This window comes from Gluconobacter sphaericus NBRC 12467, assembly GCF_006539125.1.
Classification (GTDB): Bacteria; Pseudomonadota; Alphaproteobacteria; order Acetobacterales; family Acetobacteraceae; genus Gluconobacter; species Gluconobacter sphaericus.
In genome coordinates, this window is the sequence record NZ_BJMK01000013.1 from 1 (window position 1) to 51,031 (window position 51,031).

The window sequence follows — 51,031 nt, forward strand, 5'->3', positions numbered from 1 at the left end:
TAGTCTTTTTTTCAGGGCTTTGCAGAAAACTATGCCATTCTGAAGAAACAGATAGATGCATTCAAATCCATCCCGTAATGCGGTAAGGAAGATGAGGCTGAAAAATTATGAGCAAGCTGGAGGGTTCGAAGAACCGTTAATTGATGCGTCTTGATTCTGATTTTGGGTATTTGGCGATTTTATTAACGGTTTTTTGTGGCGCTTTTGATCTGCGTTTTGAGCAGATCGAGGGCTGCCCCCGCTGGATGGCTACGTGCTCGCGCTGATCCGTGTCAGGAAGACGAAGCGACGCATGTCGTACACGATATTGGCCAGCCCGATCCTCATGGTGGCCTGCGTTATGCCTACCGTTCGGAGGAACAGCCCTGTCTGCGATTTCTGATCGGCAAAGACATGCTCGACACGCGACCGGATCACTGACTTCCCTGCATTATATTGCTGGATATGCCGGGGCATAGGTTTGAGATGTGGCTTCTTCCTGTGAACCTTGGAGACAAAGCCCTGTTTTTCCATGAAGTCTTCTCTCTCAATCGCGCACCATCACTGGCAGCGGCATGCGTCGCCTTCCATTTTCGGATGAACCGGTATTTCCGGTCGATGGAAATGTGGGATTTGTAGCCAAAGAACGGAATGGCCAGATCCGTTGTGGGGATCATCCCGTCATCCTGCTGCTTCGCCTTCGTGAACTTTTCAGTGTCCATCGTGCATGACGATCCTTGTGCGGCAGCTTTGCCGGCTTGTCCTGCCAGTCTTCGGGGATACGTCCTGCCTGGAGATCCGATTTCTCAGCGTTCGTGTTGCGCTGCTTTGGAGCAGCAACCAGCGTTGCATCCAGGATCTGGCTCGACATCGGCAGATACTCGGTGTTCCGCAGGGTCGCGTCAAACCGCTCAAACAGTCTTTCAATGGCTCCCGCCTGCGTCAGGCGCTCGCGAAACAGCTAGATTGTTTCGCCATCCGGAACCCGGTCCGACAGCCCCAATCCCACAAAGCGGATACAAGGAGAGGCGGTCATTGAATAGTTTGGGAAAACGCTTCGAGTTGATCTTCAAGCCCGCTCAGCCGAGTAAGCCGTTCCTTAAAATCAAAAAACCGGGCCGCTTCATGAGCTATTCCCCAACCAGAAGCGGACGAATAGAAGCACACAGAACAAATCAGCGCTAAGGGGTGCGAACCCTCCAGCTTCTTCATGACAGCAGGACAGGTCAGTGATTATACCGGAGCCTCGGCTCTGCCCATGGTACAATGGATGCTGGCGGACCGGGGTAATGATTGACTGGTTCGTGGATGCCTCAGAGGTATAAGGAATCAGGCCCTGCATTCCGGGACGAAAACCTCGCGGGAAACCGGTCAAATACAATAGGCGGAAATACAAACGCCGTAACCGCATCGAGATTATGTTCAGAAGGCTCAAGGACTGGCGGTATGTCGCAACGCGGCCCGAATGCCTTCTCCTCGGTAATCTGCCTCGCTGCAACCGTTATCTTCTGGCTATGGGGCCTGAGCTTCGCCCCCCGGATAATGGCTCACGTCCATCGCAATATTAAGCACAGCTTCTTCTGAAACCATTGCGCCGCATACACGTTCCTTGCGAGTAATGGAAGAAATAGAATGTATCTTATAAAAACCAATAATATAAACAAGATGGCCATATTGATCTGTCTGTTCGTCGCAGGGTGTAATACCTCGCCGACACAAGAACTGTTTGGATCTTTTTTTCCGTCTTGGCTCGTATGTGCGTTTGTTGGTGCCAGCGTGGCGGCACTCACCCGCATTATATTCAGCGCATTCGATTTCGACGACGCTATCCCTCTTCCAATGCTTTCGTGGCTTGCATTTGGTACAGCCGTTACATTGGCCCTGTGGATCATCTGGATAGGTATTTGAAGGATGGTATCCTCGAAAAAAATGACGGGATATGCATTTCTCGTCACCAGTCTATTGCTGTGCGTGCTGTTTGCCGTTGTGGCTACCTGTCTTGTCGAACGCAGTCCCCGCACGGATGATGCGTTTATACAAGCTAATATTGTCAATATGGCCCCGGAAGTCAGTGGTAGAATTATCACAATCAACGTACGGGATAATCAATTTGTCCATCGCGGTGACACGCTATTTGTCATCGATCCAGAGCCTTTCCGTTACGCGCTAGACCAAGCTCAGGCCAATTTGGATAATCTGAAGGCTGATTTGCCGCTGCAGCATCTGCAAATTGGTTCGCAAGTGGCGACTGCCGAGGCTCAGGGAAGCAGCGTCGAACAGATGCAAGCCCAGCTTGCGCTGGCCCAGTCTACCGAAGCTCGCTTGGCTCCTCTGGCCAGACAGGGCTTCGTGACGGCTCAGCAACTCGATCAGGCCAGAAGTAATGTTAAAACCTCGTCGGCAGCGCTTGAACAGGCGATTCACTCGCAGAATGCTGCAATGAAGAGCGTTCGCGACGACAAGCCCCTTCGAGCACAGATCGTTGGAGCAGCCGCACAGTTGGCGGCTGCGCAGAGGGACTTGCGTTTAACCGAAGTTAAAGCTCCGTGTGACGGTCAGATAACAGGGCTCAATATCGCCGCTGGTGAGTATGCGGCAGAAGGCAAGGCTCTGTTTACGATTATTGACACTGAGCACTGGTGGGTGATCGCCAATTTCCGTGAAACCCAAGTGCCTGACTTTCATCCTGGCCAAAATGCGATCATCCACGTGCTGGCGCGCCCCAACGTTGTGCTGCGCGGTCATGTGGAAAGCCTCGGCGGTGGTGTTCAGCCAGATGTAGGCAGTCTGACGAACGGGCTACCGCAAGTTGCACGCAACCTGAACTGGGTCAGAATTGCCCAACGTTACCCCATACGGATCAGTCTGGATCAACCTCCGCCTGAGCTTATGCGTATCGGAGCAACAGTTGTTGCGACAATCCAGAGATGAATCTTCACCTCTTCTCGCTCAGACGTCGGACTGCGAAAGAAAATAAGTCTGGCACTGTCCATATTCTCTCTATTGATGAGGGGAATCCGGTTTTCACAATTCGGGGAATGGCGGCAGAAATGGCGCCGTCTCCCGGACGACTGGGAAATACGATCCGGCTGACATGCCTCGCCATCTTGTTTCTTCTGATTGGAGAGACGTTTCGGCTGCCCGAAGTCGCGCTCTTTGTGTGGATCGGATTCCTGCTTTCAGGAAATGACGCGGCGACCAGTTCGCGTATGGCGTTGACTGGCGGCGGCATGATCGTGATCGGTACCGGTGCGAGCATCCTGTGTATGATGTTCACGATGGCTGAACCGGCGATCCGCCTGCCTCTGATGGTTCTCCTGACGCTTTGTGCAGGATACCTGAGCTCCGTGATGACGGCAGGTATGCTCGCCAACGTATTTTTCTTCTGGACCGTCTATCTGCTGACAATGGTGGATCAGGTCGAGAGTGCGGGCAATGCGATAGACGCTTGGGTTGGAAACACCACTGATAGTGTCATACGCGATAGTGCGTATTTGTCTCCGGAAGAGTCATTTCTTCACGAGTGCCTCTGGTTTGCGCTCCTTTACGCCGTAGCGCTGACACTGATCATTATTACAAACCACCTGTGGGGGCGTAATCCCGGCAAGGTACTGAAAAAAGCGGAATCTGACAGATTGTTACTTGTTGCCGATGCAATGGACGAAGGATGCGAACAACATAGCCATTCGATGGAAAGACTTTTCGCCGCTTCAGTCATGGGCGTTTCCGGCATGAGAAAGTTGCATGATCTGGCGGCATCGTTCAAATCGGAGGCAGAAAATCCTGCGGCCAGTCGTGCGTTAATTCGCTACATCTCTCGTATCTCGCTAATGGCGACATTATGGGCTACCGCCGTCAACGAAAGACGAATCCCGCAATCCGAGGCGTCACCCACAACACCAGATATTCTGCAGACGTCATCTGGGATTCTTCGACACTCAGCAAGACTGATCGTAAAAGCTGACGATGAGGTTGTGTCATCTGGTTTCGGTCACGACGTCGCCGCCAATCTGAAACGCCTTGCGAAAGCCTTCGCTCCTAGCCCTGTACTGCACCCACTGGCTCGGGAGATCGCACGGAGCGTTGGAATTATTCTCGCTCTGAGTTCCAGACCTGGCGAAGTCGATGAATCTTTGCTGCCGAAGATCGACGACAATCCCGCACCGCTTTTCAAGCCTGGGGGCGCCGTGAAGCAAGCAGGTCGTCACGCTGCGGGAAGATTATGTGTGTCGGTTATCATCTGTTACCTTATCGAACGTTTTACAGACTGGCCTGCGATCGGAACTTGCGTTCTGACTTGTTTTGTCGTTCCGATGGGAACAATCGGCGATACAACACACAAGATGTTTCTGCGTTTGCTTGGCGCACTTGCTGGGGGCCTTGCGGGCATTTTTTGTATTCTCGTATTCATGCCAATCGTTACAGGCATCATGGGACTTATTCTCATGATGACGCCCGTATTATTTGTCTCTGCCTGGATAAAATCAGGCAGTGATCGAATTGCTTACGCTGGAGTGCAAACAGCTTTCGCCTTCTGCCTCAGTATTCTTCAGGGCTATGGCCCCACACTGGATATGCAAACGGCCAGAGACCGGGTTATCGGCGTCCTGTTGGGCAATGTGGTGGTTGCCTTGGTCTCGACAACGCTCTGGCCCGTCAGCGTCGCCACCATCGCGCGCAAGAACCTGGCCGACGCTGTAAAAACTCTCGCGGACATGACGGTTTTCAAAAAAGAAAACCCCGAAGCGCCGTTCGATCCTGCGCAGGAAAAGGATCGCGAAGCATTTGGTCAGTCCATTGCGGCCGTCAGATCATCCTTCAGTGCAGACGCACTGGAGGGAGCAGCGGTCAGCAAGCGACTTTTCGCCAGAGGTTTCAATCATCGCCTTCTTACCGATATCCAGATTCTGGCAGTGAAAATATCAGTGATCGTCGATATGTCCCATCTGTCGAGTGCAATAGTCGACACGACACTTGTTGCGTTGAGAGGGTGGCTCGATAGGTTCGCCCAATGGATTGTGACAGGGGAGGGATATGACGAACTCAAATCATCCGTCCCCGTTCCTCCGATCATTCCCGACGACCCTGAGAGAACGATCTGGTTTTCGTCAGTAGACGATGGAATCAAAAATATTCTGGGCACTTTGGATGCCGCACAATGTAATAATGCGGGTGTTTCACATGGTTGATTCTACGAATTGGAAATCTGCCGTAGCTAGAAAAAGACGAACAAGTCTCCCCTTTATCTCTTCACTATGCTTCGTTCTTGCGACAGTAAGCGGATGCCACGATACGTCGGATCTCGCTCCCTCGGCTGCAGACCGCCCATGGCGTCCGGCAAAACAGACAGGTTTGAAAATGCCGCCGGGGAGTAATGACTTCGCCGCGCCGACCTCGGAGCAAACGCACAGTAAAATCTCCCAAAGTTTGAGCAGGCTGGATCAGGCCTCAACCGAAGCTGGTATGCCGGCAGCCCGGCAGGACGCCGCTTCTGCAGACAGTGTTGTAATATCTGGAAAAAAACTTACGCTTTCCGAACTGATTGACATCGCAGAGAGGCACAATCCGCAAACGCATCTGTCATGGGAGCAGGCACGGCAAAATGCGCTTGCCGTGGGCATATCCGAGTCAGCCCTGGCACCGCAAATCACTGCGACCTTGCTAGCGGGAGGACGCCGTACTGTGACCTCCATGCCGAACTTCCTGACCCCTAGAGGATATATGGCGGCCAATGCGATGGCGGCCTTCCCTGAAATACAACTGTCTTATCTACTGTTTGATTTCGGCCATACCCGCGCAACCATAGACAGCGCAAAAGCTCTTTCAATCGCATCGAACTTTGATTTCACACAGACTCACCAAAAATTATTCATGGATGTCATCAACGCCTACTATAACCACGAAGCCTCGATCGCCGATTATGAAGCTGCGGAAGAGTCAGTTCGAAATACCCGCTTGCTGCAGGTTTCAGCGGAATCTCGATATGCTCATGGGGAAGCCACCGTCGTCGACGTTACTCTAGCCCGTAGTAACGCCGCCACCGCAGTTTTTCAGCAGGATCAGAAACGCAGTGCCGAGCATAGCGCGCGATATGCTCTTCTGCAGGCAATGGGGTTACCGCCAGACGTCAACCTATCAGTCGCGTCCTCTAGAGACACACACCTTCCACAGCAAATCCCGGGAGACGTAACACGCCTGATGCGCGCCTCTCTCGAGCGCCGACCAGATATCCTATCCGATCTCTATAAGATGGATGCCGCCACAGCCGCCACACGCGCCGCACAAAGGGCAATGCTGCCAAAACTGGAATTCAACGCAAACGTGCAGGCCTATATCGGTGAGCAAAAGGTGTACGGATATACCCAAACCGCACCAGCTTCGCGGGTGGCCCAGCCTAACGGCACCGTCGCAGTCCAGTTGTCGTGGCCGCTCTTTCAGGGTGGTTTGTTGCAAAACCAGCTGAGGCAGGCGCAATCACGCGAGCAGGCGCAAAGAGCCACCCTCGACAAGGATGTTCTGGCCGCAGAACAACAGGTTGCAAACGCACGTGACGCGCTGGCTACTTCCCTTTCTTCAGTGCATTCAGCCGCCGTGGCCCGAGACGCCGCACTAAGCGCATTCAAAGCAGCCTCCGCGTCTTACGCGGCCGGAGTGGGCAATCTTACGAATGCAAACCAGGCTCAGGCACAACTTTCGCAGGCGACCAGTGCGTACGCTGTCAGTCATGCTCAGGCTTTGATGAACGCTGCGGCTCTGGCTTTTGCTACGGGCGTATTGACGTCAGCCGCCAGAATGGAATCTTTTGGCGACGGTAACAATTAGCTATAGGCGGAGGGTTCGCCCCCCCCCCCTTTGACTTGTTCTGTGTGATTCCATTTCTGCTGCATTGATCGTGGGTATGGATTATGAAGCAGTCTGTTTTTTTTGGTTTTGGGGAACGGCTTGCGTGATTGAGCGGGCTTGTCCTTGAACTGTGGATTTTGAAGTGTTCCGCCCGGAGTTGGACAAGGCACTGGCCTATTCAGATGGGAGCAAAGGCGGGCGTCTTCCGTTTGATCCCGTGTTGATGTTCAAGATTCTGGTGATCCACACACTTAACAGCCTGTCCGATGAACGGACGGAGTATCTGATCAACGACCGCCTGTCGTTCATACGCTTCCTTGGTCTGCAGCTTTCAGATGGAGGGATTGAAGAACCTTTGGTTGATACGCTTGGCCTGTAATTTCTGGCATTTGACGTTCTGGTTGACAGTTCTTTGGGTCGCTTTTGATCTGCGTTTTGAGCAGATTGGGGGGCCGTCACCCGCTTGATAGCTACGCTGTGGTGCTCTGATCCGTTCCAGGCAGAGGAAGCGGCGCATGTTGTAGATGATATTGGCCAGTCTGATCGTCATGGCGGCCCGGGTGACACCGACAGTCCGGACGAACAGCCCTGTCTGCCCAGACTGTTAAGGCCGTATTGGTTTGATCCAGCAATCCCTCTCTCAGTCGCGCACCAACACTGGCGGCGGTATCCGTCGTCTTGCATTTCCGGATGAACCGAAACTTCCGGTCGATGGAGACGTAGGATTTGTAGCCAAAGAACGGGATAGCGAGATCCGTTGTGGGGATCGTCCCGTCATCCTGCCGTTTTGTTTTCGTGAACTTCAGTGTCCAGCGCGTATGACGGTCCATGTGCGACAGCCTTGCCGGCTTGTCCTGCCAGTCTTCGGAGATACGTCCTGTCCGGAGATCCGATTTCTCAGCGTTCGCATTGTGCTGCTTTGGAACAGCGACTAGCGTTGCATAGGGTGGTATCAAAACAATCAAACTGTCTTTCAATGGCCCCTGCCTGTGTCAGACATTCGCGGAACAGCCAGATTGTTTTGGAATCCGGAACCCGCTCCGACAGCCCCAGACCAAGGAAGGTATAAAGGAGAGGCGATCGTTAATCAGATACTTTGTCCGTTCGTCGGACAAATTGTTTAGCGTCTGGATCACCAGAATTTTGAATATCAGCACCGGATCAAATGGCGGTCGTCCGCCTTTACTCTCATCTGAATAGACCAAAACCTGCTCCAGATCAGGGCGGAAGACTTCAAAATCCATAATTTGGGAAAAAGCTTCGAGCTGATCACTAAGCCCACTCATACCAACTCTGTGATGCCCTGACTCATATTTGATTTCTTGACGGTATCGTTTTGGATCGGCCTGTGATTCACCTGATGGCGAACCGGGGAGGCATCCAAATGGGCAGAGCGTTGGCATTGCGTGAAGATTACGATGCGGTGGGTTTGCGTGGGCTGGCGCGGACAACGAGGCATGCGGGTCAGGCACGTCGGCTTCTGGCACTGGCAGCAATCTACGATGCTGCTTCACGCGGAGACGCGGCACGTCTGGCCGGGACGGATCGGCCAGAAAATGAAGCTGACCCGATGGTGGGCAAAACAGGGCATCCGGCCCCGCGCCGTTGCTGACCTGCGCACCAGATCCGCGTGGATCTTCGGCGCGCGCCATCTGTCCTGAAAAGGGAACGGCCGCAGGCCTCGTGCTCCCTGTCTGCAACCTGCACGGCATGCAGCTGCATCTCACGGAGATTTCCCGAACGGTTGAATCAGGCTCGCACGCCCTCCTCATTGTAGATCAGGCGGCATGGCATATCAGTCAAAAGCTGGATGTTCCTTGCAATATCACTATTCTCCCGCTGTATCCCCGGGCTCCTGAACTGAACCCCATGGAAAATCTCTGGCAGTTCCTCAGAAATACATGGCTCTCAAACAGAATCTTAAAAACCTATGACGATATCGTTGATATCGCCTGCCGTGCCTGGAACCAGTTCGTCGAACAACCTTGGCACATCATGTCAATCGGACTGCGCGATTGGGCTCATAGGTTTTAGCAATCAACGGTTGGTATGAGCCCACTTAACTGGGCAAGCCGCTCGTCAACATCAAAGAAACCCGGCTGCTTCATGATCCATGCCCAAATCAACTCAGGGGAAATGAAATCACAGAGGAACCCTCAAAACCAAAGAGTTTTTCAAACCCTCTAGATCTCAGGAACGTGCCTGAACTCTGTGTGCTGATCGCCCCAGGCCTTGAGAGCCATGATGACGGGCTCGAGGCTCCGCCCGCGCGGGGTGAGACTGTATTCCACCTTTGGCGGAACTTCAGGGTAAACCGTCCGTAACACGAACCCGTCACGCTCCAGTTCGCGAAGCTGGGTTGTCAGCATTCTCTGGGTGATATTGGACAGGCGTTTGCGGATGGCGTTGAAGCGTAAAGTTCCCTGAAGCAGGTGGTAGAGGATCACGCCTTTCCATTTCCCGTCGATGAGCTGAAGCGTTGCTTCAACAGCGCAGCCGGGGCTGCAATCGAGCGACTGATGGCGGATACGGGTCATAACGGTATCATTTCCGACACTATGGGCGTTAAAAGTGCGTTCTTGTCTGAAAACAGCATAGTGCTCACTCTTCTCCTCATTCAACAGAGGATCAGACATCATGCGGGCCATCGGTTATCAGACGCCGCTTCCCATCGAAAATCCGGCGTCTCTTCAGGATATTGATCTACCGAAACCTGTTCCTTCGAGCCGGGATCTTCTGGTGGAAATCAGGGCTGTGTCGGTCAATCCGGTTGATACAAAGGTCCGTCGCAGTGCGACACCAGAGGCAGGTCAGTGGCGTGTTCTGGGCTGGGATGCGGCGGGGGTTGTTGTTGGAACCGGACCGGAGGTGACGGATTTCTCTGTCGGCGATGAGGTCTTTTATGCCGGCGCAATCAAGCGCCCGGGGACCAACGCCGAGTTTCATCTGGTCGATGAGCGGATTGTCGGTCGTAAACCCTGTTCCCTGAACTGGGCCGAAGCCGCAGCCTTACCGCTGACCGCAATCACCGCCTGGGAGATGCTTTTTGATCGTCTGGACATTCGTCGGTCTGTCCCGGGAACGACGTCCTCCATTCTGATCATTGGAGGCGCAGGCGGGGTCAGTTCCATGGCGATCCAACTGGCCAAGGTTCTGACTGATATCACGGTCATTGCTACGGCGTCGCGCCCCGAAACGCAGGACTGGGTCACATCTCTCGGGGCAGATTACGTGATAGATCACAGTAAGCCTCTGGCCGCACAAGTTGCAGCCCTTCCTACGGGCGCTCCCAGCTTTGTTTTTTCTACAACGCAGACGGATCGGCATCTGGCAGAGATCGTCGAACTTCTGGCTCCTCAGGGACATTTCGGCCTGATTGATGATCCAGTTGAGCTCAATGCCGTACCGCTCAAGCGCAAAAGCCTGTCCCTACACTGGGAACTGATGTTCACCCGCTCACTGTTCGGGACGGCAGACATCAGCGCACAAGGGAAACTCCTGAACGACGTATCGCATCTCGTAGAGGAAGGACGTCTTCGGACGACGCTCGGCAAAAATCTCGGACATATCACCGCCGCCAATCTGAAGGAGGCTCACGCTCTGATCGAGAGCGGTCAGGCCAAAGGCAAAATCGTTCTCAAAGGTTTCCCTGCCTGAACGGAGGCAATCATGACGAAAACAGTCAAAGCGCTTGAGAAGGGCAAATTTCATGAATGACGAAGAACATCTGATGACCCTGAACCGAACGGGAGGTCGCTTCGATCTCAATAAAATTGCGGCAGCATTCCCCGAAACGGCAGACACGATGCTGCTGGACACCTATCTGACTGACAAACCGGAAGCCAGTATCCGGGTCTTTCGGATTTATCGGGAAGTACCGCCGCATTATCATACCCAGTGCGATGAAGTGCTTCATGTCCTCTCCGGGACAGGCACATTCTGGATCGGTGATCCCAAAGAGGAGGCCCCGTTTGCACCCGGCCATCTTCTGGTGTTCCCCCGTCGGGCGGTGCATGCCGTGCCCCGCATTCTGAGTCATCCAGTCGTTTTTCTTGCCATCGACACGCCGCGACGGGCGCCAGATGACGTGGTGTTTGTCGATCCTGCCGACGGTACGCCGTCCGGTTTTATCGCAGGGATCTGACATCATGGGGTTCATGAGACCGCGCTTACGGCAGGCTTTCTCAAAAAGAGGCCTGCGCAGGATCGTTATTGCCGTTTTTACGGGTTTCGTTGGGGTATGCGGACATCCTGATCTTTCCCGTGCTCAGACCATCAGGATTGAGGCGACTACTAACACAATAGACTGGAACGCCGTAGCGCTTGCTGGTGGTCATGTGTTTGTCTCAGGCCCTCGCTGGACCGGGTTTTCCGGACCGGCCGTGGGTCTTCTGACGGAGAATGGAAAGATAGAGCCGTTTCCAGATGCTGACTGGAATGGCTGGCAACCCGGACAGAATGCAACGCATCGCTTTGTCAGCGTCAACGCGCTCCATGTCGCTCCTGATGGCACGCTCTGGGTTGTTGATACCGGAACTCCGTCTTTTGGAGGTCCACCCGTACCCCGGGGAGCCAAACTGGTCCGTGTTGATCCGGCAACGGGCCATGTGCTGCGGATTTATCCTCTGGACCCGGAGATCGCGAAGACAGGCAGTTATATCGACGATATCCGTTTCAACGGGAGGCATGCTTATCTGACGGATGCGGGCAAGGCAGCGCTGATCGTTCTTGATATCAAAACAGGTCAGGCACGTCGTGTTCTGGACAATGACGCGTCCACACGTGCACGGACAGATCGACCGATTGTCATGGGTGGACACGTCCTGGAGAACGGTCCGCATCAGCCGTTTCTGGTGAATGTCGATCCGCTTGAAGTGAGTCCGGACGGGAAATGGCTGTATTTCGGGCCGCTTGAAGGACCGTGGTCCCGCATCCCGACAGCACTGCTCGATGATCCCAATGTGGCATCAACCGATCTGTCTGCGGCTGTTCAGCCGTGGGCAGATTTACCTCCAATCGGGGGCAGCGCCATGGATACTGCAGGAAATCTCTACTTTACCAACCTGAAGGATGACGGCGTCTATCGAAGGGACGTTTCCGGGAAGATCACGAAACTGATCTCGGATTCACGTCTGCACTGGGCTGATGCACCTTGCCTTGCACCGGATGGCCGACTCTGGCTGCCCATCGCGCAACTGGACCGTCTTCCGATGTTCTATCAGGGGCAATCCCGCATCATACAGCCGTTTCTGCTGGTATCCATCGATCCTCATGCTGGTCAGGTCAAACCTGGACGATAGGGCTATGATGACCGTCAAATGCCGCGATAATCGCCTACGGGTGCTTTCTCTCGTGCAAAGGTACTCGCGAAGTCGCTGTGTTTTGGCGGACATCGTCACCTGTAATACCATCGAAGTTTGCCGGGATCTTTTGTCGGAAAGTCAGGGGGAGCAATCCATCGGCGTGTCTGGGCGGTACGATGCCGCCGCCATCCGAGATCGATCAAAGCGCGGGCAAAAATATGCTGCCTCGACGGACGAGCCTTTCGACATCGCGCAGTCGAAATAGAGTTCGCCTTGGACCGATTTTCAAGCGTTCGAGTTCGTCCGCTGCGACATATCTGTCGATTGTCGAGAGGGGGGCACGCGTAGTCGCTCGAATGCTCGGTTTTCTGGACGTTCAAGAGCTCAACAGAGTTTCTGTTTAACTCAGTGGAAGATGGTTCGCTGGTCTTACAAAGTCTTTGGTACTGTGAGTATCAACTTATTTTAGAATGTTAGCCGAACATCAATGATAACTTCATGAGATTTATCAACATTTTTTGAGGATTTCTGCTTCAGGCTCGCCCTCAGATCATCGGGATGTCTTTGGAAAGGAGGGGACATCAGTAAGCAGATTGCATTGGAAAATTTACAGGACGACGCATATCGCGTCCGAGCGCTGCACGATGACGCATTTTTAAGATAAAACCCAAGGTGGGATGGATTTTGATAAATCAGTAATTACCTGAAAAATCTGGGAATTTTTGATTTATCTGGCGGAGAGGGTGGGATTCGAACCCACGATACGCTCTCACGTATGGCGGTTTTCAAGACCGCTGCCTTCAACCACTCGGCCACCTCTCCATCCGGCAGGCTTCATCTCTGAAGAATTCTGCCAGGGTCGGATGCTTCATGCGACGGGAAACTTCTGCCGTCAAGGGCTAGTGTTGCATAGGGGGGAGAGCTTACTCTTTGAAACGCAGAAGGGGGCGGTCAGCAACATTGAAACGTGCCATCTAGAAACGTGTGGAGGCGTTTTGTGCGCCTCCGGCTGCCATAACCTCGAAGGATATGACGTCCATGACGATCTTTCGTCCCGCTGCTTTTCTTCCTGTCATTGCTGCCCTCGGCTTAGTGGTAGCTCCTCTTATGGCTTCTGCTGAGGGGCATCATGGGTTTGATGGCCATCGACCTCCGCCGGGTGGTGGTCCGGGCTTTATGATGCCGCCCATCCCGCCTGGTATCACGCTAACCACAGCGCAAAAGGCAAAGCTCAAGGCTGTTTTTGAGAAGGCTCATCAGGACGAGCGTGCACTCCGTCTTGAGGGGCGTGCCATAGAGGGCAAGATTCATGACGCTCTCAGCGTGCCTGGTGATCTGGATCACGCTGCCCTGGCGGATCTGGGCAAGCAGGAGGATGAGGTCAAGGCCAAGGTCTCCGCGCTTCATCTTGACACCATGGAGCAGCTGCATGATCTGCTGACCCCGGCCCAGCGCCAGCAGGCAAAGGAGACCATGGACAAGATTAAGGCGCTCCATGAGCAGATGAAAGCTCTGATGGGGCCGCCGCCGGAAGGTGATCCGGAAGATATGCCCTGAAAACTGTTGATTATGCCTCTATCGCTTGACGCTTCGGTGCCAAGGCGATAGAGGGGTCCTGTTTCCGGACACGCCACCTCGCGAAGACTCGCGCAGTGGCGTGTTTCTGTTTGCTTTTAAGGTGACCCGTTGTTCGATCAACTCTCAGGCAAGATGTCCGGTGTCCTCGAAGGGCTTTCCAAGAACGGGAAGCTCTCGGAGGCTGATGTCACCGAGGCCATGCGTGAAGTGCGTCTCGCCATGCTGGAGGCAGACGTTGCTCTGCCTGTGGTGCGGGACTTCGTCAACAAGGTACGCGAGCGGTCTGTTGGGCAGGAAGTGCTGGAAAGCGTTTCCCCCGGTCAGGCCGTGGCCAAGATTGTCAATGATGCCTTGATCGACGCACTGGGCGGGGCAGGGGCGGTTCCGCTGAACCTGTCCGCCAATCCGCCGGTTCCGGTGCTGATGGTAGGTCTGCAGGGTTCGGGCAAGACGACGACCTCCGGCAAGATCGCCCTGCGCCTGTCCGGTCGCGAGAGTAAGAAAGTCCTTCTGGCCAGTCTCGACGTCCAGCGTCCAGCCGCGCAGCTTCAGCTTCAGCAGCTGGCTGAGCGCGTCAACGCTAAGACGGGTCGCGTTCAGGCTCTGCCGATCATTGCCGGGCAGTCTCCCGTACAGATCGCAAAGCGTGCGCTCGAGACCGGTCGCCTCGAAGGTTATGACGTCGTTATTCTCGATACGGCAGGCCGTCTATCCATCGACGAAGCGCTGATGGATGAAGTGCGGGAAATCCGTACGCTCACCAAGCCTGCCGAGACGTTGTTGGTCGTTGACGCGATGACCGGTCAGGACGCCGTCAATACCGCGAAGGCCTTCAACGAAGCTGTTGGTATTACCGGTGTTGTCATGAGCCGGATGGACGGCGACGCCCGCGGTGGCGCGGCCCTGTCCATGAAGGCCATCACGGGCGCGCCGATCAAGCTGACCGGTTCGGGTGAGAACCTCGAAGCGCTTGAAGAATTCCATCCCGAGCGTGTCGCGGGCCGTATTCTCGGTCTGGGTGACGTCGCCGGGCTGGTGGAACGTGCTGCTGAAACCCTCGATCACGAGGAAGGTGAGCGCGTCGCCAAGAAGATGCTCGCGGGCAAGTTCGATCTGGATGACTATGTGTCCCAGATCAACCAGATCAACCGCATGGGCTCGATTTCCGGCATCCTAGGCATGATGCCGGGGATGGGAAAGATCAAGGATATGCTGGGCGACAAGGAGCTCGACACGTCGATCTTCAAGCGTCACAAGGCCATCATTTCCTCGATGACGAAGCAGGAGCGCAAGACGCCGGAGATCATCAAGGCGTCCCGCAAAAAGCGCATTGCGGCAGGCTCGGGAACCACGGTTCCGGAGATCAACCGTCTGCTTAAACAGTTCAACGACATGTCCACCATGATGAAACGCATCAGCAAGATGGGCCTTGGTGGCCTGATGCGCGGCATGGGTGGTGCAGGAGGTCTGGCGGATCTGATGAAGGGCATGGGCGGCCCCGGGGGGAAACCCGGTGGGCGCCCGCCTTTCGTCTGATCCGTCCCGTTTTTAAAAGTCTGTCTCTCAGGAGTATTCATGAGCCTCAAGATCCGCCTTGCACGTGCAGGTGCCAAGAAGCGTCCCTACTACCACATCGTTGTTGCTGACAGCCGCAGCCCGCGTGATGGCCGTTTCATCGAGAAGGTCGGTTCCTACAACCCGATGCTGCCGGCCGATCACGCCGACCGTATCCGTCTCGTTGACGAGCGCATCAAGCACTGGCTGTCCAACGGCGCCCTCGCCACGGACCGTGTTGCCCGTTTCCTCGGCAATGCAGGCCTGGCTCCGAAGCCGACCTACAACGAGCAGCCCAAGCAGTCCGCTCCGAAGGCGAAGGCTCAGGAACGCGCCAAGGCTGCCGCCGCTGCTGCTGCGGCCTGATTGAGCCGCTTTTCAGGAAGCCCGAGACGTGCCCCGCTTCAACTCTGACAGCGATGTCCTAATTGCCACCGTCGGTCGTCCGCACGGTGTCCGCGGTCTGGTGCATCTTCATGCTGCCACAGATGATCCGGCTTCGGTCGAGACGCTGGGCGTGCTGCATGACGGGCAGGGCAGGGCGTGGACGGCACGCTGGATTTCGGCAGGCGTGGCTGCACTGACGGACGCCGACGGACAGGATCTTCCCGACCGTACGGCTGCCGAACGTCTGGTCAATGCCAAGCTGTATGTTCCGCGGACCGTTCTTCCGGAAACCGGAGACGATGAATTCTATCATGCTGATCTGATCGGTATGACGGCTGTCTCGGAAGACGGAGATGTTCTCGGGACGGTGTCGGTGGTTCACGATTACGGCGCAGGCGTCAGCCTCGAAGTGGATCGTGGTCTGATCGTGCCGTTCACGCTGGCCTGTGTTCCCCATGTGGATCTTGCGAAACGGGAAGTGGTTCTTGTCCCTCCTGTTGAAGTCGAGGTCGAGGGGGATCTCTCCGGCGAGGTCCAGGTGCGGGCATGAGCTGGCGCGCGGACATCCTGACCCTTTTTCCCGACATGTTCCCGGGGCCGCTGGGGTTCTCCCTTGCGGGCCGGGCGCTGGAGCGGGGGATCTGGTCTTGCGAGGCGCACAATCTGCGCCAGCATGGACTGGGACGTCACCGGGCCGTCGATGACACGCCTTTCGGTGGCGGAGCCGGTATGGTGATGCGGGCAGACGTTCTGGGTACGGCCCTCTCGGCGCTACCCGCGCTGGATGGCCGTCCGGTTGTCTATCCGACGCCACGGGGCAAGCGCATGTCGCATGAAGATGCGGAGCGCCTGTCCTCCGGGCCAGGGGTCGTCGTTCTCTGTGGGCGCTTTGAAGGCGTGGACGAGCGCGTTCTGGAGAAGCACGATATCGAACAGCTCTGCATGGGCGACGTCGTGCTGTCGGGCGGAGAAATTCCTGCCCTGACTCTTCTGGATGCGTGTGTTCGTCTTCTTCCGGGCGTCATGGGGTCGGACGTCAGCGGTCAGGACGAGAGCTTCGCCGAAGGGCTTCTTGAATATCCACAGTACACCAAGCCGGCAGTGTGGGACGGGCGGGACGTGCCCGACATTCTTCTCTCCGGCAACCATGGTGCCATCGCCCGCTGGCGCCATGAACAGTCAATCGCCGTCACGAAGGCGCGCCGCCCGGACCTTTGGGATGCGTATCTGGCACGACAGCAGGTCCATTGAAGTTTTGTTTTCAGGAGTTTGGTCATGAACATTATCCAGCAGTATGAGGCGCGCGAGATCGAGCGTCTTTCCGGCGTCCGCGCTGTTCCCGAGTTCATTGCAGGTGACACGGTCCGCGTTGGCGTCCGCGTTGTCGAAGGTACGCGTGAGCGTGTTCAGAGCTTCGAAGGTGTTGTTATTGCCCGTTCCAACAAGGGCCTGAACAGCAACTTCACGGTTCGCAAGATCTCCAACGGTGAAGGCGTGGAGCGCGTGTTCCCGCTGTACGCACCGTCGATCGCCAGCATCGAAGTTGTGCGTCGCGGTAAGGTCCGTCGCGCAAAGCTGTATTACCTGCGTGGCCGTTCGGGCAAGTCCGCCCGTATTGCCGAGCGTCCCCGCGATCTGCCGAAGGCGGACAGCAAGGCCGCTTCCTAACCCGTTCGGAGTAGATACAGGATGCCCGTTACCAATTCGCCCAGAACCCTTTTTGACAAGATCTGGGACGATCATGTCGTCGAGCGTCTCGAGGACGGGACGTGCATCCTCTACATCGACCGGCATCTCGTTCACGAGGTGACAAGCCCGCAGGCTTTTGAGGGCCTGCGGATGTCCGGGCGTCGCGTGCGTCGTCCGGATGCCACGGTGGCCGTGGTGGACCACAATGTCCCCACGTCCGACCGTTCCAAGCCGATCGAGGAGCCGCAAAGCCGCCTCCAGATCGAAACGCTTGAGAAGAATGTTGCGCAATTCGGCATTCCCTATTTCCCGCTGCGTTCCGCCTCTCAGGGGATCGTGCATGTTGTCGGGCCGGAGCAGGGTATCTCTCTGCCGGGTATGACGATCGTTTGCGGCGACAGTCATACCTCCACGCATGGGGCTCTTGGTTCGCTGGCGTTCGGGATCGGCACGTCCGAGGTCGAGCATGTGCTCGCGACACAGACGATCCTGCAGAAGCCCGCGAAGAATATGCGCGTTTCGGTTGAAGGCAAGGTCGGTCCGGGTGTGACGGCCAAGGACATTATGCTGGCCATCATCGGCCGTATCGGCACCGCTGGCGGTACTGGCCATGTCATTGAATTTGCAGGATCTGCGATCCGTGATCTGGACATGGCAGGGCGTATGACACTGTGCAATATGTCCATCGAAGCCGGTGCGCGTGCAGGTCTGGTTGCGCCTGACGAGACGACCTTCGCTTATGTGAAGGGCCGCCCGTTTGCTCCGAAGGGTGGGGCGTTCGATCAGGCCTGTGATTATTGGCGCAGTCTGGTGTCTGACGAAGGCGCCTATTTCGACACGGAAGTCACGCTGGCCGCTGAAGAGATCATCCCGTCCGTCACATGGGGCACCAGCCCGCAGGACGTGCTGCCGATCGACGGTTCCGTGCCGTCTCCGTCGGACGTCGCCGATCCGGCTCGTGCCGCCCAGATCCAGCGTGCGCTGGACTATATGGGGCTTGAAGCCGGGCAGAAGATCGCCGGGACTCCGGTGGATGTCGTGTTCATTGGTTCCTGCACGAACAGCCGTTTGGAAGATCTGCGTGCTGCGGCGGACGTGGTGCGCGGACGGCATGTTGCCAAGGGCGTCCGGGCGATGATCGTTCCGGGCTCCGGTCTTGTGAAGCATGCGGCTGAAGCTGAAGGACTGGACAAGGTGTTCCTTGATGCCGGTTTTGAATGGCGTGAGGCAGGGTGCTCGATGTGTCTGGGGATGAACCCGGACCGTCTGACGCCGGGTCAGCGTTGTGCGTCAACCTCCAACCGTAATTTCGAGGGGCGTCAGGGACCTGATGGCCGGACTCATCTCTGCTCGCCTGCCATGGCGGCAGCGGCAGCTGTGACGGGCCGTCTGTGCGATGTGCGTGAATTGGTGAAGGAGACCGTCTGATGGACAAGTTCACGGAACTCACCGCCATTGCGGCGCCCATGCCGACCGAGAACATCGACACGGACCAGATCATTCCCGCCCGCTTCCTCAAGACCATTCAGCGGACCGGTCTGGGGAAGAATGCTTTCGCCGCCCAGCGTTATGATGCCGATGGCAATGAAAAGCCGGATTTTGTGCTCAATCAGGAGCCATTTCGGCATGCCGAAATCCTGATTACCTACGACAATCTGGGCTGCGGGTCTTCGCGCGAGCATGCTCCGTGGGCGCTGCTGGATTTCGGAATCCGTTGCGTGATCGCACCCAGCTTTGCCGATATCTTTTTTAATAACTGCTTCAAGAACGGTATTCTGCCGATCCCGCTGCCTCGCGAGATCTGCGACGAATTGATGGACGATGCGCGTCAGGGTTCGAATTCGCGTCTGACAGTAGATTTGGAGCGCCAGGTCATTGTGCGTCCGAATGGCGAGACCATCGCGTTTGAGGTCGATCCGTTCCGTCGTCACATGTTGCTGGAAGGGCTGGACGACATCGGGCAGACCATGGCGCATGATACCGAAATCAGCAGCTTCGAACATCGCCCCAGCCGTGCATGGGTGCCGTCAATTACCATAGGGACTGTGAAATGAGCGACGCACACAAGCTTCTGGTTCTGGCCGGTGACGGAATTGGCCCGGAAGTCATGCGCGAAGTTGCGCGGATCGTGCACTGGATGAGTGCATATCGCGGACTGAAGCTTGAAATCACGGAAGAACTCGTTGGTGCAGCGTCGCTTGCCGTACACGGCGTGCCGATCCGCGACGAGGTTGTTGAACTGGCCCGTCAGTCAGACGCAGTGTTGTTCGGTTCGGTGGGCGATCCGGCCTGGAGCCATGTCGGGTTCGACAAGCGCCCAGAAGTTGCGATCCTCAAGCTCCGCAAGGAACTCGAACTGTTCGCCAATCTGCGCCCGGCCAAGCTGTTCGATGCCCTGATTGACGCCTCCGCGCTGAAGCCTGAAGTGGTGCGCGGACTTGACCTGATGATCGTTCGCGAGACGGTTGGTGGCATCTATTTCGGTGAGCCGCGTGGCATCGAGACACTGCCCGATGGCTCCCGTCGCGGCATCAACACGGAAGTATACACGACGTCTGAAATTGAGCGTGTGGCACGCGTTGCTTTCGATCTTGCCCGTAAACGCGACAACCGCGTGTGTTCGGTCGAGAAGTGCAACGTCATGGAAAGTGGCCTCCTGTGGAAGGAAGTCGTGACTGACGTTCATAAGCGTGAATATCCGGACGTCCAGTTGTCCCACATGCTGGCGGATAATTGCGCAATGCAGTTGGTCCGTGACCCGAACCAGTTCGATGTCATCGTCACGGGCAACCTATTCGGCGATATCCTGTCCGATCTGGCCTCGATGCTGACGGGTTCGCTCGGTATGTTGCCTTCGGCTACGCTTGGCCCGGTTCGCGCGGATGGCAAACGCAATGCCCTGTACGAACCGATCCATGGCAGTGCACCGGACATTGCAGGCAAAGGGATCGCCAATCCGCTAGCCCAGATTCTTTCGTTCGCCATGCTGTTGCGTTATTCGCTCAATCGCGGTGAGGATGCCGATTTGATCGAGACGGCTGTTTCAAATGTTCTGGCTTCGGGTCTGCGTACCGGCGACATTATGTCATCGGGAATGGCTCGCGTCGGTACTGAAATGATGGGACAGGCGGTGCTTCGCGAAATGGAAAAGCTGGCCTGATTTTTCCACGCCTAGCGTTCCCGCATTGTTGGTCTCAAGACGCTTTTTTTTGTTGATTGGAGCTGGGCTCCCTGTGGTCAAAGTGCCTGGAACGCGTTTAGGATCGTGCCGCCAAAACGATCCGGAAGCCTGTCATGTCCTTTATTGCCGACCGTCTGAACCGCATTCTGCCCAGCCAGACGATTGCCGTGACCCAGAAAGCCCGTGCCCTGAAGGCCGAGGGCCGCGATGTTATCAGCCTTTCTGCGGGTGAACCGGATTTTGATACGCCTGATTTCATTAAACGGGCAGCAATTCGGGCCATTGAGGCTGGCAAGACCAAATACACGGACGTGGCAGGCACACTCGAACTGCGCAAGGCCGTGGCGGCGCGTCTGAACGCTGATTTCGATCTTGATTACAAAGCCGAGGAAATCTGCGTCTCTACGGGCGGCAAGCAGGTCATTTACAATGTCATGGCTTCGACCCTGAATGCAGGAGATGAGGTCATTATTCCGGCTCCTGCCTGGGTTTCTTATCCCGACATCGTGACGCTGGCTGAGGGCACGCCGGTGATTGTCCAGACTGACCGAGAAAATGGCTTCCGTCTGACGGCCGGGCAGCTTCGCGCCGCGATTACGTCCCGGACAAAGTGGCTCTGTCTCAATTCGCCCTGCAATCCGACAGGCGCGGCTTACGATACCGAATCTCTCAAGGCGTTGACAGACGTGCTGCTGGACTATCCGGATATCTGGATACTCACAGACGATATGTACGCCAAGCTCCTGTACGACGGGGCTGTTGCAAAGACCGTGGTGCAGGTCGAGCCGCGTTTGCGCTCGCGCACCGTGACGATGAACGGTGTGTCCAAAGCCTATGCCATGACAGGCTGGCGTATCGGATTTTCGGCAGCGCCCGCTGAGCTTACCCGACAGCTCATCAAGCTCCAGGGCCAGAGCACGAGCAATCCGTGTTCCATTGCTCAGGCTGCTGCACAGGAAGCTGTCTCCGGGCCACAGGGCTTTATTTCTGAAATGGTCGCAGTCTATCAGGAACGGCGCAATCTCGTGATCGGGATGTTGAATGAGGCCCCTGGCTTGTCGTGCTCTTTGCCCGAAGGTGCTTTCTATGCGTTTCCGTCCATCGCTGGAACACTGGGTAAGAAAAGCAAAGGTGGGCGTTTGATCGATGATGACGAAGCCTTCGTGACAGCCCTGCTCGAGGAAACCGGTGTGGCGGCCGTGCATGGCGCGGCGTTTCTGACGCCGGGCTATTTTCGGATCTCGTATGCGACCAGCACGGAACTTTTGACGGAAGCCTGCACCCGGATCCAGAATTTTTGCCGAGAGCTTTCATGAGTTTCACTATCGCATCCCGTCTGGCTGATCTTCCCCGTCCTGCAACCATCGCAATGGCAGCCCGCGCGCGTGAACTGAAGGCGCAGGGGGCGGATGTTATTTCGCTCGCACTCGGGCAGCCGGATTTTCCGTCGCCGCCCGAAGCGATCGAAGCCGCTTATGCCGCAGCGAAGGCGGGCGATACCGGTTATCCGCCGATCCCCGGTCAGAAACCGCTGATTGACGCCATTATCCGGAAGTTCCGTCGTGATAACGCTCTGGACGTCACGTCTGACCGGATCATGGTTGCGAATGGTGGCAAGCAGGTCATTTTCAACGCGCTGATGGCATCGCTGGAAGTCGGGGACGAAGTCATTGTGCCGGCGCCGTACTGGGTCAGCTATCCGCTGATCACCCGGATGCTGGGCGGGGTTCCTGTCGAGATCCGCTGCCGGGAAGAAAACGGCTTCCGTCCTGACCCCGAAGCGATCCGCGAGGCCATTACGCCGCGGACGAAATGGCTGGTCCTGAATTTTCCGAACAATCCGACCGGCGCTATTCTTGAGCGTCACGATCTGGAAGCCATTGCAGATGTCCTGCGCGAGGCGCCGCATGTCCTCGTGATGAGCGACGAGATCTATGAGCATCTGACGTTTGATGGAAAAAAACACCTCTCCCTGCTGAGTGTCGCGCCGGATCTGGCGGACCGTATCCTGATCGTGAACGGGATGGCCAAGGCCTACGCCATGACGGGCTGGCGTGTCGGGTTCGCCTGTGGTCCGGTCCCTTTGATCCAGGCCATGGTTGCGGTGCAGGGCAATGCCACGTCCGGCGTGTGCACGCTCGCACAGGCCGGATCAGTCGCGGCATTGGATGGTGATGCTGACGGGATCGGCCGGATGCTGGAAACCTATGAGCGCCGACGCGGTCTGGTCGTGGGGGCCTTGCAGCAGGTGCCAGGCCTGACCTGCGTGATGCCGGATGGTGCATTCTATGCCTATCCGGGGATTGCGGCTCTGATTGGCGGCACGTCGGGGCAGGGACGGTTGCTCGATACGGATGTGGCTTTTGCGGAGGCGCTTCTGGACGAGGTGCATGTGGCGACTGTGCCGGGTTCGGCGTTCGGGTACAGCCCATATCTGCGCCTGTCCTTTGCCGCTTCGGATGAGCAATTGGTTGAAGCCTGCCGTCGTATCACGCAGTTTGTGGGTGATATCCGGACCGTCTGACAGGCATGGACGCAGGGGCTGGGGAATGGCAGAATTATGCCATGACGAAGACAATCCCTCCCTTTTCCGAACTGTCTTTCCCCTGGCCTGACGAACAGTCTCTCAAGGCCCGTTATGATGCCATCGCGTCCCTGCTTGATGCAGGCGACCGTGTGGAAGCCCTGCACGCGTTTGATGCTGCCCGGCGCGAGTATGAGTCATGGGCGTCGCATGTGCATTTGCAGTTTTCGCGCAATACGCAGGATGAAGCGGCGAAGGCTGATCGTGACTATGCCGACCGACTGTCTCCGGTCGCGACCGATCATGAGGTAACGGTCAAGAAACGCATCCTGGCCGATCCTGACCGCGAGGGACTTGAAGCCATTGTGACGCCGCATGTGGTACGGCTTTGGGAAGCTGACACGACGACCTTCGATCCGCGCATCAGCACGGATCTTGAGGAAGAGGCCCGGCTTGCGGGGGAATACACGGCGCTTCTGGCAGGCGCGAAAATCCCTTTTGACGGCAAGATGCTCAACCTGTCGGGACTGGTACCGTACCTTCAGGGAATGGACCGGGATGTCCGCCATGCTGCCGAGGCGGCGCGCTGGGCGTTTTTTGAGGAAAACGGTGCCGAGCTGGATGCCCTGTACGGCAAGCTCGTCGTCCTGCGTGACCGGATGGCAAAGACGCTCGGTTTCGAGAACTATATCGAATTGGGGTATCGCCGGATGCGGCGGACGGATTATGGCCCCGAGCAGGTTGCGGCGTTCCGTGAGAAAGTCCTGGCCTATGTCACGCCGCTGATCAGTTCGCTAATCGAACGCCGGCGACTGAAAATGGGCTGGGACAAGGTGATGGCGTGGGATGAGGCGCTCATCGACCTTCAGGGGAATCCCGGACCGGCGGGCGATCATGATCTTCTGGTCGCGCGTGCGGAAGGTATGTTCCGTGATCTCGATCCGTCAGGCGAGATGGCCGATTTCTACGCCCAGATGCGGGATCTGGGCTATCTTGATCTAAAGAACCGTGAGGGCAAGGCTGGGGGTGGGTTTTGCACGTCTTTTCCGACAGTTGGAACGCCTTATATCTTCGCCAATTTCAACGGTACTCATAACGATATCGGCGTTTTCACTCATGAAATGGGTCACGCTTTCCAGAATTGGAAAAGTCGTGACCTGCCGTGGATCGATCAGCTCTGGCCGACGATGGAAGCGGCTGAAATTCATTCCATGGGCCTGGAGTTCCTGACCTGGCCGCAGATTGGCGCTCTGGTCGAGGATGGTGCGGCGGACCGCTATCGTCGGATGCATCTTATCGATGCGCTGTCGTTCTTCCCTTACGGCGTCTGCGTGGATCATTTCCAGCATGAAGTCTATGCCCGTCCAGAGATGACACCGGAAGAGCGTCATCAGACATGGCGGCGGCTGGAAAAGCTTTACATGCCGTGGCGGGACTGGGGCGATCTGGCCTATCCGGCGAAAGGCGGACGCTGGCAGGCGCAGCTCCATATCTACCGGCTGCCGTTCTATTATATCGACTATGCGCTGGCCCAGTGCTGTGCATTGCAGCTCTGGCTGGGCTCACGTCTGGACCGGGAAGGGACGTTGGAAATCTATCGCCGACTTTGTGCGGAAGGGGGCTTAAAACCTTTCGCGCAGCTTGTGTCCGAGGCTGGGCTAATCTCTCCGTTCGAGGCGGATGTCCTGGCGGAAGTTGTGCATGAGGCCGAGCAGGTTTTTGCTCTCTGAGTATGAATTTGAGGCTCCAGAAAAATCGGAGCCTCAGGGATTTAGCCGCGTTTATTCCAGCTGGAAATGAGGTTCAGGACAGCCTGTGGCGACATGCTGCGTGCATTGCCCAAAGCCGTGGATCCGTCGCCATTCAGAGCATGGCCATCCGGTGTCACGATGATGACAGTCGGCACAGCCTTGATGGTCACGCCGTAGCGCGCGGCCAGATCAAGATTTGTGTTGACGCGCCCCACATTGACCGGGACGACGACGAACTGGCTGTTTAGCCAGCGTACCGCGTCGGGCAGGGCGAAAATGCCGCTGAGCATCTTGCAGTCCGGGCACCAGTTGCCTCCGAAATCGAGTAGAACCTTGCGATGGGTCTTCTGTGCCAGGGCGAAGGCTTGCGCCACTTGATCATGGGCGACTGTCGTGTCCGGATAGGGCGTGGCGACAGGCGGAGCAGATGTTTCCGCCAGTTGCGGGGCCGGTACCGGAGGGACTTCATTGGATGAGGCCTGAGCGGGAAGGACTGTGGTAAGCGCCAGACCGAGGCCGGCAGCGGCAAGAAGGGAACGGCGCATGAAAAAGGCTTTCATTGATGTTGTCCTCTGCATGCCATAACGCAGAACGACGGGAACAGATAATTAAAGCTCAGTTTTGACGAAAGGTCATGCGTTTGAAAAAAACACCATCACGTCCGGACGTGACGTCTCCGCACGAGATTAGCGTTGCGGAAACCCTGATCCGGACCACAATTCTCGTTGGTTTGACGCTCGCCTTTGCATCGGTGTTTCGCTTCTGGCAGCCGGCGATCAAGCTTGCACAGCATGTGTCGGGAACATCCGCTTGGCAGGAGCTCTACAGCCTGTTTCATATTGAATCCGGTCTTGGACGCGAACAGCTGATCCTGACGGGGATCATGATTGTCTGCTTCCTTCTGGCGCTTGGTGTGCAGGCAATCGGTCTGGTGATTTTTCAGCGAATCAGAAAAAAACACATCTGACGGGCTTTAGTTCTGGAACGGACGCCGTAGGGCGGATGCCGCGGCCAGGCACCAGGCGATCATGAGCATCGTCCCACCATAAGGGGCGATCCGCCCTACGGACATGGGGCCAAGTTTCAGATTGAACAGGGCGAGCAGTGTGACCGGCAGGCAGAACAGCACCATGCCCACCGCCATGGATAGACAAGACAGGCGGATCAGTTTCTGCGAGAGACGGGATGCGTTCAATGACAGCACGCAGAGTCCCAGAGCATGCCACATCTGGATCTCGACTGCGGAATGCAGCATGGCCCGTCCACCCGGAACGGCAAAGAGCCGGTCCGGAAGATGGGCGGACAACGCGCTGAGCATGACGCCGGAAGCCGCCGACAGGCTAGCGAAAATAAAACTTCCCCGGATCGGATCGGGCATACTGACACGGACAGGATTTGCGGACATGCCGTGAATGTATCATGTGTTGTCTGAACAGCGAATGAGAGACTGTCATGAGTGGAGTGTCAGTCTGTCGCGGCCTGTCCTGTTGAGGCCAGGTGCGTTTGAAAAAGGAAGCTTCGATGACTGTTTCGTATCTCCGTCTGTGCCTGTCCGCCGGCCTTCTTGCTGGTTTGGCCGCCTGTAATGCTCCAGATGCGCCGCCGGCTCCTGCTCTTCCGAGCGTGGCGTCCACATACAAGCTTACTACGGCGGACGCGGCCTTCATCCAGCAGATCGATGAGATGGACCAGACGCAGATCGCTATTGCGACACTTGCGGCTACGCACAGCAACAGCGACGTAATCAAGGCATTCGCGTCGACCGTTCAGGCTGATCATACGACCAATCAGAAGGCCGTCGCCAAGATCGCCTCGGATGGTAACCTGACCGTAACTGCGAAGATCGATGCTGCTGATCAGGAGCGTGTTGATTCGTTTTCGCATCTCTATGGTGCGGCGTTTGATCGCATGTTCCTGCGTGACGTCGTGAGCACGCGGACGGCTGATTTGAGCAAGGCTATTACGACGGCCAAGGCTTCGGGTGGTACTCCCGATGTGAAGACCCTCGCTTCGGATACCGACAAGATGCTGACGGACCATACGTCCCGTGCGCATGACTTGATGGGCGATCGTACGATCCGCCATCACGCGAAGCATAAAAGAAGCCGCTAAGCAGCAGGATCAGGGCATGAGCATTCGTATCGACAGGATTGTAACCCGTGGCGGAGACGGGGGGCAGACATCACTTGGAGACGGGACACGCGTTTCCAAGTCGTCGGACCGTATCGAAGCGATGGGAACTGTTGATGAACTCAATGCTCTGCTGGGTGTCCTGTGCTGTTACATGGCACAGGACACCCAGACTGCCTATCTTGAAGGCGAAATACAACAGATCCAGTCGTGTCTATTCGATCTCGGTGCGGATCTTTGCATGCCTGATCCAGATCGTGCTCCCAGCCTGACTGTGGATGCCAGTCTCTGGCTTGAAGGCCGGCTGGAGGAGATGCGCCAGTCCCAGCAGGAGCTCAGAAGTTTTGTCCTGCCCGGCGGGAGCCTCGTCGCAGCACACGCGCATCTGGCCAGAACCGTCGTGCGGAGGGCCGAACGCCGGGTGGCCGTGCTCGAACAGGTGCCCGCAGAAACACTTCGCTTCCTGAACAGACTGTCCGATTATTTCTTTGTTCTTGCCCGTCATGCCAATAATCATGGTGAAACGGATATTCTCTGGTCTCCGGGACGCTGGCATCAGAAGAAAATATAAGCCTTCTCTTATTGTTCTGATGACAGAATGCCGGTGAAGTGCTAGGAAACTCGCGTCAGAACGCTGGAGCTTCTCCAGACGAGTCGACTCTTCATATCTTTGTCAGGGCAAGTCGTTGCTGGGTGGGCCGTAGCCCGGTCAGCTTTTCTGTCTTTTTGGCAGTCCTGTCCGGCAGGGACGAAATCTACAAATATCATATTGGTTGAAGAATACAGAATGCAGGACGAGCATCAGGTTAACGAAGAAGACAAGCTGCGACAGGCTCTGGCCCGTCTGGGGGCAGGAGCCTCCTCCCGCCCTTCGAAGCCCCGGCCTCTAACAACCACTCCCGAACGTCGCCGGCGTTTCGTCCGTGACGGACAGGTTGTGGTCGAACATCAGGGAAGCCGCGGAATTGCCGCGCGCAATCCCAGTCAGGAAGACCAGGAAGAAATCGAACGCCTGCGTCAGTCCGTAAAGCGCGAGCAGCGTCGCTGGGAAGAAGCCGAGCGGAGCCTGATGGAAGTCCGCTCCCAGCTCAAGGCGTTCGAGACGCGTGAAGCCCATGCGAAAATCCAGATCACTGAACTGAACCGCGAACTGCGTGAAAACCAGGATGCGATCCAGACGCTGAAGGCGTGTTTGCATCAGGCCCGCGAACAGGCTGCCGAGGCTGCACGTCGCTCGCCACGTCCTGTCGGCCGTCCCCGTAAGGAAGCTGCTCCCGCAGCTGCGGAAATGGCAGAAATGGAAGTGGTCGAGCAGGAACCGGTCCAGTGGTGGGTGAAGGCCTGATTCGGGGCTTCACCCGGCTGAACTCAGTCTGACTGTTTGACCTGCCGCCCAAACCAGAGCAGGACGCTACAGAAAACCGCCCAACCCAGCCCTGTATTCAGCAGGGTCGGGACAGGAAGTGCCAGTGTATCGGCGCTTCCTGTTGCTCCCGCCATGGCGGCGAGCGCCACGCCGATCAGGCTCTCTCCAACAATGAATCCTGACGCGATCATCGTTCCCTGCTCTTTGGGGAAGCGACGCAGCAGCCATGCCAGTCCTGCGCCAATTCCGATCGTGACCGAGACATCTGCTGGAAGATAGATACCCATCCCGACCGCTAGAGGCGGAAGGGCGAGATTGCGTCGGTGCAATACGACATCTAGAATGACCAGAAGTACGCCAAGGGCCGCTCCGATTTCCAGCATGAGCCAGTCAAGCTGGTGGGTCAGGATCCCGGTGGCAATGGCGGCCATCAGAGCAGGTTGTGGCGCGGCAAGCGCGCGTGATGGGTCCATACCCTCACGTGGCATGGCTCCGGCGAAGCCGTAGGCCTGATACAGGACCTGAAGTACCCAGGGGATGACGATCGCCCCGACCACACAGCCGATTAGCAGGGCAACTTCCTGCCTCCAGGGCGCCGCTCCGACAAGTTGGCCGGTTTTGAGGTCCTGCAGATTGTCATTGGAAACAGCTGCTGAGGCAGTAATGGCGGAGAGTACGAAAAGTCCGAAAGCAATGGCTATGGGACGCTGTTCGAGGCTCAGCAGTCCAGTGCTCTCCAGTCCCCACAGGGCGATCGAAATGGCAATGATGGCGATGATTCCCACGCCGGAAATTGGCGAGGACGAAGACCCGATGATCCCGGCCATGTAGCCGCAGGCGCTGGCGACCAGAAAGCCCAGTCCGAAGCAGGCGATCAGCCCCAGCAGGATCAGGGTTGCCAGCGCACCGCCATGCGGCATGACGGGCCACAGGAAGTAGGCGAACAGTCCTGCCAGCAGCAGTGCAAGGCCTGCGCAAAGGGCAACCAGCGTTCGGGGCGTTAAATCGCGGTCGATATCATCTCCCGTGGCCAGATGAGTGACGGAGAGCGCTTCCCTCAACCCCTGGGCCACGGGTTTCGCGAGGGCTAGCAGGGTCCAGATCGCGGCAACTGCAATGGTGCCAGCACCGATGAACCGCACCTTGTGTAGCCAAAGCCCGGTTGCGTCTGCCAGTGGGGTAGCTGAAGGGGCAAGATGACCCAGAACTGGCACCATGATGCCCCATGCCAGAAACACACCGAGCAGCATGGCAATTCCGCCACCGATTCCGACCAGATAACCCGTTCCCAGCAGGGCCAGAGAAAAGCTGCCGTTCAGACGGAAAGCCGACGATCCCACGACGGTTGCGGCAGAAAAACCATCTGACAGGAGGCGAAGTCCGGAGGTTGCAAAGGCGATACTTCCCGAAACTACGGTGCCGAGAGTTAGGGATCTCAGGCTCCGGGCATCACCTTCGGGGGATGAGGCGCGCAGGATTTCCGCACAGGCCGTACCTTCGGGATAGGGGAGGTCGGAGTTGCGCACCAGCGCACGCCGTAGCGGGATAGTGAAGACAACGCCCGTCATACCTCCCGCCATCGTCAGCAGAAGCGTGACGACATAGGGAAATTCATGCCAGTATCCGACCATGAGCAGGGCCGGGAATGCTGCGAAAACGCAGGACAGGGTTCCGGCCGCCGAGGCTTGGGTCTGGACCATGTTGTTTTCCAGCATGGTCCCGCCGCCCATAAGACGCAGAATGGCCATTGAGATGATCGTGGCGGGAATGGACGAGCCGAAAGTCAGGCCGATCTTGAGGCCCAGATAGACGTTCGCTGCCGTAAAGACGACCGTGATGAGGGCTCCGAGAATAACCCCGCGGAGGGTCAGTTCGCGACTGTCCATGTATTTCTGTCCCGAAATGAAGGCCGGCACGGAACATTCTGCCGTGTCCGTATGCCGGGCCATTCGCGGCAGTCTGTTATCATGAAATAACGGACTGTCGTCAGTGTCTGAAGGGCTGACCCGGCGTTCTGGTTACTGTGTGTGGCTGTGGAAGGCGACCGGTGCGAGATGCTCGCGGTTATACCCGAGTTCGCCATGCGTTAGCTGGTAGCCGATTTCAAGCGTGTAAGGATTTTCCTGTGCCATGTTGTCCGTGGCAGGAAGATCGATCAGCCGCAGGTTCGTCCGGACGGACTGCGTGCTGACATTGGCTGGGAAGCGGAAGCTGTCGGTGAAGACCTTCTTGTCCACGATCTTGCCGTCACGCATGATAACGATGAAATACGGCACGTCGATCGTGCTGCTGGTCGCAGCCGGACCACGGGTCAGGTTCATCGCAAGGCTTAGGCGTGTACGGACCGTCTGGTGTCTATGTGGACCATCCGGACCACGTTCGCAGTCCCCCGAGAGGGAGGCGATCTGGGCATGGCTGACGAGGCTGCCGATATCCGCGCTCTTGCCGTCATAGACAAACAGGTCCGCTGCTGAACCCGGGATATCGAGCGCCGGGCAGGCAGGTGCGAAGAAACTCGGGTTGGATTCGTCGCAGCCGGCCAGACTCGAAAGCGCCACAAAGGCAAAAGCCGGAGCAAACAGGGGCGAGGCGAAGCGCCGGATGGCTGGCATCAGCTGAAGAAACTCCCAACAAAGCGGCCCGGACGTTGCGACGAGAGGCAATCCGGTCGATACTGGTCCTACATATCGAACTCCGCCCGCTTGGGGAACACCATGTCAGAACAGACGACTTTCGCTCCTTCCCGCACCGACGGTGTGGAAGCCCATAAAACCCTTCGCGTCCTGCTCGCCGGTCCGCGTGGATTCTGTGCCGGTGTGGACCGCGCCATTCGCGTCGTGGAAGAGGCCCTGCGTCGTTATGGCGCTCCGGTCTATGTCCGCCACGAGATCGTCCATAACCGGACAGTCGTGGAAGGGCTGGAAGCCAAGGGCGCCATTTTCGTCGAGGAACTGGATGAAGTTCCTGAAGACGGGCATGTTGTTTTCTCCGCCCATGGCGTTCCCAAGGCGGTCCCGGCTGAGGCCCAGCGTCGCAACCTGCTGTATCTGGATGCGACTTGTCCGCTGGTCTCGAAGGTGCATCGTGAGGCAGAGCGCCATTTCGCGGGTGGTGGCCCGGACCAGCGTCATATCCTGATGATTGGCCATGCTGGTCATCCGGAAGTGGTGGGTACGATGGGGCAGCTCCCGCCGGGCGCTGTCACGCTTATCAACGATGCGGCAGAAGCCCGCACGATTCAGCCGGAAGATCCGACGAAGCTTGCGTTTATCACACAGACGACGCTTTCGGTCGATGACACGGCCGAGATCGTGGACATCCTGCGTTCGCGTTTCCCGCTCATTGAAGGGCCGAAGCGCGAAGACATCTGCTACGCCACGACCAACCGTCAGGAAGCCGTAAAGGCCATCGCGCCCGAGAGCGATCTTGTGATCGTGATCGGTTCGCCCAACTCGTCCAACTCGCAGCGTCTTCGGGAAGTGGCTGAACGTTCCGGCGCGCGTCGTGCTCTGCTTGTGCCGAAGCTCGAAAACCTTGACTGGAGCGTCCTTGAAGGTGTGGAAACGCTGGGTATCAGTGCCGGTGCGTCCGCTCCCGAGAGCCTCGTGCAGGAAATGGTGACGGCTCTGGCCGAGAAGTACACGCTCAAGATCGAAGAGCGGATCGTTAAGGAAGAGAACATCAACTTCCGTCTGCCTGGTCCGCTGGCTGGCGAGGACGACTGACCTCTCATGGCCGTCTATACGGAACTGGCGGCCGAGACGCTCGAGGCGTTTCTTGGCACTTACGATATCGGGACACTGGTCTCGTTTCATGGCATCGCCGAGGGTGTCGAAAACAGCAACTTTCTCCTCCGTACGACGGAGGGAGATTTCATTCTCACGCTGTTCGAGCGGCGTGTGAATGCCCATGAGCTTCCATGGTTTCTGGGGCTCATGCAGTATCTGGCGGGCAGGGGGCTGAACTGCCCGCTGCCTGTATCGGACCGGAGTGGGGCTGCCCTACGCAGCCTCGCAGACCGTCCCGCCGCCATCACGACATTTCTTCCCGGCGTTTCCGCAACGCAGCTTGACGCGAACCTGTGTCTCGAACTCGGCAAGGCACTGGCCCGGCTGCACATTGCTGGAGAAGGGTATGATGCTGTCCGGCCGAATGCCTTGTCTCCGGTTGCCTGGGGGCCGCTGCTCGATAGCTGTGGTGACAGTGGGGACGTGCTTTCACCCGGTCTGACTGTTGAAGTTCGTACAGCGCTTCACAGCGTTGAGGCTGCATGGCCCGCACCAGCCGATCTGCCGCGCGGACAGATCCATGCGGACCTGTTTCCGGACAATGTTTTTTTTCAGAACGGGCAGGTCTCGGGGCTGATCGATTTTTATTTCGCGTGCACGGATTTTCTCGCTTATGATCTGGCTATCTGCCTGAATGCCTGGTGCTTCCGGGATGAAAAAACGTTCGAGCCGTCTTTCGCCGCCGCCATCATGCACGGTTACGAGAGCATTCGTTCCTTGAGTGACGCAGAAAAAGCCGCGCTTCCGATATTGTGTCAGGGAGCTGCGATCCGCTTTCTGCTGACACGGCTTTACGACTGGATCAATACTCCTGCAGATGCGCTGGTGACCCGCAAGGATCCGCTGGCCTATCTGCGACGCCTGCGTCATTTCCAAAATACGTCTCATGTCTGAGGCGCCTGGAGAACGTCCCCAGGTCGAAATCTGGACGGATGGGGGATGCAAACCCAATCCGGGTCCCGGCGGATGGGGCGCGCTTCTGGTCTGCCGCGGCCAGGAAAAGGAGCTCCTGGGTGGGAACCCGGAAACCACCAATAACCGCATGGAACTGACAGCAGCTGCCGAGGCGCTCGAAGCGCTCAAACGTCCCTGCATCGTGACGTTGCATACGGACAGCGAGTATCTACGCAACGGCATCACCCGCTGGCATACCGGCTGGGTGCGCCGGAAGTGGCGTAATGCGGCGGGCGATCCCGTGGCCAATATGGACCTGTGGCAGCGGATTCTGGAAGCTGCAAAGCCGCATGAAATCGATTGGCTCTGGGTCAAGGGTCATTCAGGCGATGAGAACAACGAACGCGTGGATCAACTCGCGACCCGGGGGCGTGAAGAGCTCTGAAAAATGACGGTTTTTCTCAGGTCTTTGAAGAGAAACGAAAAAATCGACAAAAAAATTCATTTAGGGGCTTTACCGACCTCGGCCATTTGGCTACATACCACCTCGCCGGTCCCGAATAGCTCAGTTGGTAGAGCAAGCGACTGTTAATCGCTGGGTCGTAGGTTCGAGTCCTACTTCGGGAGCCAGCTTTTCATTCGAAAAGCTTATCCGGCTGCAAACAAAGCTCCCCTTCGGGAGCTTTTTGCATTTCTGGGTTTACTGCTCCTCCGGAAAGATGTCTTCCAGACGATCGAGTGCCCACAGGCGCGGGAAGAAGCGAGCCCAGACAGCCGCTACCAGAATAGTCCCAATACCACCGGCGATGACGGCGGCTTCCGCTCCGATCGCGGTTCCGAGCATGCCGCTCTCGAATTCTCCGAGTTGATTGCTGGAGCCAATGAACAGTGTATTCACTGCCGAAACTCGCCCGCGCATTGAATCCGGTGTAGCCAGCTGGATCAGCGAAGAGCGGATCACCACGCTGATGACGTCCGAAGCTCCGAGAATCATCAGGGCCACGATTGAGAGCCAGACCGTGTGGGATGCACCAAAGACGATTGTCGCAATGCCGAACATGACGACGGCCATGAACATGATGGGGCCGGTGCGACCCTTCAGGGGATAGCGTGACAGGCCCCAGGACATCAGAAGCGCCCCAACAGCTGGAGCTGCACGCAGTAGCCCCAGACCGATCGGTCCGACATGTAGGATACCGTCCGCGTAGACTGGCAGCATTGCTGTTGCGCCCCCTAGCAGCACGGCAAACAGGTCGAGGGTGATCGCTCCCAGAAGGTCTCGACGGCGATTGAGGAAGGATAGACCAGCAAAGACCGAAGCAAATGTAATCGGCTCTTTGGCCGGAACGGTATGAAGCAGTCTGAGCGAGAATGTTCCGGCAAAAGCCACTGCGAATCCGGCTGTGGAGAGTCCGTAGCAGACGACCGGTCCGATACCGTAGAGCAGGCCGCCCAGACTTGGTCCGACAATGGAGGAAGTCATGAACAGCGACGAAAGCATGGCCTGAGCCCGGGGCAGAAGAGCAGGCGGGGCGATTGCGGGCAGGAAAGCCTGTTGGCACGGCATTTCGAAGCTTCTCAGAACACCGTAGAACGTCGCGAATGTATAAATGGCGCCTGTTGTCAGCTGATGGAACGCGGCGCCGAAGGCCAGCATCGCAGTGGCCAGGATTTCGCCGACCTGACAGATCAGGACGATACTGCGCCGGTTGAAGCGGTCCGCGACATGACCAGCGACAAAGGTTAGCGGAATCATGGGCAGGAACTGGGCCAGACCCAAATAGCCCAGAGAGGCTACATCATGCGTCAGCGCATAGATCTGCCATCCGATGGCGATCGTCATGGTGGTCGCTGAGAGCTGTGAGAAAATTCTTCCGACAATCAGGGACGGAAGGCCAGGGAGAGAGCGCAGGGCTGGATCGATCATTGCGGCACTTTAGGCATTTCCGTCGCTCAAGTTTATTGCAAAATTACGAGACGGAAGGCAGAGGAAGACCATGACAGCCAATCAGACCCCAAAAACCGTTCATTATGCGACCGTCACCTGGGACCAGCTCCATCGTGACGCACGCCTTCTGGCCGCAACCCTTATGCAGGAGCATGGTTCTTTCCGTGGAATCGTCGCCATTACCCGTGGTGGCTTGATCCCTGCCGCCATTCTCGGTCGCGAAATGGGCTGCCGTTTGATCGAAAGCGTCTCGGTCATCAGCTATGCCGGCGAAGAAGGCACGCAGCACGAACCGAAAGTCGTCAAGCCGCCTGTTGCCGCTGGCGATGGTGAAGGATTCCTGATCGTGGACGACCTTGTGGATTCGGGTGTCACCGCCCGTATCGTGCGTGAATTGCTGCCCAAGGCCGTGTTTGCCTGCCTCTATGCCAAGCCAGAGGGTAAGCCCTTCACTGACCATTACGTGACGGAAGTTGCTCAGGATACCTGGGTCCTGTTTCCGTGGGATACGGCGCCGCTTTTCGTGCCTCCGCTCGTGAGAAGTGAAGGCGAATAAAAAAACCCCCTTGCCTCGACCGGCCAGACATCCTAGGTTCCGGCCGGTTCGGGGCGTGGCGCAGCCTGGTAGCGCGCTTGTTTTGGGTACAAGAGGCCCCCGGTTCGAGTCCGGGCGCCCCGACCAGTTAATGGCTTCATTGATGCGCCCTTAGCTCAGCTGGATAGAGCAACAGCCTTCTAAGCTGTGGGTCACTGGTTCGAATCCAGTAGGGCGCGCCAGCCATTCCCCAAGCTACACTGGCGCCTGATTCCTTTTAATTTCAGTCTGATGGATTATTATCCTGATAGGCTTTGAGAAGAACCTTTTGCATGGTTGCGTCTGGTGCGCCCAGAAAGTTCTGTTTAAGCGATCTCTCGTCCTTGAGGCTCAGAAGGCCCCAAGCTGCTGAATGATCATTCGCGAATACGATTTCCAGTTGTTCCGCAGCACAGTTATGTGGACGGCACATATGGCCCAGAATGTAGGGTTTGCCCCCGAGGTTGAAAGTACTGACGGGTACGGACGTCGCTCGCGCTGTCGTCACCCATGATGGAAGGGTTAGCATGGCTTGATAAGCCTGCCTGAACCCGTTTTCGGCCGCCAGCTCAGCTGTTGTCGGTGGTGTCGCCGCCGAGACTGTCCGGAGTGTCGCAAGTGCGAGAATGACAGGAAGCAGTTTGGTTATCCGCATTGTTCTGACCTTCAGAAAGTGTTCAGGCTTTTGAGTAGAACACCCTGTTTTTTAAGTTTTTTCAGAGTATCTCCAGGGTTTGATGCGATACCCCGGCAGGCTTGTGGAACTACCTCTGTGCGATAGCCGCACTGTACGGCATCCAGCGCAGTGGCCATCACGCAGTAATCAAGTGCGAGGCCGCAGATCACGACGTGCTCTATGTCCAGCCCCTTCAATAACCCGTCCAGCCCCGTCGAGGTTGCACGGTCATTATCGAGAAACCCCGAATAGCTGTCCCGTTCCTGTAGTACGCCTTTGCGGATGATATGCGTTACCGGCTCTGGCAGGAGCGTTTGCGGGAAATCCGCGCCGTGAGTACCGGCAACACAGTGAACGGGCCAGAGGCCGCCCTGCGTGCTGAAGGAACAATGCTGAAAAGGATGCCAGTCCTGCGTCGCGATAACTGCCCTGAACGGATGTTGGGCAAGCGCATTGGCGGCTTCAAGAATACTGTCTCCGTCCGGAACGGCCAGAGCGCCGCCAGGCAGGAAGTCATTCTGGATATCGACAAGGATGAGAGCGGAGCGGCTTAGGTCGGTCATGCTACGATCTAAGCAGTCTCCACCTCGGACAGAAAGTCAGTTCAGTCGCGTGACCAGCAACTGATTGATTCTGAAGCCCTCTACGTCAACGACTTCGAAGCGGAAGCCTGAAGATTGCACACTGTCTGCCTTGCGTGCCATGCGACGCAGACGGTTCATGACGAAGCCGCCGACCGTGTCGAAGTTCTGGGCATCGTCGAACATTGGAATGTCCAGTTCGCGGATTACGTCGCCGATAGGAGCGGCGCCGTCGATCAGCCAGGATTTATCGTCACGGCGGACGATCGCCTGCTCTTCAAACGGGCTGACCAGACCATCCATCAGCGCACCCATGATGTCCTTGTAGGTGATAAGGCCGACAACCAGACCGTATTCATTAACGATTAGCGCAAAGCCGGCGGAGTGGGCTTCGAACTGGGCCAGGGTTTCCCATAGGTTCAGCGTGTCGGGCAGGGACAGGACATCACGCCGCATTTTGAAAATCTGGCTGGCGATGGGGGCCAGACCGGTACTTTTGGGCTGCGGTTCGTCGACGACAGCGACCAGTACGTCTTCGGCGCGGATGGAGCCGATGACCTTGTCCAGGCCGCCGTCGCAGAGCGGATAGCGGGAGTAGGGACGCACCCGGACTTTGTCGCGCTGGCTTTCCGGGCTTTCCTGAACGTCGAGGAATACGATTTCATCGCGCGGAGTCATTGCTGACGTCACGGCGCGGTCCTGAAGACCCAGAACGTTCTGGATCATCTGGTGTTCTTCTTCCAAAAGGACACCAGAGGCTGTTCCTGCCGCGAGAATGGCTCGCAGGTCTTCAGGCGTCACGGGCTCTACGGTGGCCGCGGCCGGGATCTTGAGGAGCTTGAGCAGCCAGTCGGAAATTTTCGAGAAGACCAGAACCGCCGGATAGAGAACCTTGAGGGCGACGGCGGGGAACCAGCCGACCTTGAGCGCAATCCGGTCTGGTGCGTTCATCGCGATTCGCTTGGGAAGCAGATCGGCGAACAGGACGAACAGGCCGGTGATCAGGATGAACGAGCAGGCGGAGCCGAGCTTGCTTGCGAGTGACGGGCCTGCGCCCAGAGCCCGAAAGCCTTCCGCAATAGGGTCGCTCAGCATGGATTCGCTGATGATGCCGCCCAGAACCCCCACGGCATTGAGGCAGATCTGAAGGACCGTGATGACCTGACCGCTATTGCGGCGCAGCTTCAGGAACGCAGTGGCCCTTGGGTCGCCCGCTTCCGCCCGTGAACGCAGTCGTACGTCGCGTGCGGCGGCAAAGGAGATTTCGGACAGCGAGATCAGCACGGAGACGCCAATCAGTGCGACCGTGGCGACAAGGCCCAGCAGGAGAAGAATGATCTGGTGCTGGGAGGAAGGGGAGACTGACATGCGGAAGGCGTTATACCCTGAAAAAATGGGATGTTACCAACTTTCTCACGGTTCCGGTTTTGCAGTTCTGTTACAGCCCCGCCAGCGTGCGCCAGCCGCTTTCATCGACGGTATCGATTCCCAGTTCTGCTGCTTTCTTGGCCTTGGAACCAGCCTTTTCGCCCAGCACGACCAGGGAGGTCTTTTTCGACACGCTATCCGTCACCTGTGCGCCCAGACGTTCGGCGATGGCTTTGGCTTCCGGGCGACTCATTGTGGTCAGGGTGCCGGTGAAGACAATGACCTTTCCTGAGAGATGCCCTTCCGACGGGGCTTCCTCGGGGATAATGTCCGTTAGCTCCGAGGCCAGGTCATCGAGGGTCTCGATATTGTGGCTTTCGGAGAAAAAGGCGGAGAGTTCATCGGCGATCGCATCGCCCACGCCCATGATGGCGCCCAGGGAAGCGCGTTCTTCGGAGTCCGGCCGTGTAGCCAGCATAGCGGTGCGCCAGTTTTCGAAGGTTTGGTAATGCCGGGACAGAAGCTGGGCGTTGCGCTCCCCGATCCGTCGGATGCCAAGCCCGAAAATCAGCCGGGACAGGGGGATGGTGCGGCGGTCATCAATGGCACGGAAGAGGTTGTCTACCGACAGCCGTCCCCAGCCGTCACGCTGAAGTAGGACCGCTTCGTGCTGGCGCAGGCGGAAAATGTCGCCGGGGCGGCGGATGTAGCCTGCGTCGTAGAATTCACGGATGCTGCGTTCGCCTAGTCCGTCGATGTCGAACGCGTTGCGTGACACCATGTGGATCAGGCGCTCCACGATCTGCGCTTCGCAGGTCAGGCCGCCTGTGCAGCGGCGGACCGCTTCGCCATGCATGCGCTCGGCGAGCGATCCGCAGACGGGACAGTGGTCGGGATAGACGAAAGGCTCTGAACGGGATTCGTCGCTGGAGACGGGGCCGAGGATTTGCGGGATCACGTCTCCGGCGCGCTGCAGGCGGACCAGATCCCCGACGCGCACGTCCTTGCGGGCGATTTCGTCTTCGTTGTGCAGTGTTGCGCGCGAGACGATGACGCCGCCGACATTCACGGGTTCCAGATGGGCAACCGGGGTCAGGGCTCCTGTGCGGCCGACCTGGATCTCGATTTCCTGCAGGCGCGTAATGGCCTGCTCTGCCGGAAACTTCCATGCAATGGCCCAGCGGGGAGCGCGACCGGCAAAGCCGAGACGATCCTGAAGGCTCAGATCGTCCAGTTTGAAGACGATGCCGTCGATGTCATAGTCCAGCCCCGAGCGTTCGCGTGCCAGCTTCTCGACATAAGCCGGAATATCGCGGGCATGGCCAATCATCTGGGAGAGCGGATTGACCGTGAACCCCCAGCTCCGCAGTTTTTCCAGATAGTTCCAGTGTGTCGTTGCAACCGGTGAGGACGTGTACCCCTGCGCATAGGCGAAGAGAGACAGCGGACGGCTGCGAGTGATTTCCGCATCCAGCTGGCGAAGGGAGCCGGCTGCGGCATTGCGAGGATTGGCGAAAGGCTTTGCTCCGCGTGCGACCTGCTGTTCGTTGAGGGTCAGGAAGCTGCTTTTCGAAAGGAAGACTTCGCCACGGATTTCAATCCGTTCAGGTGCTTCGCCGGGCAGTTCGCGTGGAATATCTTTCAGGGTCAGCAGGTTGGCCGTGACGTCTTCACCTTCGATGCCGTCGCCGCGTGTTGTCCCGCGCACGAAACGTCCGTGCTCGTAGGTCAGGCTGATGGAGAGGCCGTCAATCTTGGGCTCGGCCACAAACTGGAGCGACTGAAGGCCGTCCTCGTCCAGGCCGAGAAAGCGGCCTGCACGTGAAACAAAGCCATCGAAGCCTTCCGGATCGAAGACATTGTCGAGCGATAGCATGGGGACAAGATGGCGATATTTGCCGAAAGCGGAATCGGGTGCGACGCCAACGCGCTGGCTGGCTCCATCTTGGGAGCGGAGATCTGGATATGCTTCTTCCAGCTCCAGAATTTCACGACGTGCAGCATCATAGACGGCATCGGAAACTTCCGGCTCGTCGCGTCTGTGATACGCCTCGTCCCACCGCGCGAGGTCCGCTTCGAGTGCAGCGTGACGCTCGGCGGCAGAAAGAGGGGTGGTTGTCATGAAATCTGATGTCCCAAAAGGCTGTCGGCAGCCCCTCGGGCTGCGTCTGTAATGATGTCGCCCGCAAGCATCCGAGCGATTTCCTCGCGCCGGGCGTCATGGGGCAGGGGTTCAGCCAGGGTCTCGGTCCGGTCATTGCGGACACGCTTGGCTATGCGCAGGTGATGGTCGCCGCGCGCCGCGACCTGCGGGCTGTGGGTGACGACCAGAACCTGCACGTCTTGTGCAACCTTGTGCAACCGGTCTCCGATCGAGGAGGCGGTGGCACCACCAACGCCGGAATCGACCTCATCGAATACGAGTGTTCCGACATCGGAGCGTTCTGCCAGAACCACTTTCAGCGCAAGCATGAGGCGTGACAGCTCACCGCCGGACGCTACCTTGGCTAGAGGCCCGGGAGACTGTCCGGGGTTGGCTGCGATCAGGAAGGAAGCCTGTTCCATGCCCTGACTGTTCCAGTGATCGGGCTCAAGCGGCAGGAGTGAAACGATGAAGCGGGCGCGTTCCAGTTTGACCGGGCGAAGTTCGGCACTGACGGCCTTTTCCAGTTTCTCGGCGGCTTTTTTTCGGGCGGCAGAAAGCGTGCGGGCTGCATCCTCATAATCGAGGCGCGCTTCGGTCAGGGCCGTTTCCAGACGCGCCAGTTCAGCATTGCCGGAATCGAGGGCCGCGAGCCGTCTTTTTAACTCAGCAAGAAAACCGGGAAGCTCGGCGACGGAGACGTTGTGTTTGCGGGCCTCGGCACGGAGCGCAAAAAGTCGCTCTTCCGTCTCTTCCAGAAGACGGGGATCGCCCTCGGTGTCGGCGGCCAGACGGCTAAGCAGCATTTCAGCTTCGGCCAGGGCTTCTTCAGCTTTTCCGAGAGCGTCGAGCGCGTCCTGCGCCTGTGTCTGATGGCTGTCGGAAAGCGTTTCCGTTTCCGTGGGGGCAGGTAGCAGTCGCGCAAGGGCGCGGCTGGCCGAGCGCAGGGCGGCAGCGGGCGCGGAAGAGCGGCGATCACGCGGGGTTAGTTCCGAGAGTGCGGCGGCAACGGCTTCGCCGCGACGCTCATCGCGCTGAAGACTGATGCGCGTTGCCGCGAGAGCATCCTCTTCGCCTTCCTGAGGGGCTAGCCGCTCCAGATCATCGACTGTCTGCCGCAGCCATTCCTCTTCACGGGCTGCGGCTTCCATGTCGTTACGCGCCGCTTTCAGGGCGCTGCGGGCCGCGGCCCACTGCCGGAAGGTCTGGGCTGTTTTTTCCCGCAGGGAGAGAGCAATCCCGAAAGCGTCCAGCAGATCGAGATGGGTACTTTGGTCGGCCAGGCCCATCTGTTCGTGCTGGCTCTGGATTTCTACGAGATGGGCGCCCACACGGCGCAAGAGGCCGACGCCAACCGGCTGATCGCAGATATAGGCACGGGAGCGGGCATCCGGCGTAACGATACGGCGCAAGACCACCGGGTCCGTCGGGTCTTCGCGCACGATGCCGTGTTCGTCGAGCAGGGCAAAGACGGGATGGTCGCTGGTGATTTCAAAAATGGCCGACACGCTGGCCTGAGACGCTCCCGAGCGGACGATACCACCGCTGGCACGCTCGCCAAGGGCCAGTCCCAAACTGTCGAGCAGGATAGACTTGCCCGCTCCGGTCTCGCCGGTCAGGACCGTCAGACCGGGGGCGAGACCAAGATCGAGCTTTTCGATCAGAACGACATCACGGATTGAGAGATGTGTCAGCATGACAGCAGTGTTGGGAACATGTCGTCCCGTTTCAAAGGGACGATGTCAGAAGACGCTGTGCCACATGCGGGAGAAGAAACCACGATGGCTCTGCTGTCCGGGATGGATGAGCGGTTTTTTAAGATCGCTCTTGAGCAGGTGGGTTTCCCGAAGATCATTATAGGCATAACGATACCACTGGCTGTCGGGATAGTTATAGCCCAGAACGGCGGCGGTCTGATGCGCTTGGTCTTTCAGGCCGAGGGCCAGATAGACCTCCACGAGACGCTCGAGCGCTTCGGCAACATGGTTGGTCGTCTGGTAGTCCTGCACGACGCGCTGGTAGCGGGTCATGGCGGCTTCATAGTTGCGCTGCTGCTGGTACCAGCGGCCGACTAGCATTTCCTTGCCAGCCAGATGGTCGCGGCATAGATCGATCTTCAACTGGGCGTCGCGGGCGTAGGAGGTCTGCGGGAAGCGGGTGATGACTTCTTCCAGCGCATCGAGGGCTTCAACGGTGCCCTGCTGGTCACGTTCGACGTTTGCGATCTGCTCGTAATAGCAAAGCGCACGCAGATAGAAGGCGTAAGCCGCGTCCGGGCTGGTCGGGTGCAGCTGGAGGTAACGTTCAAGCTGCTGGACCGAAAGCGCGTATTCACCCTGAAGGTAGTAGGCATATCCTTCCATTAGCTCGGCGTTACCTGTGAAACCGGAATAGGGGTAGGTCTGCTGCAGCAGTTCGAATTCGCCGCCAGCCAGCTCGTAATGCCCTGTGTGCAGGGCATCGATCCCGTAATTATACAGGGTTTCGGCATCGGCCGTTTTGGGAATCGCGGGCTTTTCATGCTGGTGCGAGAACAGCGAACAGCCGGAAAGCAGTAGAAACCCGCTGACAGCCGCAGCCCTCAGCATGAAACCACTATGAGTGACCGATGCTTCAAAATGACGCTGAGTGCTGCTTGTCATACCTGCTCTTCCCGTGGAATTTCGTCTTATATCACGGGAATGCTCTGACGAAAGACCTGCCATGTGTCTCAGGCAGCAACGCGCGCGCGCAGAGCTTTGGTAACGGCTCGCGACGAGCTCGTGGGGACGAAACGCCAGTTGGATGCATCGGAAAAAACCGCACGCAGAAGCTTGTTATTGAGTGTGTGACCGGATTTGTGACCAATAAATCCGGCCTGCATCCGGTAGCCGGCGCAATAAAGATCGCCAATCGCATCAAGTAGTTTGTGGCGAGCGAACTCGCGCTCGATTTTTAGGCCTGCGGGATTGAGGATATTTTCTCCGTCCACGACGACAGCCGTGTCCAGAGAGCCACCGCGCGCTAGTCCGATACTTTGCAGATACTCAATGTCCTTACGGTTGACGAAGGTGCGGCAGAACGCAAGTTCTTCCATGAAGCGACGTTCATCAAGCTGGATGGCGTAACGCTGGTTTCCGATGGCCTGAGCCGGGAAGCTCAGTGAAATGGCAAGGGAAAGTCCCCGCTGGGCGGGGCGTAGTTCGGCGAAGGCGCCGTTCTCGTCTTCGACCCGGACGTTACGTAGAATCTCGATGACCTGCCGGGGCGTGTCTAGCGTTTTACGGCCTGCGCAGCGGATCAGGAAGGCAAAGGCATCCGAAGCGCCATCGAGAACGGGCAGTTCGGGGCCATTGACCGCTACGAGGATATTGTCGATTTCGCAGGCGTTGAGAGCCGCCATGAGATGCTCGATTGTGGCAACACGCAAGGACGGATCCGTGGGGCACCCGACAACGGTTGAAAGGCGGGTATCAAGGATATGGTCGTAGAGCGCGGGAAAAGAGGGGGAGCCCTCAATGTCCGAACGCTGGAACCTGATGCCGGTATCCGCTGGGGCGGGGGAGAGAAGTAGATCGACGGTTACGCCACTGTGCAGGGCGATGCCCTGACAGTGAATGGGGTTGGCAAGGGTTGTCTGCAGGTTTTTCGATCTGCCGCGCTCGGAGCGGGAAGGCGTTACATCAAGGGCAGAGACTGTTTCCTTCTGTCCTACCTCAACGCCTTTCGCTGCGCTGCCGCCATGTGTTGGCGTAACCTGCATAAAGCCTCCGAAAAATTTGATTCCGGGGACTAGAAAACAGATACAGGGCGTCAGTTCCAGTCAACGATTGTTGCGGGATATTTCCCCCTCATGGTGCGCATGAGGGGGAAAGGAGATCAGCGGCGCAGGTAGGTCGGAATATCCAGGTTGGAATCGTCGGCGTTGCTGGGAGGATGTTCCTGCTGATGGGGTGCCTGCTGGGCATATCCGTCGCGGGTGCTGGGCTCAGTCCGCTGGGTGGTCTGCTGTGTCTGCTGCGGTTGGGGCGGACGGCTGCGGAAGGCGCCTGTGACCATGCCGAACAGGCTCCGTGGCGCTTCGGGCTGCGGCGGCGGGGCATGGCGGGACGGATCGGAGAACAGGCCGGCCCGGGGAGAAGGCTGATGGCTGTTCTCCTGACGAGGAGGCTGGGTTTCAGGGGCTGTGGGCTGGGTCGCCGGAGCTTCCTGCTGAGGTGGCGGGGCTGTGTTCTGAGCTGGCGACTGGGAATCAATCGCGAAATTCGGGCGCGGGGGGCCACCTGCATAGGTCGAACCAGGCTGGAACGAGGAGGCTGCCGTACGGGGGCCGGTGCTTTCGCGCGGAGCCGTCGCTCCGGCGTTCACCTGCGGCGCAGCGGCCTGAATGGTTTCTGCGCTCGGAGCTGAAGGGTCCTGACGCGGCTGTGTGTCGATGCCGGTTGCAACGACGGACACGCGGACACGACCGTTCAGCTTTTCGTCGATCAGTGCGCCGAAGATGATGTTGGCATCATCGGCCACTTCCTCGCGGATGCGGTCCGCAGCAGCGTTGACTTCGTACAGCGTCAGGTCTTCGCCGCCGGTGATGTTGATGAGCAGACCACGTGCACCTGCCATGGAAGCGTCTTCCAGCAGCGGGTTGGAAATCGCGCGCTCGGCTGCGAGCACGGCACGATCTTCCGCATCTTCTTCGCTCGAGGCTTCGCCTGTCCCCATCATGGCTTTTCCCATCTCTTCCATCACGGCTTTGACGTCCGCGAAATCGAGATTGATGAGGCCTGGGGAGACCATGAGGTCCGTAATGCCCCGAACGCCCATGTTCAGGACATTGTCCGCCATACGGAAGGCTTCGCGGAACGTCGTGTTCTGTGTTGCCGAATTGAACAGGTTCTGGTTCGGGATCACGATTAGCGTATCGACGTGCTTCTGCAGCTCGGCAATACCGTTTTCTGCAGCAGTCGTGCGACGGCGGCCTTCAAAATTAAAGGGCTTGGAAACAACGCCAACCGTCAGGACGCCGCGCTCACGCGCCATGCGCGCGATAACCGGAGCTGCACCCGTACCCGTGCCGCCGCCCATGCCAGCCGTGATGAAGACCAGATTCGCTCCTTCGAGCTGACGGTCGATTTCCTGAGCCGCTTCTTCAGCAGCTTCGCGACCGATTTCCGGTTTTGCGCCTGCACCCAGACCGCGCGTCAGATGCGGGCCAAGCTGGACGCGTCGTTCGGCCTTGGAGTGGGCGAGCTGCTGGGCGTCAGTGTTGGCAACGACAAATTCCACGCCCTTGAGTTCAGACGCGATCATGTTGTCGACGGCATTCGTGCCGCCGCCGCCGACACCGATCACGGTAATCCGTGGCGCCAGCTCAACGTGGGAATTGGGAGTAGGAGTAAGGTTCAGCGTCATGATCTGGTCCGGAACTTCATGAAAGCGACAGGTGTGGGCGTTGTGATCTGTAGTAGACTACACATTGTTGCGTATGAAGCCTACGAGACGTTTAACAAGTCCGCGAGGTTTGGGTTCCGGAACGGAAATATCTCCGAAATCCCGATCCGCACCCGCTGCCCAGGCCAGAAGCCCCGCAGCGGTTGAAAATCCTGCCGAAGCCGCGGCTGTCTCGGGCAGGCCGTAAATGTTCTGGGGTTTTCCCATTCGGACAGGTCGGCCCAGAATACGCGTTGCGACGGGCACGATTCCCTCAAGAAGCGATGCGCCACCTGTCAGCACGACCCGACCATTGGCTAGTCGACCCAGTCCCGCATTATCGAGCGATTGCCGCACGAGTTCGAGCGTCTCCTCAATCCGGGGTTGGATAACGGAAATGACTTTGGAGCGCTGAAGGCGGACCAGGCGGTCGCTGTTTTCACCGATCAGCGGCACCGACAGGATTTCGCGCTGGTCGTCCGAACCCATCTGGGCGGCACCATACATCGTCTTGAGGCGTTCAGCTGTTTCCAGAGACGTCGAGAGCACACCGGCAATGTCTCGCGTGACATGCAGGCCGCCGACGCGGATCTGGGCTGTGTGGAGCAGTTTGCCTTCACAGAAAACGGCCAGAGACGTGGTGCCGCCCCCCATCTCCACGACGGTCACGCCCAGTTCGCGCTCTTCGGCGGCCAGGACTGAAACGCCAGAGGCAAAGGGGCTCGCGACCAACCCGTCCAGCTTCAGTTCGGCGTGTTGCAGGACTGCATCCAGAGTGCGCAAGGCGCTGGAATTCATGTCTACGACATGCATCCGGGTGGCCAGTTCTTCGCACTGATGTCCGATCGGGTCCGCGATTCCGGGGATAGAATCCACAACATATCCGATGGGAAGCGTATGGATGACTTCGCGGCCTTCCATCCAGGCACGGGCCTGTCCTTCAGCTATCAGGCGCTGCACGTCACCGGCAGTGACTTCGCGGCCGCCGATGGGAATCTGTGCGTCAACCAGACGGCTCAGCGGGCGGCCGCAGGACAGGTTGACGACGAGTGAGTCCATGCGCCGCTCTGCAGCTTCCTCGGCCTGTCCGACCGTGGCCCGGATCGCGGCTTCGGCCTCGCGTATATCAACGATGGAACCTGAACGGATGCCGTGGGAACGGCGCCATCCATGACCCAGAACCTGAATGGAGCCATCCGGCTCGCCCTTGCCGATCAGGCAGGTCATTTTCGTCGTGCCGATGTCCAGCGCGCCGAAGATGCCCGGACGCCAGCTGACGTTTCGCTGGGTGTCCTCGGGAGGAAGTAGAAGGATGTCACGCGGGACGCGGTTGACGCTGACGTCACGTTCGCCGCCGACGGGAATGAGGGACCGGCCCCTCAGACCGCCCCGGCGCCGGAATGCCGGAAGATCTGACATGGAGTTGTGGTCGTTCATGGCTGCTTCGTGCTGTCTGCTGGTGGTGTCGGTGAGGATGGGTCAGGCTTTGTGTCATCCGGAGGTGGAGCCGCCTGAGGCGGCTGGTGGACAACCATCCGGTCCGGAAGACGCAGGTCGATCGACTGGACCGGCCTCTCCAGTAGGCGCATGCTCTGCTGATAGTGGGCAAGACGGGTGAACGCCGCGGCTTCCTCGCCCTCAGGCAGCATTACGGTCGTGCCGTCCTTGAGCGTGGCATTCCAGCGCCGGTTGCCCACGCGGATCAGGGCCGTGACCTGGCTTTTGACCAGAGGTTCCTTGTTCAGAGCATCAATCACGCTTGCGGCCGCCGTATTCGCACCTTCACCCACTACGAGGGGTAGTTGCAGAAAAGCCTGTGCATTTTTTCCTGTCAGGCCCTGATCGGAGACTTCTTCTCCTGCCCGGTTGATGAGCATGAAATGTCCACGGTCTTGCCAGACGGCGATCGGCGTGCGCTCCACCAGTGTGATGATGATGGTATCCGGCATGTGCCGTTCGACCGTTGCGTGGTCTATGAAGGGCAACTCATCCAGCCGTTGCCGCGCGGCCTCAACGGAAAATCCGAAAATGGGACGACCGACGGATGTGCCCAGCGCTTCCTGGATCGAGGCTTCGCTGGTCATGCCGCGACCGTTGATGACGATATGGCGGATGGGCAGCGGCTCCATTTCGACCAGCCGAGCCCTAAGCGGGGCGAAGCGCTCTTCGGAGGCTGCGTCATACAGAAGGCGAATGCCCGCCCCGGCAATTCCCATCACAACCAGAAATACGATCGCAGGCCGGACGAGCCGCCGCTGCCGGCGCCAGAATAGCTTTGCCCGTGACGGACGGCCTTCCTGAGGCGGCAGGACCCCGGAAAAACGCTCCCGGACAAAATCGTCTCTCTGAAAGGACGGATCCTCCCGCATTAGCGCGCCAGTGCCTCCCGGACCATCCAGTCACATAGTTCCGGATAGGAAATCCCGCAATAGGCGGCTTGTTCTGGCAACAGGGATGTTGGTGTCATGCCAGGCTGTGTGTTGACCTCAAGGATGACCAGCGTGTCGGTGTCCTCGTCATAACGAAAATCCGTGCGGCTGGCTCCCTGGCAGCCCAGTGTCTGGTGAGCGCGCAGAGCGTAATCAAGGGCCCGGTCTGTTACCGCCTGTGGAAGTTTCGCAGGGACCACGTGACGCGAGCCGCCAGCCTTGTATTTGGCCTCGAAATCATAAAATGCAGCTGTTTCGCTGGGCAGGATGTCCGTGACGGCCAGAGCGCGGTCTCCCATGACGCCTGCGGTCAGCTCGCGGCCGGGAATGAAGCTCTCGACCAGTGCCTCTTTTCCGAAGCGCCAGGTCCGCGCGATTTCGGTGCGACGGTTGTCTCCCGTCCGCACGATTTCGACACCGACGGAGGAGCCTTCGGCGACCGGCTTAATGACGTAAGGTGCGGGGAGAGGATCGGCTTCCGCTAGGTCTTCAACCGTCACGACACGCCCCTGTGCGACGGGTAGACCAGCGGCAGCAAGCAGGATACGGGTTGCGCCCTTGTCCATTGCCACCGCTGAAGCTCGTATGCCGGAATGAGTATAAGGTAGACCGAGCCATTCCAGAACGCCCTGAATGGCACCGTCTTCGCCACGGGGGCCGTGCAGGGCGTTGAAAACGACGTCCGGTGCGGCGGCTTTCAGGCTGGCGATGGTCGTTGCGATATCCGGTCCGACATCGATCGGGGTGACGTCATGTCCCTTTTCGCGTAGAGCCTCGATCGCGGCCTTGCCGCTGATGAGACTGACAGGCCGCTCACTGGATGTTCCCCCCAACAGGACTGCGACCTTCATACCGTCTGTTCTCCTTCGGATTTGCGCCCGATACGTTTGATTTCCCAATGCAGGTCCACGCCGCTCTGTGCCAGCACTTTTTCGCGCACGGTTTCGCCTAGCGCTTCCAGATCCACGCTGCTGGCCTGTCCCAGATTGAGCAGGAAATTGCAGTGTTTTTCGCTGACCTGCGCATCTCCGATTTGAAGACCACGGCATCCGGCTTCGTCAATGAGTTGCCAGGCCTTGTGGCCTTCGGGGTTACGGAAGGTGGAGCCTCCAGTTCGTGCCCGCACGGGCTGCGAGGCCTCGCGCGAGGCCCGAATATCCGCGATACGGCTGCGGATGGCGTCTGCGTTGTCAGGTGTGCCGCGCAGGCTGGCGCGGATGACTACGCTGCCTTCGGGAAGCTCTGAATGACGATAGGCAAAGCCGAGGTCGTCATGGGACAGGCGCCGGAATTCGCCTTCAGCCGTCAGGATCTCCGCCCATTCGAGAATGGCGTTGATATCCGATCCGTAAGCACCAGCGTTCATGCGAACGGCGCCGCCGATCGATCCCGGAATGCCTGCCAGGAACTCCAGCCCTGCCAAACCGGCAGAGGCAGCATGTTCGGCCACGGTGATGTCGAGCGCGGCCGCACCCACGATCAGGCTGTTGTCCTGAACGGAGATGTCCGCAAAGCCGCGGGCCAGACGGATGACCGTGCCGGTAATGCCGCCATCGCGGATGATGACGTTCGAGCACGCACCCAGAACCGTAACCGGCATGGTGGCCGGTTTTTCGCGCAGGAAAAGGGTCAAGTCGTCCTGGTCTTCTGGAACAAACAGCCAGTCCGCCGGGCCGCCTACGCGGAACCATGCGCGGGGACCGAGCGGTGCGTTCGGGGTCAGTCTGCCGCGCAGGCCCGTGACGAGAAAATCGTTGCTGCCTGTCATGCCGCGCCTTCAGTTGCGGTCTGGCTGTTTAGGGCTTCGAGCTGGGCAGGGAGTGCCTGCGCCCACTGGGTGATGGTGCCGGCGCCGAGACAGACGACGTAATCGCCTGGTTTGGCGATAGCGTTGATCATTTCCGCCAGATGGGCCGGATCGGAGAGCGGTACAGCGGAGCGGTGGCCGCGGTCGCGCAGACCTTCAACGAGCGCATCGCGGCCCGCACCCTCTATCGGCGTCTCGCCCGCGGCATAGACGTCGGCCACGATGACCGTGTCTGCATCGTTCATGCAGGTGCAGAATTCGTTGAACAGGACCTTCAGGCGTGAATAGCGGTGTGGCTGCATGACGGCGATGACGTTGCGCGCACCGGCCTGACGGGCGGCCTTGAGCACGGCGGCGATTTCAACGGGGTGATGGCCATAATCGTCGATGATGGAAATACCGTTATATTCACCTGTGCGGGTAAAGCGACGCTTGACACCCTTGAAGGTCGTCAGCGCGGACGCGATCACGGAATCACTGATTTCCATTTCAAGCGCGACGGCGATGGCTGCGAGTGAATTCAGGACGTTGTGGTGTCCGAGCATCGGCAGGCGGAACGGCCCGGCACGGCGCGAGCGGTTGCGCTGGCGATTGGTAACCACGACCTCGAATGTCGCGCCGCGCTTGTCCATCACGACCTTTTCAGCGCGGATATCGGCCTGTGGGCTGAAGCCGTAGGTTATGACGCGATGATCGGACAGGCGGGGGATCATCTGCTGCACTTGCGGGTGATCCACGCACAGGACCGCGAAGCCGTAGAACGGGATGTTCGAGACGAACTGGTCGTAGCCAGCCTGCATGGCCTCTTCCGTGCCCCAGTGATCCAGATGCTCCGGATCCATGTTCGTCACCACAGCAATGACCGCTGGCAGGCGCAGGAAGGAGCCATCACTCTCATCGGCTTCCACGACCATCCAGTCGCCTGAGCCCATGCGCGTGTTGGTGCCGTAAGCTTCGATAATGCCGCCATTGATGACGGTCGGGTCCAGACGCGCATGTTCCAGAACGCAGGCCACGAGGCTGGTCGTGGTCGTCTTGCCGTGTGTGCCGCCAATGGCGACAGACCAGCGCAGGCGCATCAGTTCGGCCAGCATCTCCGCCCGCCGTACGACCGGGATGAGCTTGGCGCGGG

Annotated in this window: 46 protein-coding genes, 4 tRNA genes and 5 pseudogenes; 33 read left to right on the forward strand and 22 right to left on the reverse strand. The window is 58.1% G+C overall.

The features are described from left to right. Window positions 1-249 precede the first annotated feature (249 nt). Window positions 250-1,113 (reverse strand): annotated as a pseudogene (locus GSP01_RS09155) (transposase). Window positions 1,114-1,174: 61 nt separating this feature from the next. On the opposite strand from GSP01_RS09155, the pseudogene GSP01_RS09160 reads away from it, so the two are divergent. The 6 genes and pseudogenes from GSP01_RS09160 to GSP01_RS09185 form a co-directional block, all read left to right on the forward strand. Next, a pseudogene (locus GSP01_RS09160) lies at window positions 1,175-1,494 on the forward strand (transposase); the annotation flags it as partial. Window positions 1,495-1,644: 150 nt separating this feature from the next. Further along, the gene (locus GSP01_RS15440) at window positions 1,645-1,887 is read left to right on the forward strand and encodes a YtcA family lipoprotein (RefSeq protein ID WP_167495515.1); all 243 of its coding nucleotides are present in this window, start codon (window positions 1,645-1,647) and stop codon (window positions 1,885-1,887) included. Between the two features lie 3 nt (window positions 1,888-1,890). Further along, complete coding sequence (locus tag GSP01_RS09170) at window positions 1,891-2,910, forward strand: efflux RND transporter periplasmic adaptor subunit (RefSeq protein ID WP_141352887.1); 1,020 nt, start codon at window positions 1,891-1,893, stop codon at window positions 2,908-2,910. Further along, entirely contained in the window at window positions 2,907-5,168 is a 2,262-nt protein-coding gene (locus tag GSP01_RS09175) for an FUSC family protein (RefSeq protein WP_141352889.1), read from the forward strand. The genes GSP01_RS09170 and GSP01_RS09175 overlap by 4 nt, the downstream gene beginning before the upstream one ends. Beyond that, window positions 5,161-6,801: a TolC family protein gene (locus GSP01_RS09180; protein WP_167495516.1), complete on the forward strand. Its 1,641-nt coding sequence runs from the start codon at window positions 5,161-5,163 to the stop codon at window positions 6,799-6,801. Before GSP01_RS09175 ends, GSP01_RS09180 begins: the two co-directional genes overlap by 8 nt. A 151-nt stretch (window positions 6,802-6,952) precedes the next feature. Next, window positions 6,953-7,159, forward strand: a pseudogene (locus GSP01_RS09185) (transposase); the annotation flags it as partial. A gap of 144 nt (window positions 7,160-7,303) precedes the next feature. Here the strand turns inward: GSP01_RS09185 and GSP01_RS09190 are convergent. Then, window positions 7,304-8,108 (reverse strand): annotated as a pseudogene (locus GSP01_RS09190) (transposase); the annotation flags it as partial. A 98-nt stretch (window positions 8,109-8,206) separates the two neighbouring features. On the opposite strand from GSP01_RS09190, the pseudogene GSP01_RS09195 reads away from it, so the two are divergent. Then, window positions 8,207-8,856: pseudogene (locus GSP01_RS09195) on the forward strand (transposase). 149 nt (window positions 8,857-9,005) lie between these two features. Here GSP01_RS09195 and GSP01_RS09200 read toward each other — a convergent pair. Next, window positions 9,006-9,359 (reverse strand): winged helix-turn-helix transcriptional regulator, encoded by a 354-nt coding sequence (locus tag GSP01_RS09200; protein ID WP_174787584.1) that lies wholly within the window; start codon window positions 9,357-9,359, stop codon window positions 9,006-9,008. 100 nt (window positions 9,360-9,459) lie between these two features. Between GSP01_RS09200 and GSP01_RS09205 the strand changes: the two genes are divergently transcribed. From GSP01_RS09205 to GSP01_RS09215, 3 genes are read left to right on the forward strand one after another with little or no spacing between them, the layout of a single operon-like run. Then, the gene (locus GSP01_RS09205; protein ID WP_141352895.1) at window positions 9,460-10,479 is read left to right on the forward strand and encodes a zinc-binding alcohol dehydrogenase family protein; all 1,020 of its coding nucleotides are present in this window, start codon (window positions 9,460-9,462) and stop codon (window positions 10,477-10,479) included. Window positions 10,480-10,531: 52 nt separating this feature from the next. Next, window positions 10,532-10,966 carry a cupin domain-containing protein gene (locus GSP01_RS09210; protein ID WP_141352897.1) on the forward strand — a complete coding sequence of 145 codons (435 nt, stop codon included), beginning with the start codon at window positions 10,532-10,534 and terminating at the stop codon, window positions 10,964-10,966. A gap of 13 nt (window positions 10,967-10,979) precedes the next feature. Continuing rightward, on the forward strand, window positions 10,980-12,122 hold the full coding sequence (locus GSP01_RS09215; protein WP_255320889.1) for a major royal jelly family protein: 1,143 nt from the start codon (window positions 10,980-10,982) through the stop codon (window positions 12,120-12,122). 735 nt (window positions 12,123-12,857) lie between these two features. On the opposite strand, the gene GSP01_RS09225 is transcribed toward GSP01_RS09215, so the two are convergent. Further along, window positions 12,858-12,947: transfer RNA gene (locus GSP01_RS09225), tRNA-Ser, on the reverse strand. Between the two features lie 216 nt (window positions 12,948-13,163). Here GSP01_RS09225 and GSP01_RS09230 point away from each other — a divergent pair. The 12 genes from GSP01_RS09230 to GSP01_RS09285 all read left to right on the forward strand — a co-directional run bounded on the left by GSP01_RS09230 (window position 13,164) and on the right by GSP01_RS09285 (window position 24,768). Then, window positions 13,164-13,682: a Spy/CpxP family protein refolding chaperone gene (locus tag GSP01_RS09230; protein ID WP_167495517.1), complete on the forward strand. Its 519-nt coding sequence runs from the start codon at window positions 13,164-13,166 to the stop codon at window positions 13,680-13,682. 129 nt (window positions 13,683-13,811) lie between these two features. Beyond that, window positions 13,812-15,239 (forward strand): signal recognition particle protein, encoded by a 1,428-nt coding sequence (gene ffh, locus GSP01_RS09235; protein WP_141352905.1) that lies wholly within the window; start codon window positions 13,812-13,814, stop codon window positions 15,237-15,239. A gap of 39 nt (window positions 15,240-15,278) precedes the next feature. Continuing rightward, a complete protein-coding gene (rpsP, locus tag GSP01_RS09240; RefSeq protein ID WP_062029531.1) occupies window positions 15,279-15,623 on the forward strand; it encodes a 30S ribosomal protein S16 in 345 nt (114 codons plus the stop codon). A gap of 28 nt (window positions 15,624-15,651) precedes the next feature. Next, a complete protein-coding gene (gene rimM / locus GSP01_RS09245) occupies window positions 15,652-16,194 on the forward strand; it encodes a ribosome maturation factor RimM (RefSeq protein ID WP_141352907.1) in 543 nt (180 codons plus the stop codon). Further along, window positions 16,191-16,895: a tRNA (guanosine(37)-N1)-methyltransferase TrmD gene (gene trmD, locus GSP01_RS09250; protein WP_141352909.1), complete on the forward strand. Its 705-nt coding sequence runs from the start codon at window positions 16,191-16,193 to the stop codon at window positions 16,893-16,895. Before rimM ends, trmD begins: the two co-directional genes overlap by 4 nt. A 24-nt stretch (window positions 16,896-16,919) precedes the next feature. Continuing rightward, a complete protein-coding gene (gene rplS, locus GSP01_RS09255; RefSeq protein WP_041110658.1) occupies window positions 16,920-17,312 on the forward strand; it encodes a 50S ribosomal protein L19 in 393 nt (130 codons plus the stop codon). Window positions 17,313-17,333: 21 nt separating this feature from the next. Beyond that, a complete protein-coding gene (leuC, locus tag GSP01_RS09260) occupies window positions 17,334-18,761 on the forward strand; it encodes a 3-isopropylmalate dehydratase large subunit (RefSeq protein WP_141352911.1) in 1,428 nt (475 codons plus the stop codon). Beyond that, entirely contained in the window at window positions 18,761-19,387 is a 627-nt protein-coding gene (gene leuD / locus GSP01_RS09265) for a 3-isopropylmalate dehydratase small subunit (RefSeq protein WP_141352913.1), read from the forward strand. The genes leuC and leuD overlap by 1 nt, the downstream gene beginning before the upstream one ends. After that, on the forward strand, window positions 19,384-20,493 hold the full coding sequence (gene leuB, locus GSP01_RS09270) for a 3-isopropylmalate dehydrogenase (RefSeq protein ID WP_141352915.1): 1,110 nt from the start codon (window positions 19,384-19,386) through the stop codon (window positions 20,491-20,493). Before leuD ends, leuB begins: the two co-directional genes overlap by 4 nt. A 134-nt stretch (window positions 20,494-20,627) precedes the next feature. Beyond that, window positions 20,628-21,830 carry a pyridoxal phosphate-dependent aminotransferase gene (locus GSP01_RS09275; protein ID WP_141352917.1) on the forward strand — a complete coding sequence of 401 codons (1,203 nt, stop codon included), beginning with the start codon at window positions 20,628-20,630 and terminating at the stop codon, window positions 21,828-21,830. Beyond that, the gene (locus GSP01_RS09280) at window positions 21,827-23,038 is read left to right on the forward strand and encodes a pyridoxal phosphate-dependent aminotransferase (RefSeq protein WP_141352919.1); all 1,212 of its coding nucleotides are present in this window, start codon (window positions 21,827-21,829) and stop codon (window positions 23,036-23,038) included. The genes GSP01_RS09275 and GSP01_RS09280 overlap by 4 nt, the downstream gene beginning before the upstream one ends. Before the next feature lie 41 nt (window positions 23,039-23,079). Further along, entirely contained in the window at window positions 23,080-24,768 is a 1,689-nt protein-coding gene (locus tag GSP01_RS09285) for a M3 family oligoendopeptidase (RefSeq protein WP_141352921.1), read from the forward strand. Between the two features lie 41 nt (window positions 24,769-24,809). Here GSP01_RS09285 and GSP01_RS09290 read toward each other — a convergent pair whose 3' ends face one another. Further along, window positions 24,810-25,334: a TlpA family protein disulfide reductase gene (locus GSP01_RS09290; RefSeq protein ID WP_228123906.1), complete on the reverse strand. Its 525-nt coding sequence runs from the start codon at window positions 25,332-25,334 to the stop codon at window positions 24,810-24,812. An 89-nt stretch (window positions 25,335-25,423) separates the two neighbouring features. On the opposite strand from GSP01_RS09290, the gene GSP01_RS09295 reads away from it, so the two are divergent. Then, entirely contained in the window at window positions 25,424-25,756 is a 333-nt protein-coding gene (locus tag GSP01_RS09295; protein ID WP_141352924.1) for a hypothetical protein, read from the forward strand. A 6-nt stretch (window positions 25,757-25,762) separates the two neighbouring features. On the opposite strand, the gene GSP01_RS09300 is transcribed toward GSP01_RS09295, so the two are convergent. Continuing rightward, window positions 25,763-26,194, reverse strand: coding sequence for a DUF423 domain-containing protein (locus GSP01_RS09300; RefSeq protein WP_141352926.1), 432 nt, complete (start codon window positions 26,192-26,194; stop codon window positions 25,763-25,765). A gap of 116 nt (window positions 26,195-26,310) precedes the next feature. Between GSP01_RS09300 and GSP01_RS09305 the strand changes: the two genes are divergently transcribed. The 3 genes from GSP01_RS09305 to GSP01_RS09315 all read left to right on the forward strand — a co-directional run bounded on the left by GSP01_RS09305 (window position 26,311) and on the right by GSP01_RS09315 (window position 28,264). Beyond that, on the forward strand, window positions 26,311-26,901 hold the full coding sequence (locus GSP01_RS09305) for a DUF4142 domain-containing protein (RefSeq protein ID WP_141352928.1): 591 nt from the start codon (window positions 26,311-26,313) through the stop codon (window positions 26,899-26,901). Window positions 26,902-26,917: 16 nt separating this feature from the next. Continuing rightward, complete coding sequence (locus GSP01_RS09310; RefSeq protein ID WP_141352930.1) at window positions 26,918-27,490, forward strand: cob(I)yrinic acid a,c-diamide adenosyltransferase; 573 nt, start codon at window positions 26,918-26,920, stop codon at window positions 27,488-27,490. 216 nt (window positions 27,491-27,706) lie between these two features. After that, on the forward strand, window positions 27,707-28,264 hold the full coding sequence (locus GSP01_RS09315; RefSeq protein ID WP_141352932.1) for a hypothetical protein: 558 nt from the start codon (window positions 27,707-27,709) through the stop codon (window positions 28,262-28,264). A gap of 23 nt (window positions 28,265-28,287) precedes the next feature. Here the strand turns inward: GSP01_RS09315 and GSP01_RS09320 are convergent, their stop codons facing one another. Together GSP01_RS09320 and GSP01_RS09325 are read right to left on the reverse strand one after the other, a co-directional pair. After that, complete coding sequence (locus GSP01_RS09320) at window positions 28,288-30,171, reverse strand: OPT family oligopeptide transporter (RefSeq protein ID WP_228123907.1); 1,884 nt, start codon at window positions 30,169-30,171, stop codon at window positions 28,288-28,290. Window positions 30,172-30,303: 132 nt separating this feature from the next. Then, a complete protein-coding gene (locus GSP01_RS09325) occupies window positions 30,304-30,897 on the reverse strand; it encodes a hypothetical protein (protein ID WP_141352936.1) in 594 nt (197 codons plus the stop codon). 102 nt (window positions 30,898-30,999) lie between these two features. On the opposite strand from GSP01_RS09325, the gene ispH reads away from it, so the two are divergent. The 4 genes from ispH (at window position 31,000) to GSP01_RS09345 (ending at window position 33,597) form a co-directional block, all read left to right on the forward strand. Further along, window positions 31,000-32,010, forward strand: a complete 1,011-nt coding sequence (gene ispH / locus GSP01_RS09330; RefSeq protein ID WP_141352938.1) for a 4-hydroxy-3-methylbut-2-enyl diphosphate reductase — start codon at window positions 31,000-31,002, stop codon at window positions 32,008-32,010. Between the two features lie 6 nt (window positions 32,011-32,016). Next, window positions 32,017-32,967, forward strand: a complete 951-nt coding sequence (locus GSP01_RS09335; protein ID WP_141352940.1) for a homoserine kinase — start codon at window positions 32,017-32,019, stop codon at window positions 32,965-32,967. Then, window positions 32,960-33,412 carry a ribonuclease HI gene (rnhA, locus tag GSP01_RS09340; RefSeq protein ID WP_141352942.1) on the forward strand — a complete coding sequence of 151 codons (453 nt, stop codon included), beginning with the start codon at window positions 32,960-32,962 and terminating at the stop codon, window positions 33,410-33,412. Before GSP01_RS09335 ends, rnhA begins: the two co-directional genes overlap by 8 nt. A gap of 109 nt (window positions 33,413-33,521) precedes the next feature. Then, a tRNA-Asn gene (locus tag GSP01_RS09345) sits at window positions 33,522-33,597 on the forward strand. Between the two features lie 70 nt (window positions 33,598-33,667). Here the strand turns inward: GSP01_RS09345 and GSP01_RS09350 are convergent. Then, entirely contained in the window at window positions 33,668-34,894 is a 1,227-nt protein-coding gene (locus GSP01_RS09350) for an MFS transporter (protein WP_141352944.1), read from the reverse strand. 70 nt (window positions 34,895-34,964) lie between these two features. On the opposite strand from GSP01_RS09350, the gene gpt reads away from it, so the two are divergent. The 3 genes from gpt (at window position 34,965) to GSP01_RS09365 (ending at window position 35,692) form a co-directional block, all read left to right on the forward strand. Continuing rightward, complete coding sequence (gene gpt, locus GSP01_RS09355; RefSeq protein ID WP_141352946.1) at window positions 34,965-35,471, forward strand: xanthine phosphoribosyltransferase; 507 nt, start codon at window positions 34,965-34,967, stop codon at window positions 35,469-35,471. Window positions 35,472-35,520: 49 nt separating this feature from the next. Then, window positions 35,521-35,597 (forward strand) — tRNA-Pro (locus GSP01_RS09360). An 18-nt stretch (window positions 35,598-35,615) separates the two neighbouring features. Then, a tRNA-Arg gene (locus GSP01_RS09365) sits at window positions 35,616-35,692 on the forward strand. 41 nt (window positions 35,693-35,733) lie between these two features. Here the strand turns inward: GSP01_RS09365 and GSP01_RS09370 are convergent. The 13 genes from GSP01_RS09370 to murC all read right to left on the reverse strand — a co-directional run. Beyond that, window positions 35,734-36,144: an Ivy family c-type lysozyme inhibitor gene (locus GSP01_RS09370; protein ID WP_141352948.1), complete on the reverse strand. Its 411-nt coding sequence runs from the start codon at window positions 36,142-36,144 to the stop codon at window positions 35,734-35,736. A gap of 11 nt (window positions 36,145-36,155) precedes the next feature. Further along, window positions 36,156-36,728: a bifunctional nicotinamidase/pyrazinamidase gene (gene pncA, locus GSP01_RS09375; protein ID WP_141352950.1), complete on the reverse strand. Its 573-nt coding sequence runs from the start codon at window positions 36,726-36,728 to the stop codon at window positions 36,156-36,158. A gap of 36 nt (window positions 36,729-36,764) precedes the next feature. Then, window positions 36,765-38,114: a hemolysin family protein gene (locus tag GSP01_RS09380; protein ID WP_141352952.1), complete on the reverse strand. Its 1,350-nt coding sequence runs from the start codon at window positions 38,112-38,114 to the stop codon at window positions 36,765-36,767. Between the two features lie 70 nt (window positions 38,115-38,184). Beyond that, window positions 38,185-40,236 (reverse strand): NAD-dependent DNA ligase LigA, encoded by a 2,052-nt coding sequence (gene ligA / locus GSP01_RS09385; RefSeq protein ID WP_141352954.1) that lies wholly within the window; start codon window positions 40,234-40,236, stop codon window positions 38,185-38,187. Further along, window positions 40,233-41,954 carry a DNA repair protein RecN gene (gene recN / locus GSP01_RS09390; protein WP_141352956.1) on the reverse strand — a complete coding sequence of 574 codons (1,722 nt, stop codon included), beginning with the start codon at window positions 41,952-41,954 and terminating at the stop codon, window positions 40,233-40,235. The genes ligA and recN overlap by 4 nt, the downstream gene beginning before the upstream one ends. 45 nt (window positions 41,955-41,999) lie before the next feature. Beyond that, window positions 42,000-42,845 carry an outer membrane protein assembly factor BamD gene (locus GSP01_RS09395; RefSeq protein ID WP_373320073.1) on the reverse strand — a complete coding sequence of 282 codons (846 nt, stop codon included), beginning with the start codon at window positions 42,843-42,845 and terminating at the stop codon, window positions 42,000-42,002. 122 nt (window positions 42,846-42,967) lie between these two features. After that, on the reverse strand, window positions 42,968-43,999 hold the full coding sequence (lpxC, locus tag GSP01_RS09400; protein ID WP_141352960.1) for a UDP-3-O-acyl-N-acetylglucosamine deacetylase: 1,032 nt from the start codon (window positions 43,997-43,999) through the stop codon (window positions 42,968-42,970). Between the two features lie 116 nt (window positions 44,000-44,115). Beyond that, window positions 44,116-45,645, reverse strand: coding sequence for a cell division protein FtsZ (gene ftsZ, locus GSP01_RS09405; protein WP_141352962.1), 1,530 nt, complete (start codon window positions 45,643-45,645; stop codon window positions 44,116-44,118). 57 nt (window positions 45,646-45,702) lie between these two features. Continuing rightward, window positions 45,703-47,100 carry a cell division protein FtsA gene (gene ftsA, locus GSP01_RS09410; protein ID WP_141352964.1) on the reverse strand — a complete coding sequence of 466 codons (1,398 nt, stop codon included), beginning with the start codon at window positions 47,098-47,100 and terminating at the stop codon, window positions 45,703-45,705. After that, entirely contained in the window at window positions 47,097-48,032 is a 936-nt protein-coding gene (locus GSP01_RS09415) for a cell division protein FtsQ/DivIB (RefSeq protein WP_141352966.1), read from the reverse strand. The genes ftsA and GSP01_RS09415 overlap by 4 nt, the downstream gene beginning before the upstream one ends. Continuing rightward, a complete protein-coding gene (locus GSP01_RS09420; RefSeq protein WP_141352968.1) occupies window positions 48,032-48,943 on the reverse strand; it encodes a D-alanine--D-alanine ligase in 912 nt (303 codons plus the stop codon). Before GSP01_RS09420 ends, GSP01_RS09415 begins: the two co-directional genes overlap by 1 nt. Further along, window positions 48,940-49,860, reverse strand: coding sequence for a UDP-N-acetylmuramate dehydrogenase (gene murB / locus GSP01_RS09425; protein WP_141352970.1), 921 nt, complete (start codon window positions 49,858-49,860; stop codon window positions 48,940-48,942). Before murB ends, GSP01_RS09420 begins: the two co-directional genes overlap by 4 nt. After that, window positions 49,857-51,031 (reverse strand): UDP-N-acetylmuramate--L-alanine ligase (gene murC / locus GSP01_RS09430; protein WP_141352972.1); only part of this gene is annotated, 1,175 nt, incomplete at its 5' end. The genes murB and murC, both read right to left, overlap by 4 nt.

Coding starts and splice junctions, on each gene's coding strand:
- GSP01_RS09380 (WP_141352952.1), bottom strand. CDS start 38,114: ATGTCAGTCTCCCCTTCCTCCCAGCACCAGATCATTCTTCTCCTGCTG.
- ftsA (WP_141352964.1), bottom strand. CDS start 47,100: ATGAACGACCACAACTCCATGTCAGATCTTCCGGCATTCCGGCGCCGG.
- GSP01_RS09285 (WP_141352921.1), top strand. CDS start 23,080: ATGACGAAGACAATCCCTCCCTTTTCCGAACTGTCTTTCCCCTGGCCT.
- GSP01_RS09325 (WP_141352936.1), bottom strand. CDS start 30,897: ATGCCAGCCATCCGGCGCTTCGCCTCGCCCCTGTTTGCTCCGGCTTTT.
- GSP01_RS09205 (WP_141352895.1), top strand. CDS start 9,460: ATGCGGGCCATCGGTTATCAGACGCCGCTTCCCATCGAAAATCCGGCG.
- GSP01_RS09170 (WP_141352887.1), top strand. CDS start 1,891: ATGGTATCCTCGAAAAAAATGACGGGATATGCATTTCTCGTCACCAGT.
- GSP01_RS09280 (WP_141352919.1), top strand. CDS start 21,827: ATGAGTTTCACTATCGCATCCCGTCTGGCTGATCTTCCCCGTCCTGCA.
- ligA (WP_141352954.1), bottom strand. CDS start 40,236: ATGACAACCACCCCTCTTTCTGCCGCCGAGCGTCACGCTGCACTCGAA.
- leuC (WP_141352911.1), top strand. CDS start 17,334: ATGCCCGTTACCAATTCGCCCAGAACCCTTTTTGACAAGATCTGGGAC.
- GSP01_RS09290 (WP_228123906.1), bottom strand. CDS start 25,334: ATGCGCCGTTCCCTTCTTGCCGCTGCCGGCCTCGGTCTGGCGCTTACC.
- GSP01_RS09315 (WP_141352932.1), top strand. CDS start 27,707: ATGCAGGACGAGCATCAGGTTAACGAAGAAGACAAGCTGCGACAGGCT.
- leuD (WP_141352913.1), top strand. CDS start 18,761: ATGGACAAGTTCACGGAACTCACCGCCATTGCGGCGCCCATGCCGACC.
- GSP01_RS15440 (WP_167495515.1), top strand. CDS start 1,645: ATGGCCATATTGATCTGTCTGTTCGTCGCAGGGTGTAATACCTCGCCG.
- GSP01_RS09215 (WP_255320889.1), top strand. CDS start 10,980: ATGAGACCGCGCTTACGGCAGGCTTTCTCAAAAAGAGGCCTGCGCAGG.
- pncA (WP_141352950.1), bottom strand. CDS start 36,728: ATGACCGACCTAAGCCGCTCCGCTCTCATCCTTGTCGATATCCAGAAT.
- ftsZ (WP_141352962.1), bottom strand. CDS start 45,645: ATGACGCTGAACCTTACTCCTACTCCCAATTCCCACGTTGAGCTGGCG.
- GSP01_RS09320 (WP_228123907.1), bottom strand. CDS start 30,171: ATGGACAGTCGCGAACTGACCCTCCGCGGGGTTATTCTCGGAGCCCTC.
- GSP01_RS09305 (WP_141352928.1), top strand. CDS start 26,311: ATGACTGTTTCGTATCTCCGTCTGTGCCTGTCCGCCGGCCTTCTTGCT.
- leuB (WP_141352915.1), top strand. CDS start 19,384: ATGAGCGACGCACACAAGCTTCTGGTTCTGGCCGGTGACGGAATTGGC.
- GSP01_RS09350 (WP_141352944.1), bottom strand. CDS start 34,894: ATGATCGATCCAGCCCTGCGCTCTCTCCCTGGCCTTCCGTCCCTGATT.
- gpt (WP_141352946.1), top strand. CDS start 34,965: ATGACAGCCAATCAGACCCCAAAAACCGTTCATTATGCGACCGTCACC.
- rpsP (WP_062029531.1), top strand. CDS start 15,279: ATGAGCCTCAAGATCCGCCTTGCACGTGCAGGTGCCAAGAAGCGTCCC.
- GSP01_RS09415 (WP_141352966.1), bottom strand. CDS start 48,032: ATGCGGGAGGATCCGTCCTTTCAGAGAGACGATTTTGTCCGGGAGCGT.
- GSP01_RS09180 (WP_167495516.1), top strand. CDS start 5,161: ATGGTTGATTCTACGAATTGGAAATCTGCCGTAGCTAGAAAAAGACGA.
- GSP01_RS09335 (WP_141352940.1), top strand. CDS start 32,017: ATGGCCGTCTATACGGAACTGGCGGCCGAGACGCTCGAGGCGTTTCTT.
- trmD (WP_141352909.1), top strand. CDS start 16,191: ATGAGCTGGCGCGCGGACATCCTGACCCTTTTTCCCGACATGTTCCCG.
- GSP01_RS09420 (WP_141352968.1), bottom strand. CDS start 48,943: ATGAAGGTCGCAGTCCTGTTGGGGGGAACATCCAGTGAGCGGCCTGTC.
- GSP01_RS09395 (WP_373320073.1), bottom strand. CDS start 42,845: ATGCTGAGGGCTGCGGCTGTCAGCGGGTTTCTACTGCTTTCCGGCTGT.
- recN (WP_141352956.1), bottom strand. CDS start 41,954: ATGCTGACACATCTCTCAATCCGTGATGTCGTTCTGATCGAAAAGCTC.
- GSP01_RS09200 (WP_174787584.1), bottom strand. CDS start 9,359: ATGACCCGTATCCGCCATCAGTCGCTCGATTGCAGCCCCGGCTGCGCT.
- murB (WP_141352970.1), bottom strand. CDS start 49,860: ATGACAGGCAGCAACGATTTTCTCGTCACGGGCCTGCGCGGCAGACTG.
- GSP01_RS09230 (WP_167495517.1), top strand. CDS start 13,164: ATGACGATCTTTCGTCCCGCTGCTTTTCTTCCTGTCATTGCTGCCCTC.
- GSP01_RS09210 (WP_141352897.1), top strand. CDS start 10,532: ATGAATGACGAAGAACATCTGATGACCCTGAACCGAACGGGAGGTCGC.
- ispH (WP_141352938.1), top strand. CDS start 31,000: ATGTCAGAACAGACGACTTTCGCTCCTTCCCGCACCGACGGTGTGGAA.
- GSP01_RS09295 (WP_141352924.1), top strand. CDS start 25,424: ATGCGTTTGAAAAAAACACCATCACGTCCGGACGTGACGTCTCCGCAC.
- rplS (WP_041110658.1), top strand. CDS start 16,920: ATGAACATTATCCAGCAGTATGAGGCGCGCGAGATCGAGCGTCTTTCC.
- GSP01_RS09310 (WP_141352930.1), top strand. CDS start 26,918: ATGAGCATTCGTATCGACAGGATTGTAACCCGTGGCGGAGACGGGGGG.
- lpxC (WP_141352960.1), bottom strand. CDS start 43,999: ATGCAGGTTACGCCAACACATGGCGGCAGCGCAGCGAAAGGCGTTGAG.
- rnhA (WP_141352942.1), top strand. CDS start 32,960: ATGTCTGAGGCGCCTGGAGAACGTCCCCAGGTCGAAATCTGGACGGAT.
- GSP01_RS09370 (WP_141352948.1), bottom strand. CDS start 36,144: ATGCGGATAACCAAACTGCTTCCTGTCATTCTCGCACTTGCGACACTC.
- GSP01_RS09275 (WP_141352917.1), top strand. CDS start 20,628: ATGTCCTTTATTGCCGACCGTCTGAACCGCATTCTGCCCAGCCAGACG.
- GSP01_RS09175 (WP_141352889.1), top strand. CDS start 2,907: ATGAATCTTCACCTCTTCTCGCTCAGACGTCGGACTGCGAAAGAAAAT.
- GSP01_RS09300 (WP_141352926.1), bottom strand. CDS start 26,194: ATGTCCGCAAATCCTGTCCGTGTCAGTATGCCCGATCCGATCCGGGGA.